This window comes from Terriglobia bacterium, assembly GCA_020073085.1.
Classification (GTDB): domain Bacteria; phylum Acidobacteriota; class Terriglobia; order JAIQFV01; family JAIQFV01; genus JAIQFV01.
In genome coordinates, this window is the sequence record JAIQFV010000028.1 from 1 (window position 1) to 57,671 (window position 57,671).

The 57,671-nt window shown below is 58.9% G+C and carries 43 protein-coding genes and 1 pseudogene (1 of these 44 running past the window's edge); 30 read left to right on the forward strand and 14 right to left on the reverse strand.

Annotation, left to right across the window (positions count from 1 at the left end; translation table 11 throughout):
- Nucleotides 1–301: 301 nt before the first annotated feature.
- Entirely contained in the window at nucleotides 302–1,234 is a 933-nt protein-coding gene (locus tag LAO21_19815; protein ID MBZ5554969.1) for a hypothetical protein, read from the reverse strand.
- A gap of 144 nt (nucleotides 1,235–1,378) precedes the next feature.
- On the opposite strand from LAO21_19815, the gene LAO21_19820 reads away from it, so the two are divergent.
- The 10 genes from LAO21_19820 (at nucleotide 1,379) to LAO21_19865 (ending at nucleotide 10,761) form a co-directional block, all read left to right on the forward strand.
- Nucleotides 1,379–1,534 carry a hypothetical protein gene (locus LAO21_19820; protein MBZ5554970.1) on the forward strand — a complete coding sequence of 52 codons (156 nt, stop codon included), beginning with the start codon at nucleotides 1,379–1,381 and terminating at the stop codon, nucleotides 1,532–1,534.
- A complete protein-coding gene (locus LAO21_19825; GenBank protein MBZ5554971.1) occupies nucleotides 1,521–1,622 on the forward strand; it encodes a helix-turn-helix domain-containing protein in 102 nt (33 codons plus the stop codon). The genes LAO21_19820 and LAO21_19825 overlap by 14 nt, the downstream gene beginning before the upstream one ends.
- 1,081 nt (nucleotides 1,623–2,703) lie before the next feature.
- Complete coding sequence (locus LAO21_19830) at nucleotides 2,704–3,774, forward strand: hypothetical protein (GenBank protein ID MBZ5554972.1); 1,071 nt, start codon at nucleotides 2,704–2,706, stop codon at nucleotides 3,772–3,774.
- Between the two features lie 21 nt (nucleotides 3,775–3,795).
- Nucleotides 3,796–4,518, forward strand: coding sequence for a TlpA family protein disulfide reductase (locus tag LAO21_19835; GenBank protein MBZ5554973.1), 723 nt, complete (start codon nucleotides 3,796–3,798; stop codon nucleotides 4,516–4,518).
- Between the two features lie 59 nt (nucleotides 4,519–4,577).
- A complete protein-coding gene (locus LAO21_19840) occupies nucleotides 4,578–4,739 on the forward strand; it encodes a hypothetical protein (protein ID MBZ5554974.1) in 162 nt (53 codons plus the stop codon).
- 385 nt (nucleotides 4,740–5,124) lie between these two features.
- Nucleotides 5,125–7,614 (forward strand): ABC transporter permease, encoded by a 2,490-nt coding sequence (locus LAO21_19845; protein ID MBZ5554975.1) that lies wholly within the window; start codon nucleotides 5,125–5,127, stop codon nucleotides 7,612–7,614.
- A 359-nt stretch (nucleotides 7,615–7,973) separates the two neighbouring features.
- On the forward strand, nucleotides 7,974–8,861 hold the full coding sequence (locus tag LAO21_19850; protein MBZ5554976.1) for a hypothetical protein: 888 nt from the start codon (nucleotides 7,974–7,976) through the stop codon (nucleotides 8,859–8,861).
- 13 nt (nucleotides 8,862–8,874) lie between these two features.
- A complete protein-coding gene (locus LAO21_19855) occupies nucleotides 8,875–9,498 on the forward strand; it encodes a hypothetical protein (GenBank protein MBZ5554977.1) in 624 nt (207 codons plus the stop codon).
- Between the two features lie 245 nt (nucleotides 9,499–9,743).
- Complete coding sequence (locus LAO21_19860) at nucleotides 9,744–10,430, forward strand: hypothetical protein (GenBank protein ID MBZ5554978.1); 687 nt, start codon at nucleotides 9,744–9,746, stop codon at nucleotides 10,428–10,430.
- Complete coding sequence (locus tag LAO21_19865) at nucleotides 10,423–10,761, forward strand: hypothetical protein (GenBank protein MBZ5554979.1); 339 nt, start codon at nucleotides 10,423–10,425, stop codon at nucleotides 10,759–10,761. Before LAO21_19860 ends, LAO21_19865 begins: the two co-directional genes overlap by 8 nt.
- Before the next feature lie 310 nt (nucleotides 10,762–11,071).
- Here the strand turns inward: LAO21_19865 and LAO21_19870 are convergent, their stop codons facing one another.
- Both LAO21_19870 and LAO21_19875 read right to left on the reverse strand, forming a co-directional pair.
- The gene (locus LAO21_19870; protein ID MBZ5554980.1) at nucleotides 11,072–11,911 is read right to left on the reverse strand and encodes a hypothetical protein; all 840 of its coding nucleotides are present in this window, start codon (nucleotides 11,909–11,911) and stop codon (nucleotides 11,072–11,074) included.
- Nucleotides 11,912–12,414: 503 nt separating this feature from the next.
- The gene (locus tag LAO21_19875; GenBank protein MBZ5554981.1) at nucleotides 12,415–13,434 is read right to left on the reverse strand and encodes a hypothetical protein; all 1,020 of its coding nucleotides are present in this window, start codon (nucleotides 13,432–13,434) and stop codon (nucleotides 12,415–12,417) included.
- A gap of 28 nt (nucleotides 13,435–13,462) precedes the next feature.
- Between LAO21_19875 and LAO21_19880 the strand changes: the two genes are divergently transcribed.
- Both LAO21_19880 and LAO21_19885 read left to right on the forward strand, forming a co-directional pair.
- Complete coding sequence (locus LAO21_19880) at nucleotides 13,463–13,636, forward strand: hypothetical protein (protein MBZ5554982.1); 174 nt, start codon at nucleotides 13,463–13,465, stop codon at nucleotides 13,634–13,636.
- A gap of 28 nt (nucleotides 13,637–13,664) precedes the next feature.
- The gene (locus LAO21_19885) at nucleotides 13,665–15,077 is read left to right on the forward strand and encodes a PLP-dependent aminotransferase family protein (protein ID MBZ5554983.1); all 1,413 of its coding nucleotides are present in this window, start codon (nucleotides 13,665–13,667) and stop codon (nucleotides 15,075–15,077) included.
- Between the two features lie 410 nt (nucleotides 15,078–15,487).
- Here the strand turns inward: LAO21_19885 and LAO21_19890 are convergent, their stop codons facing one another.
- Both LAO21_19890 and LAO21_19895 read right to left on the reverse strand, forming a co-directional pair.
- Nucleotides 15,488–17,578 carry a M13 family metallopeptidase gene (locus tag LAO21_19890; GenBank protein MBZ5554984.1) on the reverse strand — a complete coding sequence of 697 codons (2,091 nt, stop codon included), beginning with the start codon at nucleotides 17,576–17,578 and terminating at the stop codon, nucleotides 15,488–15,490.
- Between the two features lie 771 nt (nucleotides 17,579–18,349).
- Complete coding sequence (locus LAO21_19895; GenBank protein ID MBZ5554985.1) at nucleotides 18,350–23,536, reverse strand: DUF11 domain-containing protein; 5,187 nt, start codon at nucleotides 23,534–23,536, stop codon at nucleotides 18,350–18,352.
- A 338-nt stretch (nucleotides 23,537–23,874) separates the two neighbouring features.
- Between LAO21_19895 and LAO21_19900 the strand changes: the two genes are divergently transcribed.
- The 6 genes from LAO21_19900 to LAO21_19925 all read left to right on the forward strand — a co-directional run bounded on the left by LAO21_19900 (nucleotide 23,875) and on the right by LAO21_19925 (nucleotide 30,599).
- Nucleotides 23,875–24,042: a hypothetical protein gene (locus LAO21_19900; protein MBZ5554986.1), complete on the forward strand. Its 168-nt coding sequence runs from the start codon at nucleotides 23,875–23,877 to the stop codon at nucleotides 24,040–24,042.
- 375 nt (nucleotides 24,043–24,417) lie between these two features.
- Nucleotides 24,418–26,157 (forward strand): gamma-glutamyltransferase, encoded by a 1,740-nt coding sequence (gene ggt / locus LAO21_19905; protein MBZ5554987.1) that lies wholly within the window; start codon nucleotides 24,418–24,420, stop codon nucleotides 26,155–26,157.
- Nucleotides 26,158–26,658: 501 nt separating this feature from the next.
- The gene (locus LAO21_19910) at nucleotides 26,659–27,132 is read left to right on the forward strand and encodes a hypothetical protein (protein MBZ5554988.1); all 474 of its coding nucleotides are present in this window, start codon (nucleotides 26,659–26,661) and stop codon (nucleotides 27,130–27,132) included.
- 649 nt (nucleotides 27,133–27,781) lie between these two features.
- Nucleotides 27,782–28,360: a DUF2911 domain-containing protein gene (locus tag LAO21_19915; protein ID MBZ5554989.1), complete on the forward strand. Its 579-nt coding sequence runs from the start codon at nucleotides 27,782–27,784 to the stop codon at nucleotides 28,358–28,360.
- Nucleotides 28,361–28,651: 291 nt separating this feature from the next.
- The gene (locus tag LAO21_19920) at nucleotides 28,652–29,824 is read left to right on the forward strand and encodes an epoxide hydrolase (protein ID MBZ5554990.1); all 1,173 of its coding nucleotides are present in this window, start codon (nucleotides 28,652–28,654) and stop codon (nucleotides 29,822–29,824) included.
- Nucleotides 29,825–30,134: 310 nt separating this feature from the next.
- Nucleotides 30,135–30,599 carry a DinB family protein gene (locus tag LAO21_19925; protein MBZ5554991.1) on the forward strand — a complete coding sequence of 155 codons (465 nt, stop codon included), beginning with the start codon at nucleotides 30,135–30,137 and terminating at the stop codon, nucleotides 30,597–30,599.
- On the opposite strand, the gene LAO21_19930 is transcribed toward LAO21_19925, so the two are convergent.
- The gene (locus LAO21_19930) at nucleotides 30,596–31,087 is read right to left on the reverse strand and encodes an SRPBCC domain-containing protein (protein ID MBZ5554992.1); all 492 of its coding nucleotides are present in this window, start codon (nucleotides 31,085–31,087) and stop codon (nucleotides 30,596–30,598) included. The two genes, LAO21_19925 and LAO21_19930, sit on opposite strands and share 4 nt — an antisense overlap.
- 720 nt (nucleotides 31,088–31,807) lie before the next feature.
- Here LAO21_19930 and LAO21_19935 point away from each other — a divergent pair.
- Entirely contained in the window at nucleotides 31,808–32,176 is a 369-nt protein-coding gene (locus LAO21_19935; protein MBZ5554993.1) for a VOC family protein, read from the forward strand.
- Nucleotides 32,177–32,316: 140 nt separating this feature from the next.
- On the opposite strand, the gene LAO21_19940 is transcribed toward LAO21_19935, so the two are convergent.
- Nucleotides 32,317–34,716, reverse strand: a complete 2,400-nt coding sequence (locus LAO21_19940; protein ID MBZ5554994.1) for an ABC transporter permease — start codon at nucleotides 34,714–34,716, stop codon at nucleotides 32,317–32,319.
- A gap of 636 nt (nucleotides 34,717–35,352) precedes the next feature.
- Nucleotides 35,353–37,890, reverse strand: coding sequence for an ABC transporter permease (locus LAO21_19945; GenBank protein ID MBZ5554995.1), 2,538 nt, complete (start codon nucleotides 37,888–37,890; stop codon nucleotides 35,353–35,355).
- Between the two features lie 448 nt (nucleotides 37,891–38,338).
- Between LAO21_19945 and LAO21_19950 the strand changes: the two genes are divergently transcribed.
- Nucleotides 38,339–38,884 carry a DinB family protein gene (locus LAO21_19950; GenBank protein MBZ5554996.1) on the forward strand — a complete coding sequence of 182 codons (546 nt, stop codon included), beginning with the start codon at nucleotides 38,339–38,341 and terminating at the stop codon, nucleotides 38,882–38,884.
- A gap of 32 nt (nucleotides 38,885–38,916) precedes the next feature.
- On the opposite strand, the gene LAO21_19955 is transcribed toward LAO21_19950, so the two are convergent.
- A complete protein-coding gene (locus LAO21_19955; protein MBZ5554997.1) occupies nucleotides 38,917–39,372 on the reverse strand; it encodes a RidA family protein in 456 nt (151 codons plus the stop codon).
- A gap of 180 nt (nucleotides 39,373–39,552) precedes the next feature.
- Entirely contained in the window at nucleotides 39,553–40,512 is a 960-nt protein-coding gene (locus LAO21_19960) for a threonine/serine dehydratase (protein MBZ5554998.1), read from the reverse strand.
- A 106-nt stretch (nucleotides 40,513–40,618) separates the two neighbouring features.
- On the opposite strand from LAO21_19960, the gene LAO21_19965 reads away from it, so the two are divergent.
- The 7 genes from LAO21_19965 (at nucleotide 40,619) to LAO21_19995 (ending at nucleotide 50,638) form a co-directional block, all read left to right on the forward strand.
- Nucleotides 40,619–40,921 (forward strand): helix-turn-helix domain-containing protein, encoded by a 303-nt coding sequence (locus LAO21_19965; protein ID MBZ5554999.1) that lies wholly within the window; start codon nucleotides 40,619–40,621, stop codon nucleotides 40,919–40,921.
- A 270-nt stretch (nucleotides 40,922–41,191) separates the two neighbouring features.
- Entirely contained in the window at nucleotides 41,192–41,527 is a 336-nt protein-coding gene (locus tag LAO21_19970; protein MBZ5555000.1) for a PadR family transcriptional regulator, read from the forward strand.
- A gap of 28 nt (nucleotides 41,528–41,555) precedes the next feature.
- The gene (locus LAO21_19975; protein MBZ5555001.1) at nucleotides 41,556–44,288 is read left to right on the forward strand and encodes an ADOP family duplicated permease; all 2,733 of its coding nucleotides are present in this window, start codon (nucleotides 41,556–41,558) and stop codon (nucleotides 44,286–44,288) included.
- A 919-nt stretch (nucleotides 44,289–45,207) separates the two neighbouring features.
- Nucleotides 45,208–45,897 (forward strand): Crp/Fnr family transcriptional regulator, encoded by a 690-nt coding sequence (locus tag LAO21_19980; GenBank protein MBZ5555002.1) that lies wholly within the window; start codon nucleotides 45,208–45,210, stop codon nucleotides 45,895–45,897.
- A gap of 278 nt (nucleotides 45,898–46,175) precedes the next feature.
- Nucleotides 46,176–46,829, forward strand: a complete 654-nt coding sequence (locus LAO21_19985; protein ID MBZ5555003.1) for a Crp/Fnr family transcriptional regulator — start codon at nucleotides 46,176–46,178, stop codon at nucleotides 46,827–46,829.
- A 340-nt stretch (nucleotides 46,830–47,169) separates the two neighbouring features.
- Nucleotides 47,170–47,760 (forward strand): response regulator, encoded by a 591-nt coding sequence (locus tag LAO21_19990; GenBank protein ID MBZ5555004.1) that lies wholly within the window; start codon nucleotides 47,170–47,172, stop codon nucleotides 47,758–47,760.
- Nucleotides 47,761–48,067: 307 nt separating this feature from the next.
- The gene (locus LAO21_19995) at nucleotides 48,068–50,638 is read left to right on the forward strand and encodes a protein kinase (protein MBZ5555005.1); all 2,571 of its coding nucleotides are present in this window, start codon (nucleotides 48,068–48,070) and stop codon (nucleotides 50,636–50,638) included.
- A gap of 867 nt (nucleotides 50,639–51,505) precedes the next feature.
- Here the strand turns inward: LAO21_19995 and LAO21_20000 are convergent.
- The gene (locus tag LAO21_20000) at nucleotides 51,506–52,468 is read right to left on the reverse strand and encodes a glycoside hydrolase (protein MBZ5555006.1); all 963 of its coding nucleotides are present in this window, start codon (nucleotides 52,466–52,468) and stop codon (nucleotides 51,506–51,508) included.
- A 283-nt stretch (nucleotides 52,469–52,751) separates the two neighbouring features.
- Between LAO21_20000 and LAO21_20005 the strand changes: the two genes are divergently transcribed.
- Nucleotides 52,752–53,105, forward strand: coding sequence for a four helix bundle protein (locus LAO21_20005; protein ID MBZ5555007.1), 354 nt, complete (start codon nucleotides 52,752–52,754; stop codon nucleotides 53,103–53,105).
- 104 nt (nucleotides 53,106–53,209) lie between these two features.
- Here LAO21_20005 and LAO21_20010 read toward each other — a convergent pair whose 3' ends face one another.
- The 3 genes and pseudogenes from LAO21_20010 to LAO21_20020 all read right to left on the reverse strand — a co-directional run bounded on the left by LAO21_20010 (nucleotide 53,210) and on the right by LAO21_20020 (nucleotide 54,992).
- A complete protein-coding gene (locus LAO21_20010; protein ID MBZ5555008.1) occupies nucleotides 53,210–53,437 on the reverse strand; it encodes a LuxR C-terminal-related transcriptional regulator in 228 nt (75 codons plus the stop codon).
- The gene (locus tag LAO21_20015; GenBank protein ID MBZ5555009.1) at nucleotides 53,392–54,378 is read right to left on the reverse strand and encodes a hypothetical protein; all 987 of its coding nucleotides are present in this window, start codon (nucleotides 54,376–54,378) and stop codon (nucleotides 53,392–53,394) included. The genes LAO21_20010 and LAO21_20015 overlap by 46 nt, the downstream gene beginning before the upstream one ends.
- A gap of 380 nt (nucleotides 54,379–54,758) precedes the next feature.
- Nucleotides 54,759–54,992: pseudogene (locus LAO21_20020) on the reverse strand (hypothetical protein).
- Between the two features lie 926 nt (nucleotides 54,993–55,918).
- On the opposite strand from LAO21_20020, the gene LAO21_20025 reads away from it, so the two are divergent.
- Together LAO21_20025 and LAO21_20030 are read left to right on the forward strand one after the other, a co-directional pair.
- Nucleotides 55,919–56,251: a PadR family transcriptional regulator gene (locus LAO21_20025; GenBank protein MBZ5555010.1), complete on the forward strand. Its 333-nt coding sequence runs from the start codon at nucleotides 55,919–55,921 to the stop codon at nucleotides 56,249–56,251.
- A 103-nt stretch (nucleotides 56,252–56,354) separates the two neighbouring features.
- Nucleotides 56,355–57,671, forward strand: partial view of an ABC transporter permease gene (locus LAO21_20030; protein ID MBZ5555011.1) — the 5' end (the start) only. It continues 1,320 nt past the right edge of the window; 1,317 of the gene's 2,637 nt are visible here — the first part of the coding sequence; it begins with the start codon at nucleotides 56,355–56,357; the stop codon falls past the right edge of the window.

Here is a 57,671-nt window from a genome sequence, read left to right on the forward strand (position 1 = left end):
TGCACGGAGCATCGTGGTCAGACGGTCAATCCTGCTTCGGCAAGTACGGGCCTGCGACGTTGCAGCCTCCAGCGCCGCTGCGAAGGAAGCGTCCCCGCGCTTCCGCAACGAGCAGTAAGCCAATTGCCAATAGCGAAGACCTGTCCGTTCTGTCCGGCGCCCACCCGGTCTTTCTAGATCATGTCCAATAACCATCGGGTGCCGTTCGCCTGGGTGTAATCCATTCGCAGCACATAAGGCGGCTCGGTGCTCAACCAATATTTGAGCAGCCCGGGAATCACTCCAGCCTGAGGGCGACAGCTTACTTCGTCCGAAGGTACGTTAAGTCGTACTCCACGTTCCAGGTCTTCCCGCCATCGGTCGAGCCCTGGCTGAACTGCCTCACCTTGTCCGCTCCCTGGCTAAAAAACTGGAGATGCCGCCTCAGGCGGGTCCCATTGGGCTGCGGGATGTCCTCGGTGTAATAATCCATGACCCCATCCTTCAACCCCCCGAAAAAAAAGATGGTGTCTCCTCTCGCATCCACCCAGGTTTGTTCCCAGCGTTTCTTGTCTTTGTCATAGATGTTGAAGCTCTTCCCGGTTCCGCCGCTCCGGCCGGTCCAGTTTTCCAGCACAACGCAATCGCCCAGGATCAACTCGATCTTACTGGTGCCGGCCGGTACCTGCCCCGCCGTGGTGACGACGTTCCAATCGCCCACCCAGAAATCAAATTGACGATTCTCGGGCGAGTAGGCGCAAGGTTTTTGATTCTTCCTGGCTCGCTCAAGCGCCTTGGCAAAGCGGGGATCCGCGCGCAGAGGGCCAAGATCGCTATCCGATTCGAGTATGTCCACCTGAAAGAAACCTGCATCCAAGGCCCTATCGAGGTCTTGGAAGGCGGCCTCCAAGGTGCCAGCCGCCACATCCAGCCTGATCCTTTCGGAATCGGCCTGGAGAGAAGGAAGACCAGTCGCTTCGCTCCATTTCAAGGCAAGCCGGGCTTGGTTGAAGTCCCCCAACTTGCGAAGGGAGACGGCAAGCCGGTACCACGCCAGGGGACTGTCCTGTTTGGCCTTTGTAATCTCCCGGTAAGCCTTGACTGCGGCGGACCATTGCTGTGCCTGGTAGGCTTCATTCGCCTGCTCCTCGAGAGATGTTCCTTTCGCCGGGGCCGTTTGGCCAAAACTGGGGGTCACGGCCAGACAGACCATTAGGATCACTGCATTCAGAATCGGGGAAGTACGCTTTTTCATTCGTTTGTCCTCCGCATGCGTGGTGGTTCGAGCGAAAACACGGGACGCCGCTTAGGTTCGTAACGGATTCCGGGTAGGTCTGATCCTCATCGCAGAAGGGCGTCTTTTCCTGGACGCTTCCGCCTCCCACGGTGAGGAGAAGCCATGAAAAGAATCACGCGTCTCGTGAGGATGCATTGGATCCCCCTGGGATTGATTATTATAACAGAGCCGCTTCTCGTGCTTCTCACCCTGCAGTACCGGGCCCTGCGAACGCTGGAACAAACACTTCCCGTGGACGGTCGACATGCCTGTGGCTAAACTCCGGAAAAAAATCGAACCCAATCCGGAGAATCCTACGTATCTGATTACTATCCACAGCGTGGGCTATAAGTTTGTGACAGGATGAAGGCGAACCGGGGTCAATGAATGGCGCATCTGCGGAGCCCGGCGGCTTCCTTTTAGGCCCGTAGGGGTCGAAGAATGGAAGCCCCATCTGAGCTCCGCGTTCTTTTGCGAAGCGAGGGTGGGGTCGGGGGAGAAAGAAGAGTCAGATCAGGTCCGGAGGACCAAAAGAACGTAGCCCCGTCTGTCGAAGATCCGCCGTGGCGGGAGCCCCGCGCTTTTTCTCTTTGCGGGGCGAGGGCGGGGTAGCCATGAGAAAAAATGCGAGAGCCCTGCTGGCAGGGCGAAACGATGTCGCAGATCTCAGCATGCCGAACGCCCTATTCGATGTCTTGCACCCGGGGGGAGTTCGCCTATTCCTGGGGAATTATTGTAGGATTGTCCGAAGATCCATGCGGCAGATTCTTTCGCCCCGCAAGCGGGGCTTGCATGTCAATAAGGAGACCGTTACCCCACCCTCGCTCCGCCCCGCAAAGAACGCGGGACGGAGCTTCAGGTGGGGCTACAATCTGACAGCCCTACGGGCCTATGGTGCAGCTTCCGGTGGGACTACCCGCCCAGGGGGGACCTCCCCGCTGGCCTGAAAAGGAGCTTCAGATGGGTCTGCACACCTGGGCGGCACAGCCCTACGGGCCGAAAGCGGAGCTTCAAGTGGGGTCATGCACCGCAGCGCAAGAGCCCTACGGGCCGAAAGCGGAGCTTCAAGTGGGGTCATGCGCCGCAGCGCAAGAGTCCTACGGGCCGAAAGCGGAGCATCGGGTGGGGTCATGCGCCCCAGCGCAAGAGCCCTACGGGCCGAAAGAGACAAAGGCGTTATTCTAAGAGTATCTACTTCTGGAGAGCGAATCTCCCTCCGGCGGCTTTGGTCGTGTCATTCAACTCCGCAATTCGGAATTACTGCTCACAAAGAGGAGAAGCTCAAAATGGAGAACAACACCGTTGCAGGTTCACATGGCTCTCGATCCGATGAGGACACATTCCCCAAACTCCAATCGAAGACTTGGGGTAAGGAAATCCTGTCAGGTCCGCGCGTAACCAGAGCCCTGCGGCACGACAGCTCTTTGGAGCGAAGACGACTCCGTCTCATGAGCTCATTCTTGTCCTTGGTCTTCCTCTTCCTGGCGCATGGGTCGTACGGCCAGGAGCCCCGGGCACAGATCAGTCTACAGATCGACCGGCTTGAACACGCCATGAAATCCGCTCCCGCCTCCGATTCGTCCGCGGATGAAGCGGCAAGCCTTCAACAGGTCCGCAAAGCTCTCGATGCCGGGTACGTGTACGCCAGCCTGTACGGCCTTGAGCCGGCCATGCTCAATATCGCCACCCTGCAATACACCCTTTCCAAAGTCGGCCTGGAATCCAAGGGCCTGGAGGCCTTTGAAAAGGAATGGCAAAGGGTGGGCACGCAACTGAAGGCGGAAGAACAAGGCTTGACCGACGCGAAACTCTCGTCGCTCCCTTCAGCGGTGAGAGCGATGGTTGAGGCCGCCCAGGTGCAGAGCCGCACCTATTACCAGGCGGCCCGGCTGTATGGCCGGGAAACCACCCCGCAATATGGACTGCAGTACGTCGGCCTTTCCAAAGGGTATCTCGACTTTGCCGTCTGGTGTGCCGATTTGCAGTTTCCGAAGAGCCCGGCGTGGAAGGGCCATTCCCCCGGAAATGATATTGCGGGGCTGGAAAAAGAAGTCATCCGAAACTACAGTCAACCCCAGGCTTTGAAGCAGAATGAGGAGTTCATTGGGATCAACTCCCGCCTGAACTTCGCCAGGGAACTGGACAAACAGGGGAGATGGGAAGGCGCATTGCAGATCTACTTGAACGCGTCACTTGCCTATGGCCTGATCAACCCGCCCTCAGCAGGGGACTTGCAGCTCGGCGCGTTGCAAGAGGAAAGCAAGGGCCTCCGAAACCGTCTGGCCGCCGGCCACCTTGACTGGAGCCTCGGTCAAATGTACTGGGAAATCGCCCAACTCGATTTGGAGGGACAGGCGGACAAGAAGATGGACAAGGCGGACGCCATTCATGCCGGCGTCATTTTGAAGGAGGTTTTGCCACGGTACCTGAGCTACCTCGAGCACAGCGCTCCGACGGCCTCCGCCACTCCGGCCGCCGCTCAAGTCACCGTCACGCTGGTCCGCTGGCCTTACACTTGACATCTCTGCGATCCGGCAAGTTTGCTGGCACAGGACGTCATCCAGCGGTACGGTGACCGGGTTCGATTCGTAAGCGAGAACTGGGGAAGCTCGAAACAGGCCGATCGTTTTGGCTTGAAGCGGTATCCCGTGGTGTTTGTGAACGACGTACTTCTTGCACGCTCCGAGGATTTTGGCTGGTTTGGCGCGAAAGGCCGCTACACGCCCTGGCTCAAGCTGGAAAATCACGAGAAATTCAAGAAGGACCTGACTCACATGATTGATCTGGAGCTCAAGGGAGATAGGCGAGCGGCCCTCGAGGCGCAGTCGCCGGCCTCACAGGAGGAACTCGCGCGGCTCCCTCAGCTCAGCGCGAAAGACCTGGCCGGGTCGACCGTCGACGCGGCCTCCTTGTCGGGGAAGCTCGTCGTGGTGGAGTTCTGGGCCACCTGGTGTCTGCCCTGCCGGTCTACCCTGCCGTGGTTGGGGGAATTGAAACGACGGCACGGGGATAAGATCGAAATCCTGGCAATCGCCGTGGACTCGGAAGAATCTGAAGTACGGAAGCTCACGCAAGCGATGGGCCTCCCTTATCACGTCGTCCTGGGCAGCGCGGGGTTGGCGGAATCGTTCGGCGATCTCAGCAGCGTCCCGACGATGTTCATTTTCAGGCCCAACGGCACGACCGCGTCCATCCTTTACGGCGCTCCCCAGGACTTGCACGACCGTGTCAGCCATGCGATCGACGCCTTGCTTCGGGAATGAGTGATTGAAATCCTGTCCCTCTCAGGCAGTCTTGACGCGACGATTGGCAGACCCCGCTGGTGCGGATGGTCGATCGGGGCAAGGTTGAAGCGGTCCGCATCTTGCTCGAACAGGGCGCCGATGTGACCGCCCGGCATCCCGATGGCCTCTCGCTTTTCGAGGTCGCCCGTGACCAGGGGTTCGACGAAATCGCCGGCCTGCTGGAACGATACAGGGGATGAAGGGGACTGACACCTTTTTGCGATATGAATCCGAGGCCCTCCTAAATGCAGGTGTCTGTCCCCGCTTGATCCTTTTTGCTAAATTCCCCCGCTGGGAGGTGGGGGATCATTCGGGTTCAGCCTACCAACGGGCAAGCTCCAACCTGGGATTAGGGGAGTATGCCCGGCGACGCTGAATATTTGCGCAGGGACGGAAACCTTCGCCCTTCTGCGTTCGTCTAACTGATCTAATACAGCCTCATTGTCATCCAATGGAAGCTATAAGGGCACTGCGACAGATTCGGAGCGCTCTTCCTCATCACGAAAACAGATTCGGGGATTTCTGTGACATGACGCAACACGATTTTGCACGTTCCCAAATTTGAACTTGAACGGGGGATGGGGCATGAACAATATTCTGCAGGACTTTCGTTATGGCCTTCGGATGCTGGCAAAGAATCCGGCCTTCACCCTGGTGGCTGTTTTAACCCTGGCCCTCGGGATTGGGGCCAATACGGCCATTTTCAGCGTTATGAACGCGGTCATCCTTCGTTTCCTGCCGGTGTCCAATCCCCAGGAACTCGTCTACCTTCACACCACCGGAAATCCGAGCGGGTCTTCTCAAACGGGTGAGGGGAGTCTCTCGTTCACCATGCCGATCTTTGAACGATTACGGACGGAGACCCGGGTTTTTGCGAGCGTCATGGCGTATGTACCGCTCTCCACCGGCAAAGTCGCCGTGCGTTATGGCGAGGAGCCGGAAGAGGCGCAAGCCGATATGGTGAGTGGAAACTTCTTCTCCGGGTTGGGGGTTCAGCCGGCGCGGGGCCAGACCTTCACGGTCCGGGACGAAACCCAACACAGCCAGGTGGCTGTGCTGAGCTACGGCTATTGGTCGCGGCGGTTTGGCCGCAACCCTTCGATCATCGGTGAGACACTGTACATCAAGGGCGTGCCGTTCACGGTGATCGGGATTGGGGCACGCGATTTTGAGGGTGTGGAATCCGGAGTCGCCACCGACCTTTGGATCCCCCTTCAGAACAGGCCGGACCTGACGGCCTGGGGACAATCGGCCCAGGACGGGGACACCTTGTATGGTTCGCCGAACTGGTGGTGTCTGATGATGATTGGCCGCCTCGCACCGGGGATCAGCCAGAGGCAAGCCCTCGCACAACTGGCACCCATTTTCGAGCGGGCGGCCTACGAGGGATCAGGAAAGCGTGACCCCAAAGAACACCCCCCGCAACTCTATTTTTCAGACGCGCGCGGAATCGGGAGTCAGCGTAGCGACTTTGAGCAGCCCATCGGTTCTTTGATGGGAATGGTGGGGTTGGTCCTGGTCATCGCCTGTGGCAATGTGGCCATGCTGCTGGTGGCCCGGAATTCCGCAAGACAACGGGAGTTTTGCCTGCGCATGGCACTCGGCTCCGGTCGCTGGCGGCTTTTCTGCCAACTGCTGACCGAAAGTCTGCTGCTGGTTGCCGGCGGAGGAATATTGGGGTGGCTGTTCGCGGTGTGGGCCACCGAGGCGTTGGCTGCCTGGTCGGAACTCAAGCTCAGTCTCGCGCCTGATTTTTCGGTCCTGCTCTTTACTCTGGGAGTCTCGATTCTCGCCGCCCTGCTGTTTGGGCTGGCTCCGCTCAGAAACGCGGTGGGGACGCCTATTGGGCTTGTCTTGAAGACCTCCGCCGCCACGACGAACCAGGATCGAAGGAAGGTCCGGGGCGGCCAAGTGGTCGTTGCCCTGCAGATGGCGATGTGCCTGGTGTTACTGGTCTGTTCGGGTCTTCTCGTTCGAACGCTGCGGAACCTTGAAACCACTGACCTGGGAATGCGACCCACGGGTCTCCTCGTTTTTGGGATCACGCCGCCGCAGACTCTGGCAACCGATCCAGAAGTCCACCGTTTCTATCAAGAGCTGTCGGCTCGTTTGCGCGCTTTGCCCGGAGTGGAGTCGGCCACCCTCATGCAGAACCGGATTGGCTCGGGATGGAGCAACAACACAAGCGCCTATGTGGACGGCAGGCGTCCCGGTGAAGGCAATCGCGAGAGCGCCTTACGATGGAATGCCGTGGGACCGGATTATTTTCATGTGCTCGGCATGACCCTTCTCCTGGGACGCGATTTCACGGACGCCGATTCCGCCGCGGCGCCCAAAAGTGTCGTCGTCAGCCAGACCTTCGCAGAACGCTACCTCCCCAAACTTAACCCGCTGGGCCACCATGTTTCAATGTCCTCCAAGCCCGACGGCAACCAGTACACCATCATCGGTGTCGCCGCCGACAGCAAGTACACGGGTGTGCGCGAGAGCAAAAGACCGACGGCGTACTTTCCATACACTCAGATAAAAGGAACTGGGACGATGCACTATGAGCTGCGCACGCAGGGCAACCCGGCCGCGCTTCTGTCGAGCGCCCGCCACGTGGTGCATGACTTTGGACCCGATCTCCCGCTGCTTCAGCCGATGACACAGCAGGAACAGTTCAATGGATCCTTCTCGCAGGAGCGGTTGTTTGCCCGGCTCTCCATGTTTTTTGGTCTACTGGCCGCGCTGTTGGTGGCGACGGGTCTCTATGGAACGCTGGCTTACCGCGTGAGTCGGCGGACGGCGGAGATCGGCGTGCGGATGGCTGTGGGGGCACAACGACACCAGATCTTGTGGATGGTCCTGCTTGAAAGCCTGGTGGTCAGCCTCGCAGGCATCATCATCGGGTTGCCCATCGCCTTCGGCAGTGGCCGGCTGTTGCGCTCAATGCTTTTTGATCTCACGCCGGGTGATCCGATCACCTTCGTCTGTGCATTGCTCGGATTGACGTTGGTAGCGCTCGTGGCCAGCTTGATTCCCGCCCGCCGCGCCGCCAGTGTCGATCCCATGGTGGCATTGCGCTATGAATAAGTGTCGAATAAGAATTGCGAGGGTCACATCTTGCCATTGTGCGATTCTGGGAGATCAAGTCCAATCGCCGTTTGGCTCTAATTGAGTCGTCTTCGTTCAGCGCCTGACAGAGCGAAATGCCGAAAGGACAGGGATGATGGGTCACGACAGGGACAGGGATGATGGGTCAGGTCTGAACTTTTCTACAATTGAACGGTTGCCACGGGGGCAATCATCGAGCAAAAAACAAACCCGTCAGGGCATAAGCTCCAAATCGATTTGTAGAAAAGTTCAGACCTGACACCCTTTTAATCGATCACCTGGGCAGCACGCGCGTGGTCACCGATGGGAGTGGGAACCTCAAGGCGCGGCATGACTACGTGCCCTTCGCCGAGGAGATTCCCTCGGGCTTCGGCGGGAGAACTACAGCGCTGGGATACGCAGGAAACGATGGAGTCCGGCAGAAGTTTACCGGCAAAGAACGCGATTCGGAATCCGGCCTAGACAACTTTGGGGCCAGATATTACGGCTCCAACATGGGGCGCTTCCAAACGCCGGACCCACTTCCTTGGATTCACTGGCAACACGGCAATGAAGATGCCCAGAGACAGTTTGAGGCCTACATTGCGAACCCTCAGGACTTCAACATGTACGCATATGTCCGCAACAATCCGCTGAACCACACCGACCCAACGGGGATGAATGCTTGCGGTACGAAGGACGATTCGAGCTGCAAGGTGACTGTTACGATTCAAGACCGAACCAAAGATGCACAGGGCCATTACAACGACGGGTACACGGGCGTGGCAAACCAGCAGAACTACAATGCGACCGCCACGGTATCTGTCAACGGCAAGGACGCTGGCACATTCCTTATAAAAACTACTCCATCCGATTCAAGCAAATCTGGAACTCTTTCTGCGGGTGTCTACAGTGGAACACTGACCACGCACAGTGGGCATTTGGCGATTCGTATTCAGCCAACAGACAACCTGCCAACAACCGGTCCAAATCCTCAACAGCATGGCGCTTGGATGGCTCAGGGAGATTTGATTCATAGGGCTGGCGTCGGTAATTTCACAGGTGTCGGTCGAGACGGAAGGGCTGTATCTGAGGGATGTCTAGTCGTTTGTACAAGCCAGTTTTCCAGCTTTGAGGATGCAACGGGCATGAGTGCTAATCCGCCACAAAGGCACTTCACCATTGACGTGGATACTTCCGTGAACCTGAAGTATGCCGATCCAGTTCTTGGACCGCCACAAGGTTGATGATGGGAGGCCGATGAAAATGCGTCTAGCAACTTGTTTTTGGTTGACCTTGCTGGCTGCTGTTCCATTCCAGCATTCGAGTGCGCAAGACGCCTCGGATATGCCATGCGACCAGGTACACACGATTGCTCGGATGGCTCTAGCCAAATCTCATGCAACGTTGGCTAAGGAGAAGCACAATGCCGGAAGAAGCTACCGCGCCGAAATCGTCTATGCAGCGCGTTCTTTTGAACTCCAACCGAGTGACAGGAAAACCGCTCTGCTCTTCCTTATTCTTCTTCCGCAGGATGACGCCCAGCACGCTACATTGATGACGCTGGGAGATAGTCTTTGCGATGAAGAATCTGTTGCCGAAATGAAGTCGTTGTCGAGACTCGGAGAACGTTTAGCGCGAGATTTTGCTAAAGCCGTCCTCCGTGCTCCAGAAATGCTGTCGAAATACGTTGCTTATGCATCGACCTCGGTACAAGACCCTCACAGCGACTACGCGGTTCAGATGCAAGCAGTCTGCCGAGCAAAGCATGCCGAGTTCCTGAGATCGGTAGGAGAGTTGCCATCCGATAAAAGAGACTGGTTTGTGAAGCATGTTCTTGATCCCGACGGTTGCCATGCAGTTGCCCTTCCCGAAGCTCAGTGAGCCGGGTGCTACACGTTAGGAAGGAGGGGGTCAGGTCGGGACATAGGACATTGTGAAGGTCGCTCCTTTGAGTTCTGGCAAGTGTTGGCGGGTCGGCGATGAATTACCAATCTAATTACTGTCAGTCCCCTCATTGAGCATTCGGTCGAATGGCGCAATACTCGGCATGTCGGGATCGTCCAACTTGGTGGAACCGTTATTGTGGGGCACAGTTTAGGCGCGTGATTTTATTAATGAGGAAGCATATGTATAGAAAAAAGAATCCTGGGTTGATAACTCTGATGGCCTCGGTCCTTCGGTCCATCGTTTTGCTAGTAATAATCTCTGCACTACCTTTCTTCGTCTCTACACTCTTTGCCGAGGGGCTTCCTTCCGCCGCGGTGGATCGCGCGGTACAGGCCCATGGGGCGGGCTGGCAGAATGGGGCGGTGAAGAACTGGATTGCGACGGGACAGGTGACCATCTTTCGCTACGACGATCAGAACCAGCAGTCGTACGACATCAATCCGATGACGCTCATCCATGCGGCCGATGCCACCGGTGGCGGCGGGGCAGGTGACCGGCTGCAGCGATTGATCTTCCAGCCACCCGGCCCGGACGGCCTGGTGAACGTGGGCAATGCCACGGTGAGCAGCTACTCCCTGCACTCGGTGCTGAGTCGGGAGGGCACCGATGGCGCCCAGACGTGGCACTCCTCAGACCCCTTGAGCACCCCCGCCGCCGGACGAGCACAGCGGTTCATTGAGGCGCACACGGTGCGGTCGCTCGAAGCCTTGTTCAACTACCGCGCGCATGCGGGGAACCGTCGCCGATATCGCGGCGCGCATCTTGAGCCTGAATCCGGGCGCCAATCTCCCTCCCGGCCTGGGCCAGGCGAATCGAGTTCATCCACAGCCGTCGTTCCAAGTCGCTGCAAACGCCCGGGTGATTGAGTTAAGCGCGGGGCTGAAGGGTCCCACCACACGGTATTACATCGACAATGTCAGCGGGTTGGTAGCGCGGATGGAGTTTGACTATGCGCAGGGACAGGATCCGCTCTCCAGCCAGATGGTTCCCTTGACTGAAGTCTACGAATTCTCGAACTACCAGGACGTCCCTCTGACGGTCGCGGGACTTTTCGCCACTGCCTCTACGGCCCCTGCGGCCACGGTGAAGTTTCCGATGGTGATCGACCGATACATCGTCGGTCGGAAAGTCGAAACGATGGTGTTCACGCAGGTATTGCTGAATCAGAACCTGCAATCGGAGAGCTTCCAGCGCTAGACGAAGGGGACCGGTAGCTTGTGCCACATTAGTTATGCCACCCCTAAAGGGGTTCAACCCAAAGAGAAGATGAGCAGCCGATCTATAGAGATTCCACTCCTACGGAGTTGAGCCCTTACCGCATCGGGAGGATCGTTCAAATCCAGCCTACCCCCAGGCGACGCGCCTTCACCCAAATCCCCCAATGGAAGGGGGGATAGTCCAGTTCCGGCCTCTCGCTGAGATGAAGGGGACTGACCCCTTCTTGAGACATCAATTGGACGTCTTCATGTGTGCAGGTGTCTGCCCCCGCTGGATCTTCCCCCCCAATTCACTTTCTCTTTGGTTTCCAGAACCCGGGATCGGCGGCAGCAAATTCTTTTGACACATGCGACAATTCCGGGGTGATGGCGTACAGGTTGCTTTCCAGACTCAGGTAGGCTTCCCGCATGAGCTGCTGCGTGCGCTGGCGTTCGGCCTCGGAGGCGCCGCGCTGCCGGGAGCTCGAGGAGGCCAGCAGGTCGTCCAAGTCCTTCATCGAGCGCAAGGGAACCAGAAAGATGTAGGTGGGTCGTTCCATGCCCAGGTCCACCTGGTACACAACCCACGGAAACTTTGAGTCGGCCTTCTCATAGGACGCAGCCAGGGCCTTGGTCTCTTCGGTGAAGGCAGCTTCGTGGCCGGGGGCAACACGCGCCACGAGGATGCGCAAGTACCGCGCCTTTGAAAGATCGACCGCGTCAGCGTGGTATCCAAGATCGTCTCGCCGCAGGGCGGTGAGGGTCGTCTGCCGGGTGACCAACTCGTCGATCATCTGCTGCGTTCGGACAAGCTCTGCGTGGCGGGAGTTCGCGTCGGTGATCGCCGCACTGGCCTTCTCCGCCGCATCAAAAGAATCAAACGGATCGAGCCAGAGCGTGCCGGCCGCGCCGGTCACCGCCTCCATAGCGATAAAGTGGACGGGGATATCATAGCGCTCGTAGGCATCGGCTGCGTCCAACCCGAGCTTGCGGCGGGCGGCCGCGGAGCCCGGCTTGGTCTGCTCGTAAACGACCAACAGGATCTTCGGAGCTGCCCCTCCTCGCCCCGCGACACGCTCTGCCTGGGCTTCCAACGGTCGCGGCAGCGCGAGCAGCAGGAGAATCAGGACACCTTTGGGGAGATGTTTCATGCAATCCTCCGGTTTGAGTGAGATCGTCCGAATTCGACGATGGTCCGAGTGACAGGGAATCTTACGACGCCAAAGGCTCGACGGCAAGGGAGGCTGGATGGGGGCGAAAACCGGAGACAAGGCCCGAGGGGGACAGCCTATTTTTGGCGAGAGATGTGGCTGGCCCAAGTCCTTCGGATGCGCCAATGCGCCCCGAGCTAACATCCACAGAGTTTGGTCTCCAACTCTTGGTGCCTCTTGGTTGGAATTTGGATTTTGTTTGGGTTTTGAGGTTTGGTTTTTGTTTGGAATTTGTCCGCCGCAGGCGGATTGGAATTTGGATTTTGTCTGTGAAAGAGACGTGCGGGTCAAGTCTAAATCTTGAACGGTGATCGTGTCGGATGAGAAAGATTGAGAATTTAGACTTGACCTTCACAAACTGCGCGGCCGTCGATCAGTCGTCAAGTGGACCTGAATCCATCGAACGACTTTCCTGATGGCCCTGTGTAGCCCCGGACCATTTTCTACTTCGCGTCCTTCGGCAACTCCTTGATCGTGTTTGAAATCCTTGCGAGGTTGCGGTCGCGTGCTTGTTTGCCACCAATGGACCGGGCAGACTGTAATGCCTCTTCGAGGACGCGGCGAGCTTCCGCGGGCCGTCCCCCCTGAGTCAGCGCATCGGCCTTCGTTTCAAACAGCCAGGTCCGGCCCAGTGGACCGCTCACGTGCACCAGGCCGCGATCGCATGCCGCGATGGCCTCGTCATATTGTTTGGCTTCGATCTCCATCTGGGCGAGCCGCAGTGACGCGTTGTAGTTGGTCGGCATGGCGCGTTCCGAGGCGATCAGTGCCGGCAGCACGCGCGATGCCGCCCCAAGGAAATACGCTGCGTCAACGCGGGCAATATCGAGGGCGGATCGCTCGTCCTCGTTGGCGGGCCGGGTCGCCTCGAGCTCGTCCAGCCAGCGTTCGCCCCACCGTGCCACGGTCGCCTTATCGCCGTCCATTTCAGCGGCGTGCATGAGCTGCTGATACAGCTGAAAGCGATGATCGCGCAGCGTCGCCGGAAGCGCAATCGCCTCCTCCGCGAGCGGCCTAAGAGTCTTCCGCGGGGCTTCGGCCCACGGAGCCTGTTGACCCCCGTTCACACACATCAATCCTGCGAGAACGACTCTTCCAAACATTTGGCCGCGCGCCATCGACGCCGCTTCCTTGGCGGCCGTTTCGGCGCAAACCTGCGATTGTCCACTCAACATCAGCGCCCAGGTGTCCGATCCGACTGCGCGCTCGCGCTGTGGCCAAGTCTTTCCGCCGAGGCGAAGCCCCTCCTCATAGGCGGCTGCCGCCCCGGCATGCTGGCCGCGGGCGAGCATCTCGTCGCCCCGCGCGAGCGCCGCGTCGGCGGGCCTTCCCGCTTTTGCGATGACGCCGTGCTCCCCTCGGTCGAGGAATTGCGTCAGCTCGGGCAACGTCATCCCCCCGAGCTGCGTTGCCGACGTCCGTTCATCGGCGGGGTCGATCACGAAAAAAGACGGTGTGTACATCACCCCGTGCCGGGCGAGGAACGATTGATTGACCGGTTTATCAAAATTGAGTTCGAGCCAGACGAACCGTCCGGCGTACCTGGCGAGGCTGGCGTCGGCCAGCGTGGCTCGCATCAGGCGGCACGAATATCACCACGGGGCCCACACTTCGACGAAGACGGGCAGCTTCTGGCGCGTCGCCTCGGCGAGCGCCCGGGTGTAATCGTCTTCGATGAACGGCAGGCGCGTGGTTGCGGTCGCCGACGTCGTTAGCACCGAAAGCAACACCCACAAAGAGAGTTTCTTCATTCTGCTCCTCCACGGCCGGAGATGGTAAAATGGGATCGGTCTGTTTACAAGATCCGATTTCGATCTCCAGAATGGACCATTTGGAGGATCCCCTCATGCGCCGATCACGGGGTGTGCTTCTGCCGCCGGTCCGCGCCGCCGGACGGCTGCGGCGCGGCGACGTGTATCGCGCGATTCGGGCCGCAGTGCTGGACGGCGTTCTCTCTCCCGGCGAGCGGCTCCCCTCGACGCGGCAGGCTGGCGCTGATTATGGCGTCTCGCGCGGAATGCTGGAAGAGGTCTACGCGCAGCTGACCGAAGAAGGGTTTATCGAGCGCGCCGTCGGACGCGGCACGTTTGTCGCGCCGACGGTCGAACGGCTGAGTACGCCTGTGAATCGAAAACCGGGAGAGCCACGAGTGCTCCGGCCGTCGCGCCGCGGCCAATCAGCCGCCGCGAATGCCGCCTGCCGCGAGCCGGCGGTTCCAATCCCGTTCAATGCGGGCACCGCCGACACAAGCGAGTTTCCATGGATGCTGCTCGTCGATCGCGGCGATGCCGTTTGGATCGAGGATCCCTGCTACCTGGGTGCACGCGCCGCCTTTGCGCTGGCCGGCGCGGCGATCATCCCGGTGCCCGTCGATGACAAAGGCATTCGCGCCGACCCCAGGGCTCGCCGTTCCTCACGCGCGCACCTGATCTATGTGACGCCTTCGCATCAGTACCCGACCGGCGTGGCCCTCAGCCTCGAGCGCCGCATCGCCCTCCTGGAGCTGGCAGTGCAAAATGACTCGTGGGTCGTGGAAGATGATTATGACGGCGAGTTTCGGTATGAGGGGCAGCCGCTCACGGCGCTCCATTCGCTCGACTCCCACGCGCGCGTGCTCTATATCGGCACCTTGAACAAGTCGATGTTCGTTTCGCTGCGCCTCGCTTATGCCGTTGTGCCCGAGGAGTTGCTTGAACCCCTGGCAAACATTCGGACCCAGCTCGACGGGTTCACGCCCGCGGTGCAGCAGATGGCGATGAGCGTCTTCATGGACGAGGGCCACTTCTCTTCGCACTTGCGCCGCATGCGCGCCGTGTACGGGGCGAAACGTGCCGCCCTGGTCGAAGGACTGGCGCCGCTTGCTGCGCTCGGCTGGACGTGGTCGAACAATTCCGCCGGCATGCATCTCCTGGTCCGCCACCAGCGAGGCGACTATGTACGGGCCGTCGCCGCGGCGAGTTCCCTCGATCTGGCGCTGCTCAGTACTTATCGCGTCGCCCGGACGACGGACGACGGACTGTTTCTTCGCTTCGGCGCGCTCGACCGGGCGAGTCTCAGGGCTGGCGTTACAGCCCTCGTCGCGGGGGCAAAGAAGCTGAGCCGATAATTGCGCGACCCGCCACACGCGGATTGGAATTTGGATTTCACCGCCGAGGCGCGAGAGCTCGCCGAGCTTGGCGGGGCCATCAAAGTGTGGGAATTGGAATTTGGGTTTTGTTTGGAATTTGTCCGCCGCAGGCGGTTTGGAAATTGGATTTTATTTGGAATTTGGCTTTTGGAATTTGGATTTTCTTAAGGTTTGGTAGCCCCCCGCCGCGGCGGGCTCTTTGGGATGGCGGGGGCTTTTGCGAGCAGGATGCACAAAACCAGCGATTGTGGGCGCCTTGAGGGGAAGAGCCCCCGCCGGCAAAAAGCGCCGGCGAGGCTACCAAAGCTTGGAATTTGGGTTATGTTTGGATTTTGGAATTTGGATTTTATTTGGATTTTGGCTTTTGGAATTTGGAATTTCTCTTAGCCTCACCACAATCGCACCCTCTCTCCCGGCGAAAGGTAGAGCTTCTGCCCCAGCGTCACCCCGAACGCCTCATACCAGGCGTCGATGTTGCGTACGGCATCGGCACGGTATTCAGCCAGCGTGTGGCCGTCGGTCACGATCAGTTGCCGCATCAAGGGCTCCCGGAGTTTGTCCCGCCAGCTCTGAGCGAAGCTGAGGAAGAACTGCTGGTCGCCCGTCAATCCCTGGCGCTCGGGTGGCTGCTTGCCGCCGAACGACAGCCGGTAGCCATCGTAGGCCACCGACAGCCCGGCCACGTCAGCAATATTCTCGCTCAACGTCTGCTGGCCATTGACCGCGAGGTCGGGCAGCGGGTGGTACCCGTTGTATTGCGCGACCAGCCGGCCCGAAGCCTCCTTGAAATGAGCAAAGTCTTCCGGTGTCCACCAGTTGGCCAAGCGGCCGGTAGCGTCGAACTGGCTGCCCTGGTCGTCAAAGCTGTGGCTGATCTCGTGGCCAATCACCGCGCCGATGGCGCCGTAATTATTGGCGGCTTCGGCCTTCGGATCAAAATATGGCGGCTGGAGGATGGCCGCTGGGAAGTTCAGCGCGTTCTGGATGGGCAGGTTCACCGCATTGACGGTCTGGGGGGTCATCCACCATTCGGAACGGTCCACACCCTTGCCAAGCTTGGCGAGGTTGCGATGGTAGTCGTAAAGCTCGGCGTTGTAAGCGTTGTCGAGGGGGTTGTCACGCGAGATTTCGAGGCCCGAGTAATCGCGCCACACGTCAGGATAGCCAACCCCCACTTTGAGCGTCTTCAACTTCTCTTTGGCTTTCGCCCTGGTTTGAGGTGACATCCAGGTCAGCTTGTCGATCCGCTGGCCAAACGCCTGTACCAGGTCCGCAACCATCGCCTGAGCCTTGGCCTTCGCTTCAGGCGGGAAGTAATGCTGGACGTAGAGACGACCGACTGCATCCCCCATGGAGAAATTCGCGGAGCCGACGGCCCGCTTCCAACGTTCGCGAAGCTGCGGCGTGCCGGCAAGGACCTTGCCGTAAAACGCGAAATTTTCATCAACGAACGCCTTGGACAGCAGGAACGACCAGCTATCGACGAGGTGGTAAGTGAGGTAATCCTTCCAGGTTTCGAGCGACTCGCGGCCAACGAGAGCGGCTTCGCCGGCGATCGCGCTCGGCTGCCAGACGATGATCACGGGCTGGCCATCGAGGCCGGCGGCTTTTAAAAAGGCCGACCAATCGAGGCCGGGGGCCTTGGCAACGAAGTCCTTCGGTTTCCACGGATTGTTCGCCTTGTGCACTTCCTCGGAGTCTTCCCGGCCCCAGTGAATCTTCGCGATCTTGGATTCCAGCTCGAAGATCCGCGCCGCCTTGGCATCCGCGTTGGCGATCTTCGCCAGCTTCAGAACGGCCGCGATGTGTGTCTTATACTGGGTACGGATGTCGGCCATCCGGGGCGAGTCGCTAAGGTAGTATTCGCGGTCGGGCATGCCGATGCCGCCCTGAAGTAGATAAGGCGTGCAGCGCGTCGGCTCGTTGAAATCCTGGGTAACCCACACTCCGAACAAGTGCTCCGTATGAAGGTTCGTGTTGTTCAGTGGATCGACGTCGGCTCGAATCGTTTGAGCAAGCGATTCCGCAAGCGCGCGCCGGTTGGAAATGGCGGCAATTTGGTCGAGCTGGCTGCGGAGCGGCTCGAGGCCCTTGGTCTCGATCGTGGCTTCATCCATGAACGCCGCGTAGTAGTCACCGGCCTTGCGCTCATCGGAGCCGGCCGGCGCCGCGCCCTTCGCCGCATCTTCGAGCAGTTTGCGGGTGCGCAGGATCGCTTCTTCCTCGAGCTTGGCGTCGAGGCCATAGCTCGAGCGGTCCGCGGGAATCTCCGTCGCCTTGATCCACGCGCCGTTGGCATAGCCAAAGAAATCGTCACCGGGCTTGAGGGAGCGATCCATGCCGGCCAGATCGACACCCCCCGTGTTCACGGTGGATTCCACCGCCGGAGCCTTCGACGCCGGCGGACTGGAGCAGGAAGTAAAAAAGATGAGGACGACGACAAAACATGTAGAAACGGCATGTGATCTAGCTTCGGCCATAATCTCTCCAGGACATGAATTGATAGATCTTACATCGGGAATGCGCGCAATGAAAAGAGACCATCGAACGAGGGGTGGTTCTTTCTGTCTGCATGCCCATCCCTTAAAGAGCGCCGGCGTGGCGATTAAAGCATGGCGGTGGGGAAGGGTTTGGTAGCCTCCCCGCGCTTTTTGCGGGGGGGGCTTTTGCGAGCGGGATGCAAAAAACCAGGTTCTCTGGCGCACGGAACAGAAAAGCCCCCGCCGGCAAAGAACGCCGGCGAGGCTACCAAAGCGTGGCGGTGAGGAAGGGTTTGGTAGCCTCCCCGCGCTTTTTGCGGGGGGGGCTTTTGCGAGCGGGATGCAAAAAACCAGGTTCTTTGGCGCACGGAACAGAAGAGCCCCCGCCGGCAAGGAACGCCGGCGAGGCTACCAAAGCATCGCGATGGGGAAGGGTTGGGTAGCCTCCCCGCGCTTTTTGCTGGGGGGGCTTTTGCGAGCGGGATGCAAGGAACCAGGTTCTTTGGCGCACGGAACAGAAGAGCTTTGGCGCACGGAAGGGAAGAGCCCCCGCCGGCAAAGAACGCCGGCGAGGCTACCAAAGCATCGCGATGGGGAAAGGTTTGGTAGCCTCCCCGCGCTTTTTGCGGGGGGGGCGTTTGCGAGCGGGATGCAAGGAACCAGGTTCTTTGGCGCACGGAACAGAAGAGCTTTGGCGCACTGAAGGGAAGAGCCCCCGCCGGCAAAAAGCGCCGGCGGGGCTACCAAAGCGTCGAGAACTACGCCCGGTGCTTACTTGGCGACGTCCAGCGGTAGACCGTCATCCCCAAGATACCGGGTGGTCACGTTCTGCGGGGTGAGCCCCGCATTGAGCAGGATGATCTGCGTCTGGAAACCGCCTCCATCTGCAATCTGTGGGAACAGGATCGGCACAGGCGCCGCCCGGTTGAAGTCCGCCACTGGGAAGGTTGTCATCAAGAACTCCCCGCGGCGGTTGGTCAGTCCGCGCAGCGTCAGCACTACCACCGGCGTAGGCGCCGTGATCTCCAGGACCCCCGTAAAGTCTGCCGGCAGATTGCTGATGTACTCCTGTGCGAAGCGGGCGTCATGCCCGTTGCCCACCAGCGTCACGCTCCCGGTCCCCACCACGGTCGCCCCATCCGTCTGCAGTGCCCGCAAGCTCACCTCGACCGGCGTTGCCGTAGGCGCCGCCAGCGCCAGTCCCGTGAGATGTCCCTGCGACTGGTCCAGGTAAATCAACGCATGGGTTGTAGGCAGCGCCGCCGGCACACCCGACTCCGACACCACCACCTGCGACGATGCCAGGGTGCCGATCGGGGTGTTGCGGAACAATCCCGCGCCCGCCGGAGCCGTCATCCCCGCATCGGGGATCACTTGCGCCGACCCCGTGTTGATCACTGACGGGGCTCCGTCCGTCTGAAGCACGTACAATCCCCGCGCCGGGATTGAGTAGCTGAACGTTGAGGCGGTTCCCTCCGGATCTCCGACTCGATGCACCGCCAGGGGCGTCCCGTCGTTCTGGAAAAGACGGATCGTGCCTGTTTCCACCGCTGCGCCCGGGTTCATCAGCACAAGCGCCGTCGTGAAATTGCCCCCATCGGCCACTTGGGCGAAGTTGAGCGGGGCGCTGGTGGCCGCCTGCGTCATGTCGGCGACCGGTGTTGTCGTCAGCAACGTCTCACCGCGCTGGTTCAAGGTCAACCTCAATGCCACCATCGACACCGGCTGATCGCTCGTGACGCTCAATGTCCCCAACTGCGTCTCCGTCCCAAAGTCCGATGGAAACACAAAGTCCGTGGCCCACTGAGGCAACTGGTCGACAAACATCGCCTGGTGATTTCCCTCGCCAAGCACGGCGTGGCCGGTCGCCAGCGTCTCGCCGGCTCCACTGCGCAGGGTCAACACCAGGTTGGCGGCCGTCGTCCCCGGATTCGCCACTGCCAATCCCGTGTTGATGGAGATCAGCCCCGCCTCCCGGTGGTCTGTCTTGGCCGGCAGGTTGGGGCGAAAATCAATGAACATCACTGCTGCCGTGGTCGGAGGTGATGCCGGCACTCCCGCTTCACTCACCACCGTATCGTTCTGCGTGAGACTGAACACCGCTGTGCCATAAAGCGCACTCAGACTGGCGTCCGACCCGTCGCTCTTCCCACCGACCGCCTGGACCAGCCCGTATCCAGTCTGTGTGGTCTGATCAGAGCCGGTCGTTGAGTAAACACAATCCCCTTCACCCGGAATATTGCATCCCGTCTGCGAGTTCTCCGCGTTTGCCGCCGTTTGCGTTACCGTGAAAGTCTGTCCGGCGATCGTCAGGGTCCCCGTTCGACTCGTCGTGCCCGAGTGCGGAGTCACCGAATAGCTGACCGTCCCGGGTCCCAAGCCGGCCCCGGAAACAATCGTCAGAAACGCCGCATTGCTCACCGCAGTCCACGGACAACTGCTCGAAGGCGTCACCAGCACGGTGCCCTGTCCTCCCCGCGAGCGGAACTGTGCATTTACGGGCAGAAGCGTGGTACCCGCATTGGACACCGTCACCGTCGCGGTGGCCGTGTTGTTCGCCGGCGCCGGATCGTTCCCCGAAGACGTCACCGTGGCCGAGTTGTTGATCGCAGTCCCGTCTGCCAAGCCGCAGTTCACCTTCGCCGTCACTGTGAAGCTGTTTGTTTCGTTGACTGCCAGTGCGTCCCCCTTGTTGCACGTCAGCTGTCCTGCGAACACGCCGCACTTCCAGCCGTCCGCAGCATCGATGGATACCAAGGTCACCTCAGTCGGCAGGGGATCACTCCAACTCACCCTCGTCGCCGCGGATGGACCCAGGTTGGTCACCTCCAAAGTGTAGATGACGTTCGAACCCCCCGCCACCGTGGGCGTGGATGCCCTCTTCGTGATTTGTAAGTCCGACTGCTCGGTTGACAATGTGGAGGAGGCCGTATTTCCGGTTCCGCCTTCGTTCGATGTAACCGCTCCGGTAATGTTGTTCTTGCTCCCGGCGCTGGTTGGGGTCACATTCACTGAAAACGTGCAGGAACTCGCCGCCGCCAGGGTTCCTTCCGATAGCGACACGGCGCCCGACCCGGCCGTCGCGGTGATCGTGCCGTCACCGCAGGAACCGGTCAATCCATTCGGCGTGGCCACGATGAGACCGGCCGGGAAGTTGTCCGAGAAGGAGACTCCCGTCAGCGACACGGTGTTGCCCGCCGGATTGGTGATCGTAAAGCTCAAGGTGGAGGCGCCGTTGACGGCCGTCGTGGGAGGATTGAAGCTCTTGCTGAGCACGGGCGGTGGAACCACGGTCAAGGTGGCCGTGTTCGATGTTGTCCCCGTCCCGCCCTCTGTAGATGAGATCACCCCCGTGATGTTGTTCTTTACCCCCGCCGTTGTCCCCGTCACGCTCACCGTGATCCTGCACGTAAAGAGTCGCATTGCAAAGCCTGCCTGCTTCCGCGGCTCTGAATCGATCGACCCACCTGTGAGGGTGAGTGCTGTATCGCCCGAAGCTGGCGCAAACGTGCCGCCGCAGCTATTCACGACACCCGGCGTGGCCGCCACCTGCAGGCCGGAAGGAAGATTGTCCGTAAAACTGATTCCGTTGAGGATCATTTCCGCATTCGGATTGGTGATCGTGAAAGTCAGCGTGGTGGACCCATTGAGTGGAACCGAAGAAGCGCCAAACGCCTTCGCAATCGTCGGCGGACCGGCAACGGTCAAAGTGGCCGTATTCGAAGTCGTTCCGGTTTCCCCTTCGACCGACGAGATTGTTCCCGTTGTGTTGTATTTAAATCCCACCGACGTTCCCGTCACGTTCACCGAAATCGTGCATGAAATCGTCGGAATAGACTGGCGTGCCTGCTTCCCAACCCCCGAAGTAATTATTCCATCCGTGAAGGTAAGCGTCGTATCCCCTGATGCCGGCGCAAACGTCCCGCCGCAGCTATTCACGATACCCGGCGTGGCCGCCACCTGAAGCCCGGAAGGAAAGCCGTCGGTAAAACCGATTCCAGTGAGGGTCAACCAGGGATTCGGATTGGTGATCGTGAAAGTCAGGGTGGTGGATCCATTGAGCAGAATCGTGGAAGCCCCAAACGCCTTGGTGATGGTGGGTGGGGCCACGACGGTCAAGGTGGCCGTGTTGGAAGTGGTCCCGGTTCCTCCCTCAACCGACGAGATCGTTCCTGTCGTGTTGTTCTTCGTCCCCGCTGTCGTCCCCGTCACGTTCACTGAAATCGTGCATGAATTCCCCCGCATTGAAGGGCGGGCCCGCTTCGGCGGCGATGAACCGAGAGATCCGCCGGTGAAGGTCAGCGTCACATCACCGGATATCGGTGTAAACGTGCCGCCGCAGCCATTCACGGCATCCGGCGAGGCCGCCACCTGCAGCCCGGAAGGAAGACTATCGGTAAAACTGACTCCGGAGAGGATCGTGTCCGGATTCGGATTCACGATCGTGAAGGTCAGAGGGGTGGATGCATTCAGTGGAATCGTGGAGGCGCCGAACGCCTTTGCAATCGTCGGCGGAGAGGCAACAGTCAAGGTGGCCGTATTCGAAGTCGTTCCGGTTCCGCCTTCAACCGAGGAGATCACTCCTGTGGTGTTGTTCTTCACGCCCAACGTCGTTCCCGTCACGTTGACTGAAATCGTGCATGACATCATGAGGAAAGCAGCGCCCGACCGCTTCGTCGGCGCCGAATTGATCAACCCGCCGGTGAAGGTAAGCGTCGTATCCCCTGGCGCCGGCGCAAACGTCCCGCCGCAGCTGTTCGCGACCCCCGGTGTGGCCGCCACCTGCAGTCCGGAAGGAAGACTATCGGTAAAACTGATTCCAGTGAGGCTCACAAACGAATTCGGATTGGTGATCGTGAAACTCAGGGTGGTGGATCCATTGAGCGGAATCGCGGAAGCGCCAAACGCCTTTTCAATCGTTGGAGGGGCTACAACGGTCAAAACGGCCGTATTCGAAGTCGTTCCGGCACCCCCTTCAACCGACGAGATCGCTCCTGTCGTGTTGATCTTTATTCCCCCTGTCGTCCCCGTTACGTTCAACGAAATGGTGCATGAACTCAATGGAATGGCTGGACGTGCCCGCTTGACGGGCCCCGAAGCAATGACTCCATTGATGAGGGTAAGGGTCGTATCCCCGGAGGTCGGCTCAAAGGTTCCGCCGCAGGTATTCACGACGCCCGGTGTGGCCGCCACCTGCAGCCCGAAAGGAAGATTATCGGTAAAACTGATTCCGGTGAGGATCACATCCGGATTTGGATTGGTGAGGGTGAAAGTCAGGGTGGTGGATCCGTTGAGCAGAATCGTAGAATCGCCAAACGCCTTAGCAATCGTCGGCGGGCTGGCCACTGTGAGGCTTGCGCTCGCCGTCGTCCCCGGCCCGCTATCGGTCGAAGTCACCACGCCCGTGGTATTGAAGTATTGTCCGGAGGCTGTTCCCGTGACGGTGATGTCGAACTGGCACACATTGCTGACTGCAATGCTCGCTCCCGACAGTTCGATCCCCGTCGGCGCCGTGGTGGTCAACGTTCCACCGCACACCGTCGTCGTGCTGTTGGAGACCGTCAACCCTGTGGGCAATGTGTCTGTAAACGCGACTCCCGTCAGAGTGACCGGGTTGACTTCCGTGTTGTAGAGGGAAAAGGACAGCGTACTGGTCGCGTTCAGTGCAATTGTCGTCGGACTAAACGAGATGCCGATCGTCGGCGGCTCCACCACGATCATGTTGGATGATGTTTTGCCGGCCGACCGTCCGTCTGCCGGGCTTGATTGAGCGATGGGATCGTTGACGGCCGGAAACGCCTGAGCCACACCCACGAGGAGGCCCAACAGAATCAGCAGGCCTGTTGCAGCGATCGACGTGAGAGGGTGACGGGTCTTTCCGGAAAAATGATTCCTGGCTGTTCGAGAGGAATAAGTGGCGGTCGTACGCTCATAAAAATCGGACGCATTGCTAGTCATTTGCGATACCCTTCTTCAGTTTGATTGTTTGAATTGGCAGCGCTGAAAAGCAGATTCTCTTGCCTCCCAGGGTGCGCTCTTTTTGTGCGCTTTCTATGCAATTCTAAGAAAAATGCAGGGCCCGATGAGTCGGACCGGTTACCCGGTCTTCTCTACTTCAGAACTGCTGTGTTGCCCTCTGCACGAGGATTTCGAACGACCTGCGGTGGCGCAACACAACGGTACAGGCGGGAGCTGTCGTCACACGGGGGTGCGGCACAACTGCCCGTCAACGATAGATCCAGGGGCCTATCAAAACGTTGGTAGCGGAGGTCGGGGGTAGGATCCAGTGCGGACCTTTGACTTCCGGTAAATCGGCGGAGTGCACCGTTGCGATTGTTTACCTGCCGCCGGTTCGAGCGATGACCTCGTACGGTGGCCCGATCGAATCGATCGGGGTTCCCGCCGGGTCGGACCTGATCTCGCTCAAGCCGTCGGATCTGCCGGAAGCAGTTCCTTCCCTCTGAGAGTCCGTCTCCGGAACAGCTATCTTGCCTCCAAGCCTGCTCGACGGACGCTCATCAAACGCGAGGGCATGCTATCGACAAACATTCACATAATTCTTACGGGGATTCCGATTGAGTGAGAAAATGAATGCAAGGGTCAATGCAAGGAATTGAAGAATGGAAGGGGGGAATGCAAGGGTCAGACCCTTTCATTTATTTTTGGAATTTGGATTCTGGATTTTACTTGGACTTTGGAGTTTGGAATTTGGATCTTATTCTTGAAATAAGGACGTCGCGGCCAATTCTAACCTTTGAATCGTGATCGTTTCGACTGAGAAGAATTGAAGATTTAGGGTTGGCAATAAAGAGTCGAGCGGAATGAGAGGGGGATGATTCATGCAGAGTTCTGATACATCCAGCCGCACCCTAAATCGCCAATGCGTTTTCCGGCTTCTGGCCCGCGCAGTGATCTTGTTCCTGATGAGCGCGACGACCGGACCCGTGTCAGCTCAGGAGGGGATAGCCGCCCACCCCGGGGACCGGCCGGCCGGATGGATTCAGCAGACTCGCTCGGCGGTGATGGCGCGAAACGGCATGGTGGCGACGAGCCAGCCGCTCGCGGTCGAAGCCGGCCTGCGGATCCTCCAGAAGGGTGGCAACGCGGTGGACGCCGCCGTCGCGGTGGCCGCGACCCTGAATGTGGTCGAACCCATGATGACAGGCGTTGGCGGAGACATGTTCGCCATCGTCTACCTGGCAAAGACCGGCGAGCTCATCGGATTGAATGGGAGCGGTCGAGCCCCGAAGAGGGCAAGCGTGGACGTTTATCGTGCCAAGGGGTTCAAGACAATGCCCCAGACAGGCATCTTTTCTGTGACCGTGCCCGGCACCGTGGACGGTTGGGACCAACTCCTCAAACGCGCGGGAACGATGACCTTCAAGGAAGTCCTTCAGCCAGCCATCCAGTACGCCGAAGAGGGCTTTCCGGTCAGCGAGGTGATCCAGTCCAACTGGGCAGCCTATGTGCCGAAGCTCAAAGACGATCCTGACTCCGCTCGAACCTGGCTCCAGGACGGACAGGCTCCCCAACTGGGGAGCATCTTCAAGAACCCTTCTCTGGCAAAGACGTTCCGACTTTTGGCGGAACAGGGGCGCGACGCCTTCTACAAGGGCGAGATTGCGCGGGCCATTGTGGCAAAATCGCAAGCCCTTGGAGGACTGCTCACACTAGAGGACCTGGCCAGCCACACCTCAACCTGGGTCACACCCATCCACACGAACTACCGGGGCTATGAGGTCTACGAACTTCCGCCGAACCCGCAAGGTGTCGCGGCGCTCCAGATGCTCAACATCCTTGAAGGCTACGATCTTCGCGCGCTCGGGCCGCACTCACCCAGGTTCTGGCACCTCCTGATCGAGGCGAAGAAGCTGGCCTATGCCGACCTGGCCGAGCACTTAGCCGATCCGGAGTTCTCGCGCGTACCGACGCGGACGATGCTCTCCAAGGAGTATGCCGCCAAGCAACGCGCGCGCATCGTCGAAAACCAAGCCGCGAGCGAGGTGAAGTCAGGGATTGCGGAAGGGGGCGACACGGTCTACCTCACCGTAGTCGACCGCTGGGGAAACATGGTGTCGTTTATTCAGAGCCTGTACTCGCTCTTCGGGTCCGGGATCACGGCGGGCGACACCGGCATCATGCTCCAGAACCGGGGCGCGCTCTTCGTGCTCGATGAGAAGCATCCCAACCGAATCGAGGCGGGCAAGCGGCCATACCACACCATCATCCCGGCCTTCGTCATGAAGGATGGCCGGCCCTGGCTGTCGTTCGGGGTCATGGGCGGCGACGAGCAGGCGCAGGCGCATGTGCAGGTTCTGGTCAATTTGATTGACCTCGGCATGAACGTCCAGGCGGCCGGTGAGGCGGCGCGCTTCCACCACCTCCAGTCCGCCAACACCGTGGCATTCGAATCAGGCGTGAGCCCCACGGTGATCCGGGAGCTGACGGGCATGGGGCATCGGATCGTCTCCGAGGTCGGGAGTTTCGGGGGCTACCAGGCGATTATGCGCGACCCGGTGACGGGGGTCTACGTGGCAGGCTCCGACCCTCGAAAAGATGGTTTGGCGCTCGGGTACTAATACAAACGTTGGAATTAGAGTTACTGGGGGTAATTGTGGAATTTTCGCGGTAGGGGCGTCCGCCGTGGCGGACGCCCCTACGTTGAATCACGCACGATTTTGTAGCATTTTCAGTGATGTTCATATCAGGTCTTTGGCGTCCTTGTCCGCCTCTCGGTCGTTTTGGGGATGGTGGAAGGATAGAACTGTCCCGCATTTCTGAGTTAATTCTAAACCGCAAACCTCCCGTAAACGTCAGACAAATATTTTCGAGTGGTGAGCGCATTCCAGCTGCGTTCTCGCTTCATATAGGTAGAGGCGGATTGACCCGCCCCTGCAGCAGGAACTTTTCCGGCAGGTCATGAAGCGTGAAGAAACGGCGTTTGCATTCCCTGGGTTCGGTTAATAAGCGGGAAAAGCAGATAGTGGAGATGCGACCTTCTCTTTTCATGGAGGATAAACACCCTATTCGTTATGCAGACGGCACGGGAGGGAAGGCCCTCTTGAGCCTGAGGAGACAGCATGAGCTACGACATCTACCTCTGCGGTAAGTGTTTAGGACCGATCTGGTTTCCTTTCGGACAGAAGATGCATGTTGGTACGGGATGGTATTGCTGGAGAGAAGAGCAGGAACGCGAGAGCGAAGGGGAGGAGATCGTGGACGCCGTGGGCGAGTTCATCTTCGGCACAGAGCCGCAGATGCTGAAAGAGCTTGTGAGCGAGGCATGCCGGCTATATGACGTGTGGGTCGCGAAGAGTCGTAAGTCGCAGCTAGTGCCCTTCCTTCAGAAGCAACTGCGACTTCATCGTAGCGATGTCCTGCACAATTTCTTCAGGCACCTAACGAGGGAACCGCCTGAGCACGCGGGTGCAGTGGTGCGAGAGATCACGATAACTCCTGAATGGAGGCGTTTCGCGCGCCTCGCCATAACCCGGGAGACGAAGCGCCGAGAACGAGGAAAAATACGCATGGAATTGTCTAAAGTCCCGGTCTGAGCCCAGCATATTGCACTGTAGGGGGAACTTTCGGGACATGGGAATTTCAGCGCAACCATGACTTGCAGCCTAAATCTTGGACTGGGGCGGTGAGGGAGCCCCGATTCCGGCTGACAGCTTGGTGCGGACGCATTGACCCTCCCTGAGTAAAGGCTGTTTCTGGCCAAAATCAGGCGGCTGTCCCTGGTTATTTATTCTCTCTGATTCTGGCCTTGGCTTCTTTGGGTTATTGTGTTCCACCCCATTTGCATTGCCGAGCCCCACGCAGATCCTAAGCCAACAATTTCGCGAACGATTCCCAATGGTAAGCTTTCCATCCTGCCATCAGGTGTTCCCCGCGTCCAGGGGCGAAAGTAAATCGACTCTTCATCGCACACCCCGATAGATCGGGGTGTGCGCCACCTGTCCAGCATTCGCTCCACCGCGCGCCACTGAAACTCTCGACTGAAAACCCGCGCTTTCTTCTTCTGGGACATGGCTCTGCTTTTTGAAATCTGTCCTTATTATCCATGTCTCAGTTTTGGGGTCCACTCCACAGGACTGTCCCCGAAGTTTCTGCAACTTTGCTTTCGGGGAAGCGTATAGGGACTACCGGCGGGGCACTTGGTTCCCGGGGGAATAGATTAGCCTTGGAGGTGGGAGATCAAGAATGAATATTCGAAGACTTGCGCTGTGTGTCATCGCGCTCATTGTCTGTGTTGTGTGTGTGCTTGTTCTGATTCCACGAAAACCTAAGTATCTTGGCCAGGTGAAGACGGAAGCAATGATCAACGGTAAAAATGTCTCGATTCTTTACGGACAACCGAGCTTGGAAGGCCCGGCGATTCGCGGGCGCGATCCACTTTCAGTGGCACCGGTCGGGTTCGTTTGGAGATTCGGCCGCAACGAGGCCACCCTTATCGAATCGGCCGGTCGGATGGTGGTGGGTGGAAAAGAATTGGCGGCGGGGAGATACACCTTATGGGCCAGAAGACTGGGCGAAGACAAGTGGGTCATCTCCTTCCATCCGAAAACAAAGGAATGGTACGGCCGTCCTGTATGGGGCGATGTCATGGGGGGCGCCGCAAGGCTACAAAGCGGATTTATCGCCGATTTGCCGTTAACCACTGAAAAAGTCAGCGATAGGGCGGAACTCCTGAATATCAAGCTCAGTGAAGACAAGGGCAAAGCAGTGGTCACCATTCACTTCGGCAATGTCGTTCAGACGGGAACCTTCGCCGTGAACTAGCACGCCCCTGCGGCCTGTAGGCGAACAGGGTTGTTAGGGTCACGTCTAAATTTTCAATTTTTCTCGTCCACAAATATCACAATTGAAAATTTAGGCTTGACCCCATTTTCATCTTCGCGTGTTTCTATTCTTTCGCCCCGCAAGCGGGGCTGTATTATGAGGGAGGCTGCTGACCCAGGGCTCCGCGATCCCACAGTGCGGGATCGCTTCACCCTGGGCTACAATCTGTCGGCCCTTCGGGCCTGCCCCGGGCGTTGCCCGAGACAAGGCAATAGGAGTACGGTCGCTACCATGAGCATGGACAGCAAGCCGAGGTCAACTTTGCGCATCGAGCCCTTCTCGATCTGCATAGAGGACGAGGTTTTATCCGACCTCAAAGCGCGCATTCGCAGGACGCGCTGGCCCGATCAAGTGCCGGGCGTGGCCTGGGAGCAGGGCACCGAACTCCAGTACCTGAAACAGCTGCTTGCCTATTGGGCCGACAGCTTCGACTGGCGCGCGCAGGAACACAAGCTGAACGTCTACCTCCATTTCCGCGCCAAACTGGGCGACGTCCGGATCCACTTCGTCCATGAACGCGCGCGACGCGGACGCGGGATACCCCTGATCTTGACCCATGGCTGGCCCAGCGCCTTCGTCGAACTGCTTCCGCTCGTGCCGCTTCTAACCGAGCCGGAGGCCCACGGAATCGACGGCCCTGCCTTCGACGTTGTCATCCCGTCGCTGCCGGGCTATGCCTTCTCAACCCGGCCTCCCCGGGCGAACTGCAGGGACACCGCCGCGCTCTGGCACCAGCTCATGCGCGGCCTCGGTTACGAACGCTATGGAGCAGGTGGGGGGGACTTCGGCTCAAGCGTCGCCACCTTCATGGCGCTGGATGATCGCTCACCCCTGATCGGTCTCCACCTGACCAACCTGGACCTCTCGCCCTATACCGGCGAAGGTTCGCGCCCCCTTTCGGAGGCGGAGCGCATCTACCTCACGCACCGCAACCAGTGGGATGCAGTGGAACGTGGCTATAGCGCAATCCAGTCGACCAAACCGCAGACGCTCGGATACGCGCTTAATGACTCGCCCGCCGGGCTGGCCGCATGGATCCTCGAGAAGTGGCGGACGTGGGCTGACTCCGGGGGCGATCTCGACGGCCGCTTTTCGCGCGATTTCTTGCTGACAGTGGTAACGCTCTACTGGGTCACACAGACGATCCCAACCTCGATACGCGACTACTTCGACGAACGCTGGCAAGGAGCTGCGATCGGGCCAGAGGACTTTGTCCATGTGCCGACCGCGATCGCCAATTTTGTAAGTAATTTTGTCTTTGAAGGAGATCCTCCGCGGGAGTGGGCCGAGAGGCTGTACAACGTTCGTCGCTGGACAGCCATGCCGCGCGGCGGTCATTTTGCCCCCGCCGAAGAGCCGGAACGCGTCGCGCGTGACATCGCAACTTTCTTCGGTGAGCTTTAAGCCCAAAATTCTCATGGTCACACATATCACTCCATTTTCATTTGGAAATTCGGGAATGTCCCGAATTTCAGAATTGAGAATGAGAATCAAGGGACAATGACGTTTTGGTTTTTGTTCAGAATTTGTCCACCGCAGGCGGATTGGGATTTGGACTTTATTTTTGAAAGAGACGTGGTGGTTAAGTCTAAATTTTGAAATGTGCTCGTTTCGGATGTAAAAATTGAAAATTTGGAATTGACCCTTAAAAACCCCAGGTTTACCGTCAGGAGTCTGAAACAGGTTAATTCTTAGAGAGGCGGCTAATTTAGCGATGGAACTCATCGACAATCTTGAGGCGACTCGCGACGAAACGCTGAGATTCTTCACGCTCAGCGAGGCGGACCTGGCGCAGACCTACGCGCCGGGGAAGTGGTCCATCCGGTTCATCCTCCATCACCTGGCGGACAGCGAAACGGTGCTCTCCGACCGCATTCGACGGGTCCTCAGTGAGCCGCGCCCGGTGCTTTGGGTGTTTGACCAGGATGCCTGGGCCAAGGGACTGGACTATTCACAGGTGCCGCTTGATCTCTCGCGGCAGGTGTACGAATCAGTTCGGAATGCGAACATTTACTATGCCGGAATCCACTACGAGAGCCATGGACATCTGGAGTTTGTGCACAGCGTGACCGGGGTGCGGACCTTGAGAGACGAATTCGATAAGGTCGCTTCTCACAATGCGCACCACTTAAGCCAGATCCGGGCGGCACTCTCTGGCGCCCCCTGGCCAGCGGCCTAAGCCAGCAATTTCTCGAGCGGCTCCCAATAGTGTGCCTTCCATCCTGCCGCCAGGTGTTCCGCACCGCCTTTGGGGAAGCCGGTATGGTCGAAGACGATCCTGGTCCCGGCCCCCTGCTCCACGAGCTCGAACCTTGCAATCGAGTAGATGCCCGGATCCCAGCTGCCCGCTCGCCACGCCTGGACGATTCGCTCGTTCGGAATGAGTTCGATGTGCCGTCCCGTGATATACCCGCCGAAGAGTGCAAACGCGCCTCCCGCTTCACGGCTGATCTCGGTGGGCTTGACGGCAGCGGGCATGGTCTTCATGACTCCACTGAGCTGGATGACCTTGTCGAACTGTTGGGCGTTGGTGAGGGCTTCGTAGACGCGCTTCCTGCTTGCTTTGAAGACAGTCTCCTGGTGAATGGATTCCTCCGTCCGAGAAATCTCCTCCCCGGCTGCGGCCCAGACCTCGGTTGAGCCCAGGGCCAGTCCACCGAATGCCATCGCCGCACCGACAATCGCTTGCCGCCGCGTGGGCCCCCATGACAGCACTTCCCGATTCGTTCTGTTGCTCATCACTGTCCTCCTGAATTGTGGTGTTGAAACGCCCCCGCATAAAAGCACTGCAACAAAATATGTTCAAGATAATATTTTGTCGGCAGGCATGTCTGTCGCGGTGCGCCTGAGGTAGGCATCAAAGCGCAGGCATGTAAAGAGCACATGCCTGCGGCACCCCACGGCGTGTGGATCGGCGCTGTAAATGCATTGATCGCGACTCCTGAGTCTTGGCGGGTTTCAGGTTGGACTGGAATGATGAAGGCGGGATGTTACCCGAATTCAATCCTTGGGGTGCCGCAGGCATGGGTTTCTTCATGCCTGCGACGGATGGCGTTCGATGACGCGGAGGGCTATTGAAGGGGACCGCAGGCATGTAAAGAGCACATGCCTGCGGCACCCCCATTGCGGACATGGTCATCGGAGACATGGTGGTGGCGCGCCTGAGATCGGCATGGAAGCGCAGGCATGTAAAGAGCACATGCCTGCGGCACCCCGGGCTTTGTCTTCCGGCATCCGCCTGACCATTGTTCAAGTTGTATTATAAAAGATGAGAAACTATAGTGATGAGTGAAAGTGACTCAAGAAGAAAAAGGGTTCAGCCACCCACAATCGACAACCCTCGCTCGGCGCGGGTTAGCGCCGGGCCGTTAGCTTTCAGGAGGACTCATGCTTGATGCGATAGGGCATGTTGCGCTGGTCGTTCGGGACCCTTCCCGTACAGCGGCGCTTTTTGAGAAATTGTTCGCCGTGAAGATCGTGCGACGTACCGATTTGGAAGGCCATGACGAAACCTTTGTCAGGCTGGGCCGGACATGGTTTGCTTTAGTGCAGGCCGATATCGAGCGGCCGCGTACGGGGGATCACATCGCGTTTCACGTCACCCAGGCGACGCTTCAATCCACGGCCGAAAAACTCAAGGAAATGAAGGTGGAGTTCCAGTTGGCCCGATCCGATAGTTCGTTGTACTTCTTCGACTACGACAACCATGTCTTCGAATTGGATACTACGGACCTGGAGAGCGATCTCGCCCATTAGAACTCACCCTTCCTTTCGGGAAATAATAGGGCCAGATTCCAACAGGTCGTTGCCCAAGCCCAGAGCTTCCTTGAGGGGGAAGAGCCCCCGCCGGCAAAGAGCGCAGGCGGGGCTACCAAAGCATCGCCGCCGGCCTTCGATCACTCCTGGCGGAGGGCTTCAATAGGATCAACCAACGTCGCTCGATAAGCGGGGACGTACCCGGCCACGAGACCCACGCCAAGCAAGGTGACGGCGACCAATGCAAACGTCGCCGGATCAGAGGCACTGATGTTGAACAACAGGCCCCTCATGAGCCGGGTGAAGAGAAGACTGCCGACGAGCCCCAGACCCACGCCCCCCAGGATCAGCACCAGGCTGTGTCCAAGAACCATGCGCAGCAACACGAAACGGCCCGCGCCCAAGGCCATGCGGATCCCCAACTCCCGGGTTTGCTGTTCCACCGTATAAGTGATCACCCCGTAAATCCCCACGGCGGCCAACACCAGCGCGAGAGCGGCAAAGAGTGAAAGCAACAGCATGGCGAGCCGCCGCTGGGCCATGGAAGCCGCCACGAGTTCGTCCATCGTACGCACCGCATAGACCGGCTCTTCAGGATCGATGGCCAGCGCCTGTTGTTCCACTGCACTCACCAGGCCGCGCGGATCCTTTGCGGCTCGAATGGCCAGGCTGAGATCGGGCCAGGGGTTCTGCGCCTCCGGCCAGTACACTTGCACGCGCGTCGAGGATTCAAGGCTCTGGTACTGGACGTGGCGGACCATTCCGACAACGGTCATCCATGGAGCCTTGGAACGCAGCCCGCCGCGGTGGAGACGCTTGCCAATGGGGTCCTGATCCGGCCAGAAGGCCTTGGCCATGGACTCATCAATGATGGCCACCGGGCTGGCGGTCTCCGAATCCCGCTCGTCAAAATAGCGTCCACGGACGAGGTCGATGCCGAGGGCCCGAAACAAACCGGGTGTTACGGGCCGGAAGTCCGCTTCCGGTGTCCGGCGATCCGCAGACACGGCGTCAGTGTCGATGGTCGTTGTTCCGGAGCTGCCTTGACCACTGAGAGGGAGTGCCCCGATCGCTCCGGCCGACTCCACTCCCGGCAGCCCATTCACGCGGCGCGTGAGTTCGCGATAAAAATTGCGAATCTTCACCGGGTCGCTGTAGCGCGTGTCCGGCAGCGAGACGTTCAAGGTCAACACATTTTCCGGACGGAACCCGGGATCCACCCGCAGCAGGCGCAAGAAACTCCGGATCAAAAGGCCCGCGCCGGCCAACAACACCAGCGACAGCGCCACTTCAGCCACCACAAGCGCGCCGCGCAAGCGCTGACGCCCTCTTCCCAGGGTGCCGGTCCGTCCGCCTTCTTTCAGGGCTTCATGAGTGAAACCGGATGATGCGTGCAGCGCGGGCCACAACCCGAAAAGGATCCCGGTGATCACCGCCACCGCCAGGGTGAAACCCAGAACCGGAAGATTGAGCCTTGCCTGCCCTATTCCCGGCAGCACGCTCACAGCCTGGTGAGCAAGAACCCGCAGGGACCACACGGCCAGCAGCAGTCCCACCAGGGCGCCACACAGAGACAACAGGACGCTTTCAGCCAGAAGTTGCCTTACCAGGCGGCGCCTGCCCGCCCCCAGGGCCGTCCGGATGGCGATCTCCCGCTCACGGGTCGCCGCTTTGGCCAGGAGCAGGTTAGCCACGTTCGAACAGGCAATCAGCAACACGAATGCGACCGCACCCATCAGAATCAGCAGCGCCGGGCGAATGTCACCCACCATTTCCTCGAGCAACGGATTCATGATCACCCGGAAGCCGAACCGCTGATACGGGTAGTTCGGCGCCCCCGCAATGATCCGCTGCGAGACCAGTTGCATGTCCGCTTGGGCAGTTTCCATCGAGATGCCGTCGCGGATTCTTGCGATGGCCAACAGGCCGTGGCTCCCTCTGCTGTCCGCCGAGAGGTCTGCAGGACTGAACGCCAGGGGCGTCCACATCTCCACTTTTTCCGGGAAACTGAAGCCCTGGGGCATGACGCCCACAATCTGAAAGCTTCGGCCATTCACATTGAGCGTTATCCCAGAGAGGTTGACCTCCGAGCCGAACAGTCGCTGCCACAAGCCGTGACTGACGATGGCGACATTGTCACGGCCAGGCGTTTCCTCCTCCGCACGGAAGGCGCGTCCCAAGCTCGGCTGCACACCCAGGACCGGGAAAAAGCTCGCGGAGACGGCGGCTCCACTGACATGCTCCGGGCGATCCCCGCCACTGATGTTGAGGCTGACGCCGCTGATCGCAGCGATCCCCGAAAAAGAGGTCGAGTATTGACGCAAGTCCGTAAACTCCGGAGCGGAAACCCAATTGCGATCTTTCGGAATCCCGATTCCGGTAAAGCGCATCCATAACATGACGATTTTTTCAGGGTTCTTAAATGGGAGCGCCTGGAGCAGCACAGCCCGAACTACACTGAACATCGCCGTATTCACGCCGATGCCCAGCGCCAGGGTCAAAATCGCCACGGCGGTAAAACCCGGGTTCTTGCGCATCATGCGAGAGCCGAATTTGAGGTCTAGCCAGAGAGTGTCCATCGTTCTCCTCTTCGAGCCAAGTGAGTGGAGGGCCGAGGCACAGCGGGAACGACACTTCGCCTTCATTGATTAGACTGCGAGTATTGCAAAAAGTTGCGAAAGTTGCCTCTTGAAAATGCTGGGGAGGCATTCCCCCGCCAGTGTGGCGATCCCAAAGCATCGCAATGGGGAATGTTTTGGTAGCCTCCCCGCGGGTGTTTGCGGGGGGGGCTTTTGCGAGCGGGATGCACAGAACCAGCAGTTGAGCACGAAATGAAGGGAAGAGCCCCCGCCGGCAGAAAACGCCGGCGAGGCTACCAAAGCATCGCGGTGAAGAAAGTTTGGGTGCCCTCCCCGCGGGTGTTTGCGGGGGGGGCTTTTGCGAGCGGGATGCACAGAACCAGGGATTGAGCGCAAATTGATAGGAAGAGCCCCCGCCGGCAGAAAACGCCGGCGAGGCTACCAAAGCATCGCGGTGAAGAAAGTTTGGGTGCCCTCCCCGCGGGTGTTTGCGGGGGGGGGCTTTTGCGAGCGGGATGCACAGAACCAGCAGTTGAGCACGAAATGAAGGGAAGAGCCCCCGCCGGCAGAAAACGCCGGCGAGGCGACCAAAGCAATCTACTCATACCGCAGGGCCACCATCGGGTCGACGCGGGCGGCGCGTCGGGCCGGGATGTAAGACGCCAGCAGGGACACGGCGGTCAGAACGAGTGGCGCGGCCACAAGAACGACGGGATCCATCGGACTCACCTCATAGAGCATGCTGGCGAGGAGACGTCCGGTCAACAGGGCCAGTGTCAAACCCAGTCCGGTACCGATCAAGGTCAACCACAGCCCTTCTCTGAGTACCATCCATAGGGTGTCATGCATGGTCGCGCCCAGCGCCATTCGAATGCCAATTTCACGCGTGCGGCGCGCCACGGTATAGGCCTTCAGGCCATAGACTCCCACGACGGCCAGAAACAGGGCCAGTCCACCCAGCAACGAGAACATTCTCGCTCCTGTGCTGAACAGCCACATGTCCATGCTCTGATCCAGCTGGGTGCGCATCGTTTTCAAACTCAGGATCGGAAGATGCTCGTCCGCCAGGTGGATTTCGCGCCGAATGTCGCGCATGAGGGAAGCCTCGGCACTCGGGCTGGGCGCCGACAATTGGAGGTGGAAATGAATGTTGGACTGGTAGGCCTGTCCGAAAGGAACATAGACATGCGGACCGTTTTTGATGCCCAATAAGGAATCTGTCAGCGTGGGCACCACGCCCACCACCTCCATCATGGGGTTCTCTTTTCGGGTGTCCTCGGTCTGGAAGGCGATGCGCTTGCCGAGCGGATCCTCTCCCGGCCAGAGTGTCTTCGCGAGCGACTCGTCAATCATAGCGACCGGTGTGTTTGCTCCCGGTTCTTCTTCCCCCGCACTGAAGGTTCTCCCCCGGAGCAGGGGCACGGCCAGGGTACGAAGATAATCGCTTCCAATGATGTTGAAGCGCGCGGAGACGGTTTTGACCTGGTTGCGATCCTCCGCCCGGCTGCGCGAAGCGTCTTCCGCCTTCAAAACACTACGACCCAATGAAACCATGCCAAACGGAACGGTCGCCGCCGCACTGACCGATTCGATTCCCGGGAGAGCCGATAATCTTTCCTGGATCCGGCGGTAGAGCTGCCGGCCCCGGGCTTCATCGTATCCGACAAGGCCGGCATCGAGCTCAACCAAAACGCCGTTCTCCAAACTGTACCCCGGATTCGCGTGACCGGCTTTGAGTGCCCCACGCACGAACAGTCCCGCGACGGTCAACAGCATCAAGGATAAAGCGAGCTGTCCCACAACCAACAAATTGCGCGATGAAAAAATCCGGCGTCCGCGTCCCGCGTCTGCATCCTCACCCGTGCACTCTTTGAGAGAAGCCACCACATCCGGCCGCGCGGCTTTCAAAGCGGGTCCGAGGCTGAAGATGACGGTGCTGAATAGACAGAATCCGAGCATGGCGGCAAACACGCGGATGTCGGGGGTGGTGTGGAGGAGAATGGTGATGGGGGAGATGGAGTTCAGCGAGTACACCAGAAGACGGGTGGCCCAAACGGCGAACAACAAACCCACAGCAGCCCCCATCACCGAAAGAAGGAAACCCTCGGTGAGCAACTGGGCGAGGATGCGACGACGACCGCAGCCCAGTGCGAGCCGGACGGCAAATTCCTTTCGCCGGGAGGTTCCGCGCGCGAGCATCATGTTGGCCAGATTGAAACAGGCGATCAGGAGGACCAGGGCGGCCAGGGCTGCCAGCAGGATAGAAATCCCGCTCAATTCGGATTCATCCTGCGGGTTGGTGCTGATGGAGAAGCGGCTAAGGCGGTGCGTGATGATGGTCTGATGTCCATTTTCCTGGGGGTAGGTCTTTTCGAGTTGCGCGGAGAGCAGGGCGAGTTGACGGTCAGCCTGGGCGCTGGTGACGCCGGGCTTCATCCGTCCCACCAGAAGCACGCTGTAGTGGTTGCGATCGGCCAGGGGGCGCCTCACCCCTTCAAAGTCGTTCACGGCGGCCTCATACATTCCCAGCGGCAGCCACACCCCCGACGCCGCAACCATCGTCCGGCCGGTAAAACCCTCGCGGGCAATGCCGATGACGGTGTGGGCCCTGCCATTGATCCACAGGCTCTTGCCGACGAAATCCGGGTCTTGTCCTGCGCGGCGCCAATAATCGTAGCTGACGATGACCACGGGGATGCCGGCCCCAGGCTTCTCTTCGGCCGGAGTAAACGGGCGGCCTTTCCAAAGACTCACCCCCAGGGTCTTGAAGTAGTTGGAAGCAACGATCTCCGAAATCACCCGGCGTGTGGTGTCTCCTTCCGTGATGCCGACAATGGCCACCGAATGGGCGGTCAAGTCGCTGAATACCCCGTTGCTGTCCCGGATGTCGACATAATTGGGATAAGAAAAATCGCGGAAGGTGTTGGGAGTCTGAGTGTCTTTGCTGAAACAACCCACCAGTTGCTCCGGCTTTTCAAGAGGCATCGGTCGCAGGATGAGGTTGTTGATCAACGTGAAGATAGCGGTGTTGGCCCCGATTCCCAAAGCCAGCACCAGCACCGCCAGGGCTGCAAAGCCGGGATTGCGAAAAATCAGACGAACACTGTGCCGAAGGTCCTGCCATAGATTTTGCATGAACTCTCCCCCGCGATGGAATGCGGCCAGCGACTTGTCTTAAATACGTGGGGAGTCGTAATGGTGTTCAGATTATTTTGAACCCGATCAATCGGGGTGCCGCAGGCATGGGTTTTTCATGCCTGCGAATGGAGGGGGGGTGGTGGAGAAGCGCAGGCATGCAAAGGACGCATGCCTGCGGCACCCCACGGCGTGTGGATCAGGGCTGTAAAGGCATTGGTTCCGAGTCATGGGTTTTTCATGCCTGCGAATGAGGGGGGGTTGGTGGAGAAACGCAGGCATGCAAGGGACGCATGCCTGCGGCACCCGACGGCGTGTGGATCGGGGCTGTAAATGCATTGGTTCCGACTCATGGGTTTTTCATGCCTGCGGCACCCGCCGCATGGTATACTTTGAGTCCATCCAATCTTCAGTAGAGCTCAGGTCAGTTGACCCAAGGAGAAATCGCGTGAATTACTATGGACCCAAGGAGTTAGCCGAGAGTTTTCGCACCGTCCGAAAGAACACGATGACCATTGCCCAGGAAATTCCAGCAGAAAAATATGGTTTTCGACCTGCCCCCAACACGCGCAGTGTCGCTGAGTTGTTGGCGCACATTTCGCTGGCATACAGTTTTCAGTACCAGGTTCACGCCCAGGAACACCGAACCTCGATTGAGGGATTTGACTTTCCAACGCTCATGCAGCGGTTGACGGCCGAAGAGAAGCTGCCGCGGAGCAAGGACCAGGTGCTTGAGATGCTCCGCAGTTCCGGCGAGAAATGGGCGGGTTGGCTCGAAGGACTGACGGACAGTTTCCTGGCCGAGCGTGTGGAGATGCGTCAGGGAATGACGCCTCCGTTCAAGAGCCGCTTCGAGATGGTTATTTCGGTCAAGGAACATGAAATGCACCACCGCGGGCAACTGATGCTGATCGAGCGGATGGTGGGCCTCGTGCCACATCTCACGCGCGAGATGCAGGCCCGGTTGGCTGCCTCGGCAGGACAGAGAAGCTGACGGCGCAGCCACCCCGCCTGATCACAAGTCGATTACCTGACTTCGGCGATCATCTCGATCTCGACGCAGGCGCCGAAGGGAATTTGTGAAGCGCCGAACGCGCTTCGGGCATGGGCGCCCCTTTCTCCGAAAACTTCTCCAATCAATTCGGACGCCCCGTTGGCCACCAGGTGCTGTTCCGTGAAAGTGGGGGCGCTATTCACCAGGACCATCAGCTTGACAATTCGCCGGATGCGATTCAGATCTCCAGCGGCGGCGTGCAGAGTGCCCAGAAGATCGATCGCAACGGCGCGGGCGGCCTGCTGTCCCTGCGCCACCGCAATTTCCGAACCCACCTTTCCACTCCACGGTTTTCCGTCCTTCTTGGCGATATGGCCGGAAAGGAACAGAAGATTCCCGACTTGGACAAACGGCACAAAAGCGGCCACAGGCGCTGAAAGCGGAGGAAGTGTAATATTCATCTCCTTCAGCCTCTCGTAAACGGACATGAAGTTCTCCTGTAAACGGACATGAAGTTCTCCTGTTATTTAATGGTCCTTTCGAATTCTGTACAAAAAGAGGGACAGACACCTGCCTTGTCGCCATGGTGCGAAGTTACTTAAGAGAAGGTGTCTGTCCCTAACCCTTCAACTTCTCGTAGACAGACATGGTGTTTTCCTGGTGGGCGATCAGCGGTCCGCCGCAGGCGATGGAAATCGAACGGCCTCCGTGTTACCGCCGCAAATGACCACTCCGACCCGTTCTCGGGGTTCAGGCGCATATTGACCGGACAGAAGCGCCGCGAGTGCCGCGGCGCCGCCGGGTTCCGCGACGATCCTCAAATGATCCCAGAGCGTCTGCTGCGCCTGCTTGATGGATTCATCGGAGACAAGCACGACGCGTTCAACGTACTTCTGCGCGATCGGGAACATCAGTTCGCCGACTCGTTTCGGGGCGAGCGAGTCAGCGGCGATGCCCCCGGCCGGGGCATCCACCGGGCAGCCCGCCCTGAGGGCCCAGTCCAGGGTGGGCGCTTGCTCCGGTTCCACCGCAATCAGCTTGATGCTCCCGGCATACCATGCAGCGATTCCGCCGATCAATCCGCCGCCCCCGACCGCCACAAGCAACGAATCGAGCCGGGGATCCTGCTGCTGGAATTCCAGCCCGAGCGTGCCCTGTCCCAGCAAAGTTTCGCGCTGGTCATAGGCGTGGATGGCCAGGGCACCTGAGCTCTTTACCCACGCTTCACTGGCGGCCAGCGCATCGGCATAACGCTCCCCGGTCACCACCAGATCGGCCCCGAAGTCCCGAATGCGCTGTTGTTTTGAGGGTGCCGCGACTTCGGGCACAAAGATCTTGGCCGGCTTGCCGAGTTTCATGGCGGCGTAGGCCACGGCCACCCCATGATTTCCCCCCGAGGCGGCGACGACTCCGGCCCGGGGGACCTCGCGCCGCAACAGGTTGGTAAAGGCCCCGCGCACCTTGAAGGATCCGGTGTGCTGAAACAGCTCGAGCTTTAGAACCAGTGGATGGGGCCCCAAACCGAGTTCCGCTCCCGAAACCTCCATCGACGGTGTACGGCGGACATGCGGTCGAATCAGCTGGTTCACGCTGCGGATTTCATCCGGCTCTATCGTCGATGGGTTCATGGCGGCTCCGCTCTCCGGGGTTTTGGTAACTATCTCATCCCGGTGTTTTTGATATTGCATTGGCCAGGGGAGGGCATTATACTTAGGCAGTTGGCTAATTGTCTATATGAAATTTGAACTCGTCCTGCGAGCCCTGGCAAACCGGCGACGGCTCCAGATCCTCGAATGGCTCAAGGAACCGGTGGCGAATTTTCCTCCCCAGAGGGATGGCGATCTGGTGAAGGACGGGGTGTGCGGTGTCCTGATTGCGCAAAAGCTCGGCGTGAGCCAGCCCACCGCGAGTGAGCATCTGAAGATCCTGTCGCACGCCGGCTTTCTCAAGTCCAAGCGGATCAAGCAGTGGACATTCTACCGCCGCCACGAGGCCGCCATCCAGGGCATCAAACGCCAGCTTTCCTCCAAGGTCTAGGACCCCGGTTCGACCGAGCCGGGGAATAATGCCTTCGAGTCATTCCCCTTTGTTGAATCAGGGCGATTGGGCCGATTCAATTTCCCCTCCAAGCCCTCCCGCTCCACAGCACTCTCACCGGGGGCTTCCACGGCGGTATGGGAAGATGGAAAGGAGGTGAGCGGGATCGCGTTGGCGCCTTCCGCGGACCGTCCCTCCGGAAAAATGCCCGTTCCCCTTGCTTACCGAGGGGAGTTCGTGTATCCTGCACTCGGTAACCGAGGAGAGTATATGAGCAAACCACCTGATTTGGTACAAGGCACCCTGGACCTGCTTCTCTTGAAGATCCTCGCCCTGGAGCCGCTCAACGGGTTTGCAATCAGCCAGCGTCTCAAGCAGGTGTCGCGCGACGTCCTGCAGGTGAGCGATGGCTCTCTTTATCCGGCCCTGCATAAACTGGAGCAGGAGGGCTGGATCAAATCCGAGTGGAAGGCAAGCGAGAACAACCGTCGCGCCAAGTATTATTTCCTCACCCGGCTCGGCCGGAGACAGCTCGAAAAGGAAGCGCACCATTGGAACCGCCTCTCGGCCGCCATCTCGCTGGTCGTGAAACTGAAGCAGGCGTAAGCGCGGTTGACTCTTAAGGGGAGTCCACATGCGATTGGAACACTGGCTGTACACCGTGCCTTTGAGGTTGCGTTCGCTTTTCCGCCGGCGCCAGGTTGAACAGGAGTTGGAGGACGAATTTCGATATCACATCGAGCTGAAAACCGAGGAATACCTTTCGCGGGGCTTGTCCCCTGAAGAGGCGCGCCACGCCGCCCTGCGCGCCATGGGCGGACTGGAACAGCGGAAGGAGGAGTGCCGCGACACGCGCCGGGTCCGGTATCTTGAAGAACTGGTCGTGGATTTCCGGTACGCCGGCCGCTCTCTTCGACACAGCCCAGCCTTCGCCCTCACCACCATCCTGACGCTGGCCGTCGGTGTCATCGGGACGGCGCTGGTCATCACGACCTACAACGCACTCGCCCTGAGGCCGCTTCCCGTTAAAGACCCGAACGGCCTTGTCCTCCTCAAGCGGGAGTTCCGCAAAGGCGGCTCGGGCGAGGCTTTTTCAAACGCAGAGTTCCGGCACCTCAGTGAACACAACTCCGTGTTCGAGGGGGTGGTGGCGGAGGCCGAATATGATACGGTCCTGGCCCAGCTCCCTGACCTCGACCAGGCGATCCACGGAGGCCCCCGGCAGATCCTCATCAAGCGGGTGTCCGAAAATTACTTCTCTGTTCTCGGCGCGGATGCGATAGCAGGCCGAACGTTCACCCTGCGGGGGCCCTCATCCGGAGAACCGGTCGCCGTCCTCAGCTATTCCTCGTGGCAGCGCCGCTTCCATGGGGACCCTCGGGTGCTGGGCCAAACGGTTCTGGTGTATGGCACACCGTTCACGATCCTTGGGATCGCCCCCTCCGATTTTGTTGGAACCGGCCTCCCTCCCGTGCCTCCTGACTTGTGGGTCCCGCTGCCGATGGAGGCGATGGTCGAGCCGGGCCGAAACCGGACCGCGCATCCGGAGGAGCCTCGTTTGAGGCTGGTCGGCCGGCTGAAGGCAGGGGTCCGACCTCGGCAGGCGCAGGCTGTGTTGACGGTCCTGGTGCAGCAGTTCGAGACAAGAGCACTCCTGGAACCCGTCACTTCTGCCGTCAAGGCCGATCCCCCGGCTTACTTCATTGAGCCCAACAACCCTCAATTCCGGGCCCTGTCGTTCCTGCTGCTGGCGTGCTTCAGCATGGTCCTGCTGATTGCGTGCGCTAATCTTGCCAACCTGTTTCTCGCCCGTGCGGCGGCGCGTCGCAAGGAACTGGCTGTGCGCGCAGCGCTGGGGGCAAGTCGGGGCAGGCTGGTGCGACAGCTGCTGACCGAAGGCGTCCTGCTTGGTCTTGTGGCGGGCGCCTTGGCGCTGACGGTGGCTCCATGGTTGTGCGATTTCATCTGGCTGGAGATTCAAGAACACATCATCTTCAGGTTCACCGATCTGTATGTTTTCACGTTTCGCTTCACGCCGGATATTCGGGTGCTCGCGGGGACCGTTGCGGTGTCTGCCATGGCGGGCATCCTCTTCAGCATCTTGGCAGCGGTCTCCTCCTCACGCGTTGATTTGCGGGACGCGATGCAGGATCACGTGGCGCAGTGGACGACGGGCCGGCGCTGGCTGCTCGTCAGCGTGCGCGATGCGCTCATCGCGGCGCAGGTGCTGTTCAGCCTGGTGCTGCTGATCAATGCCGCGTTGCTGGCGCGCGGGATGGTGCGCGGACAGGCCACCCTTCCCGGCCTGGAGACGCACCATGTCATCGACATTGAATTCTCCGGCATGGAGAATCTCGGGTATGACGGCGCGCATGCGGCCGCCTTACGTGAGCAGCTTGCCGAGAAACTGTCTGCGCTTCCGGCGGTGACGGGAGTTGCCTTTGCGGACCACGTGCCCCTGCTGGGCGCCGGCGCCAACACGATCTCGGTCGCTGGAAAGGCCGAGGAGCACACGTCAGATAACCACATTTCGCCCGGGTTTCTTACAGTTCTTGGGATCGACTTGGTTCAGGGGCGCGATTTCACGGCGGCGGACCTGGCCCGGCGTGCATCTATCCTGATCGTCACAGAATCCACGGCGCGGCATTTGTGGCCTGACGAGAATCCCCTGGGGAAGATTGTTTTGACAGGGAAGACGCACGCCCCCCTGGAGGTGATCGGCGTCGCGCGGGACGCCTGCACTGTTGTCTTAGGACGCGTCGAGCCTCTCTATCTCTACCTGCCGGCCGCACCGGATGCGCCCCTCGCCGATGTGTTCGTTCGGACGAGGGGAGAGACCTCTTCCTCCATTCCGCTGATTCTGGGCGCGGCCGCATCCATCGACAAGAACCTCCCGTCGTTGGCCTCGGTGCACGGCATGGATGATGCGCTCTGGTTTCAACGGCTTCCTTCGAAGATTGCCACGTTGTTGGCGCTGGGCGTCGGAAGCCTCGCGCTCCTGCTGGCGAGCGTCGGCATCTATGGCACCATCGCTTACGCCGTCACCCAACGGACCCGTGAGATCGGGATTCGCATCGCCCTGGGCGCCAGACCGCTTTCCGTTCTTGGGTTGATCCTGGGGCGCACCCTGAAGCTGGTGGGCATCGCAACGGGTATCGGCCTGGCCGCCTCGGCCCTGGCCTCGCATGCACTGACAACTCTCCCGTTCGGGCTGAGTTCACTTCTGCTCTTTGGCCTCAACCCGCAGGATCCGCTGGCCTTTGCAGCGATCGCGTTCTTCCTGGCACTGTTAGCGCTGTCCGCCGCCTACTTGTCGGCCCGTCGTGCGACCCGGATCGATCCGATGGAGGCGCTCAGGTATGAGTAGGGGGATTTGAGCGTTTACCCCATTGCGATAGCCAGCGGTCCACGCTTTTCGAGGAAGGGACCTGCTCTCGCCCGGAGGGCCCTCCGGGCCTAAGGCGCCAGCTCCCTTGCTTGAATGGTATCCCCCCTTGGGAATCATCGAATCAACATCTTGTCCGCCCTTAATGGCTTTTTCTTCGCGCCGCCAGACGCGCTCCCCTCCGGGCCTGAAGCGACAGAAGCCATGCTCGAACAGTCTCCCGCATTGGGAGTCGAGCCCTCCCCAGACATTGATCACGGCGTTCAACATCGGAATTCGGGCCAAAAAACGTTGACCTTCTGCCACGGCCTATGTAGAATTTGATCCATACAAGGGACGAGATATTTCCTGCTTGCAAGGGGTTCTTGGGGTCCCTAGCGGGAAGGTTTTGTTCCGCCTTAGTTGACTGTGGACCGGTTATACTGAGAATTCTTGAGGTTGAGACGGATTTGGCATACCTTAACGATGCCTGCAAAACACCCTGACAACGACGGAGGCTAAAAAGGAGGAATTTGGCGGTGGAATGACTGCAAAGATTGAATCACACGATCCCTCATCCAATCCCAGCGCATTTAAACTTCTTTTTTTAAACCTTTTCTTGCACGTGGTTCTGATCCTTAGATGTGGTGAGGGACGTGGTCCTTCGCTATCGGCAAATTGAGAAGAGAAGTCGGGTTGAATAAGTTTGAGTTCTTATTCCACCCGGGCGCGAGGTGCACCGTTGCGCGCTGAAAGGACCAGATCGCCGCGTCCACTTAAGGCTTGGGTTCGGTGGGGATGGGATTTGGCTCCTCTCGTTTCGCTCCAGCGAATTTTTTCCCCGCCGGATTTAATTCAAGGTCGCGGAGCATTTCGGAACGGCCCAAAACTCGAGGGCATGCGATCTGAATGGGGGTCGGCAATGCCACGCAACCGTAACTCGAACTTCAATACGAGGACTTTCCTCGTCGAATTCGGTGACGGAAAAAGTGTTTTGAAATGCCGGCCGAGGCAAATCATTTTCACGCAGGGAGACCGCGGAGAGGCGGTTTATTATATTCAAAACGGGAAAGTGAAGCTGACGGTCATCTCAGGTGATGGGAAAGAAGGAGTTGTAGGGTTGTTGGGGAAGGAGGACTTTTTCGGGGAGGGATGCCTGGTAGGACAAACCAGTCACATTGCGACAGCCACCGCGCTCGAAGAATCGGAAATTATACGACTCCCCAAGGAATCGATGCTGCGCATGCTCAGCAGCAAGCCTGAATTCTCAGCCCTCTTCATCCACTACCTGGTGACCCGCAATGCTCGAATCCAAGAAAACCTGGCCGATCTCCTGTTTAATTCCAGCGAGAAGCGACTGGCCCGGGCCTTGTTGTTTCTTTCGCACCTTGGAAACGGTGAAAAGTATGATCTGTTGATTCCAAAGATCAGCCATGAGATGCTGGCGGAAATGATCGGGACCACCCGGTCGAGGGTCACTTGCTTCATGAATAAATTCAGGAAGCTGGGGTTCATTGAATACAACGGTGGCTTGAAAGTTCACGGCTCAATCATCAACATTCTTCTTCACGGTCCCGTAGCGCGAAAGGTCCCCCAACCGACCGTAGACTAAAAGCATCTGCGCGGCACATTTGCCAATGTGTGCAATATTGAACAGCTTTTGGAATTTGAGGATGCTACGCTAAAGGCGTAGTGCGTCGTGGATTGTCCCTCGCGGAACTTCACGCGGAGGAGTGTCGATGGCGCAAAATGAAGCAACCGGGGATGGTATCGTGATTTGCCGCCCGATTGTCACGGGCGTCCCAGAACCCAAGGCGGGTGACAAGGGCGCGCAGGAACTTAGAAAAGGCAGCAATCCTGCGCCCTGGAGGTTGGAAAGGAGGCGGGCAAATGGGACCGAAGCGAAATAAGGCTTTTACCGCAAAGGCTTTTCTTGCCGAAGTCGGTGAAGGAAGAAGTGTAACGCCATACCGGCGGAAGGAAGTGATTTTTTCTCAGGGAGATCCCGGGGATGCCGTTTACTATATCCAAAAGGGGAAAGTGAAGCTGACGGTTTTCTCACCCCGTGGAAAGGAAGCCGTGATCGCCCTGCTCGGCGAGGAAGGGTTTTTTGGCGAGGCCTGCCTGAATGGGCAGCTGAAGCGTATGGAGACGGCCACCGCGATTGAAGAATCAGCCATTGCGCGCATCCCCAGGGAGTCGATGCTGCGAATGCTCCAAAAGGAACGCAAGTTCTCTGAGGTTTTCATTCACTACCTGTTGACGCGCAACATTCGTATTCAAGAGGACCTCGTGGATCAATTGTTCAATTCCAGCGAAAGAAGGCTGGCCCGGGTCTTGCTGTTGCTGGCTCAGTTTGGCAAGGTCGATACCTCTGAGGTGTTGATCCCGAAGGTCAGCCAGGAGACCCTGGCGGATATGATCGGGACCACCCGGTCGAGGGTCAGTTACTTCATGAACAAATTCAGGAAGCTGGGGTTCATTGAATACAACGGCGGATTAAAGGTTCACAACTCACTCCTCAACATTGTCCTTCACGACTAAGGGTTCCGCGTCCTGCGCGAATCCCCTGCCCGCGGCTCGTGTGCAGCCGTATGAAAAAATTGGAGTTTGAGCAATATTGGACAGACTTGCAACCCTAAGCCTGATAGGCTCAACATGCAATAGATTGTGAAGACCTTCACGGGTCGATCAGAAGAGGCACAGGGAAGCGCTGTCAGGATAGGTAGCGACCTGAGTGCCTGGATAAAAAAAGGCCTTTAACGAGAGGCCGCGTCGGTGATTGTTAGAGCTGGATTTCGGACAGTCCCCCGACCAACTGGTTCAACGAGCTTCAAACACTGAATTCCTCATGGTGAATCGCTGAACCGGAGGGAACGTGCCAATGCCCTCCCCATTTAGACTTCTCATCGCCGATGACTCCGCGTCGTTCCGGGATGCTGTGTCTACGATTCTGACCTCAGAGGGTTACGAGGTCGTGACGGCAGAAAATGGCTCAGAGGCGTTGAAGCTTCTGGTGGAGCCACTGCCCGATGTGATCATTTCGGACTTGCATATGCCCCGGATGTCAGGATACGAACTCCTGGCGGCGGTTCGCCAAAAGTTCCCCAATATTCCTGTGATTGCCATGAGTTCCAGTTTCAAGAGAGAAGAGGGATTGCCCGGAATATTTGCTGATGCGTTTCTGTACAAAGGCGACTTCACGATCGACCAACTGTGTTACAAGATCATAGAGCTTATAGCGGCATCTCCCCTTCGACCGCAGTCCACTGAAGGCAAGACGGCGTCGGTGTGGGTGTCCAGGGACGCGGCGGGATACTTGTCGATCTTGTGCACGAGCTGTCAGGGCCGTTTCAAACTCGCCGCGGTCGGGCTGGATGGCGGCAGGCTCAGTGCGAAGTGTCCCTCCTGTAAGGCCATTGTGGAATTTCAAATCGATCATTCGCGAGGAGGGCTTCTGGACGGCGAATCTTGATCAAGAGGTGGAAACCCCTCTTCACACCACCACCCGCGACCGACGCCTCATAAATAAATCATCAGCAGCAAATGAAGAGGGACAGTCACCCGCAACCAGGAGGAAGCCGGTGACTGTCCCTCTTCATTTTGAAGTGCCGGCATCCCGCCATTATCTCCATTCTCTCCCTCAAGACCTGAGTTCATTCGAATGCGTTCCGGGATTTGACCGGAGCCGGAAGCCCCGCTTATAATCCCCTGACTGGAGAGGTGATTCCATCAGACAACTATCACATTACCACGTGCTGGACCGCGTGGGATCAGGGGGAATGGGAACCGTATGGGCTGCCGACGACCTGCAGCTGGGTCGCCGTGTTGCCCTGAAATTCCTGTCGGAGGACTTGGCTCAACACCAGCAGGCGCTGGAGCGCTTCAAATTGGAGGCGCGCACCGCGTCCTCGTTGAACCACCCCAACATCTGCACGATTTATGAGGTCGGCGAGGCGGAGGGTGAGTACTTCATCGCCATGGAATTCATTGAAGGCGAGCCGCTGGACCGGTATCTCGCGCGGCATCGCCCGGACCTGCAGGAGTTGCTTGATATCGCCATCCAGATCGCCGATGCCCTTGACGCCGCGCACGGCAAGGGGATCATTCATCGCGACATTAAACCCGCGAACATCGTGGTCACGCCACGGGGGCAGGTCAAGATCCTTGACTTCGGGTTGGCCAAGCTGGTCGCCAGCCGTCGCACCTCCGAACAGCTGACCCGGGTGGGGGCGGCGGAGGCGACCGTCGCCGAGCACCTGACATCGCCCGGTATCGCGGTCGGCACGACGGCCTTCATGTCTCCCGAGCAGGCGCGGGGCAAGGAACTGGACGCGCGCAGCGACCTGTTTTCTTTCGGCGCCGTGCTGTATGAGATGGCGACCGGCAGGCTTCCGTTTGATGGAGAAACCACGGCCATCATCTTCGATGGGATCCTCAATCGCAATCCGGTCCCCGCCCTTGACCTCAATCCGGAACTTCCGCCGAAGCTGGATGAGATCATCCGCACCGCGCTCGAGAAGGACCGCGATATGCGGTACCAGAGCGCGGCGGACATGCGCGCCGAACTGAAGCGGTTGAAGCGCGACACCAGCTCCGGCAGAGTGACCGTCCCCAGCGGTTTGGTGGCAAGTGTACCCCGGAGTCGCAAAGCCATCTATGCCGCGATCTTTGTCGCCGCGGTCGTGGTGGCTGCCCTCGCCGTCGGCGGCTACCTTTGGAGCCACCGTGCCCGCGGCTTCAACGTGCAGAACATGACCATGGCGCAGGTGACCTCCACCGGAAACGCAGGCGCGGCGGCACTGTCGCCCGATCGACGCTACATCGTCTATGTGCTGCGCGAGGGGGCCCAGGAGAGCCTGTGGGTGCAGCAACTGGCCACCGGCAGCAACGTGCAGGTGCTGGCGCCCGATCAAGTGCGTTTCGTCGCCGTCAGTTTTACCCCCGATGGCAACTATGTGATGTTCGTGCGTTCCGATAGGTCCACCATGAATTTCCGTTACCTGTACCAGATGCCGGTGCTGGGCGGAACGCCGAGGGAGATCATTCGGGACATCGATTCAGCGCCGGCTTATTCCCCGGACGGACAGCAGATCGCCTTTATCCGCGGCCTTCTCGAAATCCCCGGGAATGCGATCGTGATCGCGAAGGCGGATGGCAGCGGCGAACGCGTACTCTCGAAACGCACGGGGTTCAACGTGGGATCAGCCAATGTCGCGTGGTCTGCAGACGGCCGGACGCTGGCAACCGTGTCGGCGGAAACGCGGGATAACGCCAGCCGATGGGTGCTGGAGACGATTTCAGCGAAAACCGGCGAGGTGCGCGACTTGCACTCTTTCTCACTTCCTGCACAGGCGCTGGACTGGTTGCCGGAGGGCAGCGGTATCCTGGTGGTGGGGACCGATCCGCAGAAAGGACGCGGCCAGATCTGGCATGTGAGCTACCCCAAAGGCGAGTCCACCCGGTTTACCAACGACCTGACCAACTACGATCCGTGCTGTCTGGACATCACGCGCGATGGCAATTCGCTGGTCGCTCTACAGAATACGATCTCGAGCGATGTGTGGGTAGGGAAGGCGGATGGTTCCGACGCCAGGCAGGTGACCAGTGGCGAACCGATAGGGCTGGGCATCGACTGGGTGGGCAACCGCATTGTCGCCGGAAATACGCAGGGTAAATGGTTTCAGATGAATCCCGACGGAAGCCATAGCGTTCCGCTGACGAGCGACCCCGATCCGCATGTGCAGCTCTCCGCCTGCGCGGACGGCAGGCACCTCATCTACAACACCTTTCACAACGGGATTGTCGAGCTGTGGCGCAGCGATGCCGATGGCTCCAACCCCCTCAAGTTGACACCGCGGGCCATCTTGGGCGGCGCTATCTGCGCCCCAGACTCCAAGTCGGTCGTCTATGCCGCCGATAGCGCGGTATGGCGGGTCCCCATCATAGGAGGAACCCCTGTAAAACTGGACCTCCCGTTCTCGGAGACGGGATATTCACCCGACGGCAAGCTCCTGTTTTACACGTCGCAAAAGGTCGAGGGCAGCAACTTCCGAGCCAATCTGATCGTCACTCCCGCGGAAGGCGGAGCCCCCCTGTTCACGCTCAACGTCCCCTTCGGAATGCGGTCACCGCGCTTTACGCCGGACAGCAAAGCCATCGCCTTCATGCTCGTGCGTGACCGCGCTACAAACATCTGGGAGCAACCGCTGACCGGAAAAGATCCGGTCCCGGTGACGCGGTTCCCCGGCGGCGATATGTTTGCCTTTGCGTGGTCCCGGGACGGCAAGCAACTGGCCTTCTTGCGGGGTCAGCGCAAGACCGACGTCGTCATGATGAGCAATTTCCGTTAGCGGGCCTGGGCGGTGTCAGAAAAATCCGCTCCGAGACTCATCAAGACAGAACGCCTGCCGGGCTCTGATTTTTTTTCCGCACCCTTCCCCCACCCTTGCCCCGCCAAGAGCGCGGCCTGGGATGGGGTAAAGACGCGGGAAAAGAATTTGGCTCAGGCCCGGAGGGGCCGAAAGATTGTAGCCCCATCCGACGCGCCGCGTTTTTGGCGGGGCGAGGGTGGGGTAAAGACGCAGGAAAAGGATTTGGTTCAGGCCCGGAGGGGCCGAAAGATTGTAGCCCCACCTGAGCTCCGTCCGCCGTAGGCGGAGAGCGAGGGCGGGGTAAGGATAAGAGAAAATGTGACAGCCCCGCTTGCGGGGCTAAAGAAACCTCCCGCTTGCCCGGGCTGACTGACTCCTCACTACTACCTGTCGCAGCTTGAAGTCAGCTCACAATACGCCGTCGTTTCTACGCGCAATCGTTCAGGCATTGAATCAGTTGCCCTAGGCATTTCGCATGGTTGCCGCCTTGCCGCAGGCACGCGCGGTATTTCGCGATGCAAATATCTTCACAGGTGGGCAACGGGCGCTTGGCGGTACTTATCTTCCCCTTCTTGGTGACTGTTTTCCTGGCAGAAGTACGTTTGGTTGGCATGACACATTGACTCCTTTCATCTCTCAAGTTTGGCGATCAGCCGGCCGTTCGACGGGACTATCCCGAATTTATGTGTCGCCCCGCAAGCGGGGCTCTGATTCTTTTCCGCATCCTTACCCCACCCTCGCTCCGTCCCGCAAAAAGCGCGGGACGGAGCATCGGATGGGGCTACATTCTTTCGGCCCTCCGGGCCTGACCCCTATTGCTGGACATTCATCGAGACAGAAGTCAAATCATCGGAATCGAGTCGCTTTCACATCCGGATTCCCGCCAGGAGTAATGATCTGGAATGAGCCCACGAATCCGCGGTTGGCACCGGTGAAGTCACTGGCGACGGTGTCGTAGTCCCCCATATAGGTCGGTATAACGGTCGGGACGTCTGTGCCGTGAATCGGAGCAAAGCTGTTCGAAGTCTGTTTCTCGTCAGTCCACGTCGCTCCCGCATTCTGAGAGACGGCGCAGAAGCGGTCGATAAAGAAATTGTCGGGGTCTTCGCGCCGGTCATAGAAGCACGCTGCAATCTTTCTCGTCCGGTCCACGGCTAGTCCCGGCATAAATTGATCCGTCCCTTTGCCGGACCGCAGAGGTTCTCTGTTTGTATTCACCCGGACGGGAGAAGACCAGGTGGCGCCCCCATCGCTCGACCGGGTGACACCGTTGTTACTCAGACCTTGCGGAGGATTGAGGACCAGGGTTTCGAAAATGCTTCCGGTATCGTTGAAACCGACGACCACGTTATCCCCGCACCAGGCGGTCGAAGTTTCACTTTGTGTAAACCCCGACAAGACAGAGAAGACGAAATCGTTCCCTGGGTCGGACACTGGGATGAGGCCATCCTGAACGGCGAAGCCGGCTGCAATGTCTGATTTGAGGGCAGGGGAAGCAATGTTTCCCGGCGAGAAACCCGACCGGAGGGGAGAGTCAAGAAAACCTTTTCCGGGTTGGCTGGATTCCACCATATGGAATAAGTTCTGCGCGCTGCCCGAGAAGGCTGCCCTCTTGTTGTCGGGTAATCGATCAAGGAAGGATCTCATGGGTGCGAATCGTTGTTGGATGACATCTGTTTGTTGGACCTTGTCCCTTTGTTGGACATTCTTAAACGGTTCAGGCTGGCCTTGTCCTGGGATCGCGAGAGGGGCCAGGAGGACGAATAGCCCGAAGATAATCAGTTTCAATTTGAGATCAAGCTTTTTCATACTGTTTCTCCCTATTTGAAGATAGTGATCAGTGGCCAGTGCTCAGTTGTCAGTGGTTAGTGATGCCTGGCGCGCGGCCAGGGTTTGGTACGAGTCCTCTTGGAAGGCTGCAATGTAGTTCAAGAAGAAATCAGGTGTCACCACCTGAACAGGTAGGAAAGATCAGTGGGCAGTGGCCAGTGGGCAGAAAACAGTGGGCAGTGGCTAGTGGTCAGTGGTCAGCGGGGAAAGACGGTGGTATCCTCATTGGTGATGTCAGAGTAGAAGAAGGGAGGTGATGGAGATGAAGGTTAAGAAGTATAGCGATTTGATTGTATGGCAGAAGGCGATGGATTTGACGCAGGAGGTTTATACGGTGACCAGATGCTTTCCTAAGGAAGAGATCTATGGATTAACAAGCCAGTTGCGCAGAGCCGCAGTCTCGGTTCCATCAAATATCGCCGAGGGCCAGGGACGCAAATCCACCAGCGAGTTTTTGCAGCATTTGTCGATCGCTTATGGATCGTTGTTGGAAGTGGAGACGCAAGTACTGATTGCTGAAAGGTTGGCTTACCTCGAAAAGCAGTCGGTGTCGGGCCTAATATCGCGCACCTCTGAAGTTGGAAAACTGCTTAACGGCTTACGGAACTCACTCTGAACACCAGCCCCCACCCCCACTCACTCTCAACTGCCCACTGACCACTGATCACTGATCACTGACCACTGACCACTGACCACTGCCCACTGTCTTCCGGCCACTGATCAAACTAACCGATTCCTCAGAGCCTTGGCCATGGCTTCCGACTTGGAGTGGACTTGCAGTTTCTCGTAGATGTGGCGCATGTGGAGGGAGATCGTGTTGACGCTGACACCCACTTCAGCCGCCGCGGTTTTGTAGTTATGGCCTTCGACCAGCAGCTTTAATAATTTCGTTTCGTGGGCCGTCAATTGATAGTCGGCGCGCTCCGGCGGGCGGATATCCCGAAACAAGGCGACCACCCGTCGCGCCACCTCCGGCGAAATGGGCGAGCCGCCATTGACCGCATCCCGGAGGCTTTCCAGCAACTTCGCGAATCTTCAAAGAGACGGAACACGTTATCAGCGATCAGCCCATCCCGGCTTGTATAGACGGCCCTGGGAAGGGTGCTCGCGAGTTGTTCAGCGTGGCTGACTTTCGGAAAGCGGCAAAGGCCCTGGCCTGTTTGGAACCACCATTCCCCCAGATGATCCTGGAAGAGGATCTGATTCCACCCCCAGCCGAAAAAAGTGATGTCCTTCGGGAAACGTGGACGGATTAAATGGAATCGGTTCCCGTCGAACTGCCGAAACTCACCCGGACTTCCGTTGACCACATAAAGTTCGCCTGTCTGGCCTTCAAAGATGGAACCGACTCCGTTCTTGCCGAGGCCATTCGTCTCGCGATAGGTGGTGAATCCATTGCGCGCCATTCTCGTGGCGCCGCTGCCCTCGGTCGCTATCCAGAGGTTTCCCCCACGATCCTCAGCCATCGCTTCTATCGCTCCGGTGCTGAGGCCCTGAGCAGTCGTATAGTTGCGAAACTCCTGGCCGGGTTTGTTGACCCCCGCGTTGAACTGGCTCAGCCCGAGCGAGGTGCCGATCCAGAGACGACCTCCAGAAGCCTGAAACAACGAATCGATCCAGTTGGAAGGCAGCCCATCGCCCGTCGTGTACACCCGGGTGACAATCACTCGCTTCGATGTGGGTCCTGAAACAATCCGGCACAAACCAAGCCCCGTGCCCACCCACAAGCTTCCGTTTTTGTCTTCAAGCAAGGCATGAACGGCATCATCGGGCAAACCTTGTTTGGTGGTGTATCGCTCGGAGCGGCCATCGGAAAAGAGACGGTAGAGTCCGCTGCCTCGTGTGCCCACCCACAACGCGCCCTGTCGGTCTTCCAGTATTGTTTCCACGAGTCGATCATCATCTTTCTCATTCGGCATTCCCATCTCAAGGAGGTGGAGTTTGACCTGGTCACCTGCCTGCTCGAGGCGAAACAGGCCGCCGTTCGTACCACACCAGATCGTGCCGGTGTGATCCTCGAGTAAGACGTTGACTGCAAATGCTGGTGTGTCCTTCGTGGGATGGTAGATGATGAACATCGGCAATGAGGAATTGCGGATTGCGGATTGCGGGTTGGGTTCGGTACCCGATTTGCAAAACCCGTGCTCTGCAATGGATCGCCGGAGGGATTAAAGCGGGCCAGGCCATCACCCGTGGCCACCCAGTAAACACCAGCTCGTGTTTCAAGCAGGTCTCGAACGCTTGGGTTCGGCAGTCCCTCTGCTTTGGTGTAGTTCGTGAAGCGATAGCCGTCATACTGCGAAAGGCCCTCGGCCGTGCAGAACCACAGAAAACCGCGGGAGTCTTTCACGATTTGATGAATTCGATTGTGGGCGAGGCCGTCAGCCGTGGTGTACGTCTTGATGGGCAACTGCTCAGCGCCTGAGGCATTGAGCAGGCTCAGGAGCAAGGCGAGAAACGAAGCCGACTGGAGAAGGATCTGCGCCGCCTTTGCTGCTGTCATACGCATGAAAAATCCCGCGACGAGAGGGATGGGCAGAACAAGACGCACTTTTGGATCTTAGCCTGGCGACCGAGCCTCTCCCGGGTTCGACGCAAACCTCCCAAGGTCATTATTTATCCATGGGTGCGTATTATCTAGCCCGACGGAAAAGCGTAGTTCCGAGACTCGGGGATCATAAAGAACTGCAAAAAAAGTGCGGGGGGAACGCAGAGCTTAGAGGTTAGCCTAAAAGAAACATAGTAGTCTGGCGTAAGAAATATCGGAGGATCGAGTTGAGCCCTATTAGGATGAAATAATTCAGGGCTCTCCTTTCGCCCAAAAACGCTTTTCCTAACTAGCGAGGAGCCTCCGATTGGCCGTGATTGTGAAGCTTTCTTTTACCCCAGCCGGTTTTGTTTGTCAATTACGGTCAGGAACCCTGAACCTCGATTCCGGAATTGAGCGTGCCTGACGGCGCGAAAAGAAAGCTATAAGGGCACCCAGCGCACTGCTCCATCTGGACTGCGCTTCGGCCCTCCGGGCCTGGATTTTTCCAGACCCCCGGGGCCTGGTTTGTTTCTGACCACTGACCACTGACCACTGATCACTGACCACTGATCACTGACCACTGACCACTGATCACTGACCACTGACCACTGATTCCCCCCCCCTCGCTCCGCCAAGAACGCGGAGCCCGCCGCGGCGGGGGGCTACATTCTGGCGGCCCTCCGGGCCTTGTTGCGCGACATCCTGCGTCGTTATTGCCAATTACAACAAAGACCTCCTTCACCCCGCCGGCGGGGCTATCCCATTCCGGATCCCATCTCATCCTTCCATCGGGGGTCGATTCTTCCCTTACGATCCCCCCTTACCCCTCAAAACTTTTTCCCCTTGCACTTCGACAGGAGGATCGGTATCCTCTCCTGTCGAAGCGAAAGGGGAATGAGATGACTGTCGAGCGAATCGATCTTCCACAGGGAACCCTGGACCTGATCATCCTGAAGACGCTGGCGCTGGAGCCTCAGCACGGCTGGGCGATTTCGGAGCGCATCCACCAGATCTCCAGCAAGGTGCTCCAGGTTCAGCAAGGCTCGTTGTATCCGGCCCTTCACCGGCTCGAGCGCCACGGCTGGATCAAGGCGCACTGGGGGGCGTCGGAGAACAACCGCCGGGCAAAGTATTACGAGCTGACGCGAAAGGGCCGTCAACAGCTCGAGGCGGGTGAGAGCGCCTGGAAGAAACTGACCGCGGCCATCGGCCAGGTGCTGGAGACCGCTTGAGACACCTCCGAATTCTCATGGACTTCGGAAGTCGGCGGGTGATGAATCCGGCCCATTCACAACCAAACTAAAGACTCTCGCTGCAACCCTCCGGGAGGGCTTCATGCTGAGCGATTTTCTATATCGTGTCCGGTCGCTCGTTCGACGCGACAGGGTCGAGACCGAGATGGACGAAGAACTGCGTTTTCATTTTGAGCGCCAGGTGGAAAGGTATGTGCAATCCGGCCTGAAGCGGGAGGAGGCGACGCGGCGGGCGCGGATCGATTTCGGCGGGATCGAGCGGGTCCGCGAAGAATGCCGCGAGGCGCGCGGGGTCAACGTCATCGAGACACTGATTCAAGATGTCCGCTATGCTTTGCGGATACTCAAAAAATCTCCCGGCTTTACCACCGTGGCCGTCCTCACCCTCGCGCTCGGCATTGGCGCAAACAGCGCCATCTTCAGCGTGGTCAACGCCATGCTGCTCCGCCCGCTCCCGTTTCCGCAGCCCGACCGTTTAGTCCGTCTGTGGGAGGCGCTCCCCGGCAAGGGCTACCACCGGAACGTCGTCAATCCGTTCAATTTTCTCGACTGGCGCGAGCATGCCCGCAGCTTCGAAGCCATGGCCGCCGTGATGGGCATGGAAGTAAACATCGTCGGCGCGGGCGATCCTGTGGCGCTCCCCGGACTCTGGGTGTCGGCGCCCTACTTTTCCATACTTGGAGTTCCGGCCTATCTCGGGCGGACTTTTGTGGCTGAAGACGAGGCGCCGGGCCATGACCGGAATGCCGTCATCAGTTATGGATTGTGGCAAGAGCGCTTTGGAGGCGACCGCAACATCCTGGGAAGAACGGTCACCGTCAACGCCGTTCCTCGTGTCATCATCGGGGTGATGCCGCCAGGGTTTGCTGTTCCTGGGACGCGGGCGCAGGTCTGGACGCCCCTGAGCATCACCCGTTCCGCCGAGTGGGAGAGAGGTCGCTACCTGACGGTGCTGGCGCGGCTCAAGCCGGGTGTGAGCCTGCACCAGGCCCAGCAGGATATCGAGGCCGCCGCCGGGGTTGCCGCTGCGTCGCGGCCGGATTTCGACCGGGAGTGGAGTGCCGAGGTCGCGCCATTTCTCCGGGATGTGACCGCCGATCTAAGGCGGCCGCTGCTGGTGCTGCTGTCCGCCGTGGGATTCCTGCTGTTGATCGCGTGCGCCAATGTCGCCAACCTGCTCCTCATGCGCGGCACCGGCCGGTGGCGCGAGATGGCCATGCGCCAGGCCCTGGGGGCTACACGAGGACGCCTTGTGCAGCAGCTTCTGGTCGAAGGCCTCGTGCTGGCGCTCGCGGGGCTGATTGCAGGGATGGCGTTCGCACGATTCAGCTTGCAGGGACTGCTGGCCATCATCCCGCAGAGCACCCCCTTGCCCCGCAGCGAGCCGGTCACGATCGAT

Bases quoted from the DNA above. Each gene is read 5' to 3' on its own strand.
- LAO21_19815 (MBZ5554969.1), bottom strand. From the start codon at position 1,234: ATGAAAAAGCGTACTTCCCCGATTCTGAATGCAGTGATCCTAATGGTC.
- LAO21_19820 (MBZ5554970.1), top strand. From the start codon at position 1,379: ATGAAAAGAATCACGCGTCTCGTGAGGATGCATTGGATCCCCCTGGGA.
- LAO21_19825 (MBZ5554971.1), top strand. From the start codon at position 1,521: ATGCCTGTGGCTAAACTCCGGAAAAAAATCGAACCCAATCCGGAGAAT.
- LAO21_19830 (MBZ5554972.1), top strand. From the start codon at position 2,704: ATGAGCTCATTCTTGTCCTTGGTCTTCCTCTTCCTGGCGCATGGGTCG.
- LAO21_19845 (MBZ5554975.1), top strand. From the start codon at position 5,125: ATGAACAATATTCTGCAGGACTTTCGTTATGGCCTTCGGATGCTGGCA.
- LAO21_19855 (MBZ5554977.1), top strand. From the start codon at position 8,875: ATGAAAATGCGTCTAGCAACTTGTTTTTGGTTGACCTTGCTGGCTGCT.
- LAO21_19860 (MBZ5554978.1), top strand. From the start codon at position 9,744: ATGTATAGAAAAAAGAATCCTGGGTTGATAACTCTGATGGCCTCGGTC.
- LAO21_19870 (MBZ5554980.1), bottom strand. From the start codon at position 11,911: ATGAAACATCTCCCCAAAGGTGTCCTGATTCTCCTGCTGCTCGCGCTG.
- LAO21_19875 (MBZ5554981.1), bottom strand. From the start codon at position 13,434: ATGTACACACCGTCTTTTTTCGTGATCGACCCCGCCGATGAACGGACG.
- LAO21_19890 (MBZ5554984.1), bottom strand. From the start codon at position 17,578: ATGGCCGAAGCTAGATCACATGCCGTTTCTACATGTTTTGTCGTCGTC.
- LAO21_19895 (MBZ5554985.1), bottom strand. From the start codon at position 23,536: ATGACTAGCAATGCGTCCGATTTTTATGAGCGTACGACCGCCACTTAT.
- ggt (MBZ5554987.1), top strand. From the start codon at position 24,418: ATGCAGAGTTCTGATACATCCAGCCGCACCCTAAATCGCCAATGCGTT.
- LAO21_19910 (MBZ5554988.1), top strand. From the start codon at position 26,659: ATGAGCTACGACATCTACCTCTGCGGTAAGTGTTTAGGACCGATCTGG.
- LAO21_19915 (MBZ5554989.1), top strand. From the start codon at position 27,782: ATGAATATTCGAAGACTTGCGCTGTGTGTCATCGCGCTCATTGTCTGT.
- LAO21_19920 (MBZ5554990.1), top strand. From the start codon at position 28,652: ATGAGCATGGACAGCAAGCCGAGGTCAACTTTGCGCATCGAGCCCTTC.
- LAO21_19925 (MBZ5554991.1), top strand. From the start codon at position 30,135: ATGGAACTCATCGACAATCTTGAGGCGACTCGCGACGAAACGCTGAGA.
- LAO21_19930 (MBZ5554992.1), bottom strand. From the start codon at position 31,087: ATGGCATTCGGTGGACTGGCCCTGGGCTCAACCGAGGTCTGGGCCGCA.
- LAO21_19935 (MBZ5554993.1), top strand. From the start codon at position 31,808: ATGCTTGATGCGATAGGGCATGTTGCGCTGGTCGTTCGGGACCCTTCC.
- LAO21_19940 (MBZ5554994.1), bottom strand. From the start codon at position 34,716: ATGATGCGCAAGAACCCGGGTTTTACCGCCGTGGCGATTTTGACCCTG.
- LAO21_19945 (MBZ5554995.1), bottom strand. From the start codon at position 37,890: ATGCAAAATCTATGGCAGGACCTTCGGCACAGTGTTCGTCTGATTTTT.
- LAO21_19955 (MBZ5554997.1), bottom strand. From the start codon at position 39,372: ATGTCCGTTTACGAGAGGCTGAAGGAGATGAATATTACACTTCCTCCG.
- LAO21_19960 (MBZ5554998.1), bottom strand. From the start codon at position 40,512: ATGAACCCATCGACGATAGAGCCGGATGAAATCCGCAGCGTGAACCAG.
- LAO21_19965 (MBZ5554999.1), top strand. From the start codon at position 40,619: ATGAAATTTGAACTCGTCCTGCGAGCCCTGGCAAACCGGCGACGGCTC.
- LAO21_19970 (MBZ5555000.1), top strand. From the start codon at position 41,192: ATGAGCAAACCACCTGATTTGGTACAAGGCACCCTGGACCTGCTTCTC.
- LAO21_19975 (MBZ5555001.1), top strand. From the start codon at position 41,556: ATGCGATTGGAACACTGGCTGTACACCGTGCCTTTGAGGTTGCGTTCG.
- LAO21_19980 (MBZ5555002.1), top strand. From the start codon at position 45,208: ATGCCACGCAACCGTAACTCGAACTTCAATACGAGGACTTTCCTCGTC.
- LAO21_19985 (MBZ5555003.1), top strand. From the start codon at position 46,176: ATGGGACCGAAGCGAAATAAGGCTTTTACCGCAAAGGCTTTTCTTGCC.
- LAO21_19990 (MBZ5555004.1), top strand. From the start codon at position 47,170: ATGCCCTCCCCATTTAGACTTCTCATCGCCGATGACTCCGCGTCGTTC.
- LAO21_19995 (MBZ5555005.1), top strand. From the start codon at position 48,068: ATGGGAACCGTATGGGCTGCCGACGACCTGCAGCTGGGTCGCCGTGTT.
- LAO21_20000 (MBZ5555006.1), bottom strand. From the start codon at position 52,468: ATGAAAAAGCTTGATCTCAAATTGAAACTGATTATCTTCGGGCTATTC.
- LAO21_20005 (MBZ5555007.1), top strand. From the start codon at position 52,752: ATGAAGGTTAAGAAGTATAGCGATTTGATTGTATGGCAGAAGGCGATG.
- LAO21_20025 (MBZ5555010.1), top strand. From the start codon at position 55,919: ATGACTGTCGAGCGAATCGATCTTCCACAGGGAACCCTGGACCTGATC.